The following is a 57,671-nucleotide window of genomic DNA, read 5'->3' on the forward strand; positions in this document are numbered from 1 at the left end:
GGCTGGCTGGTCGCCGGTGTATTTGCTGCCGGTCCATTCTCGAGAAGGTTCAGGACCACTCGGGGATCAACGCCGAAGTACAGTGCGCCAATGACAAGGATGACACCACCAACCCCTCCGATCCTCAAAGGGCCGCGTCCTCCGCCTCCGGAACCGCGTCGATCATCAATGTTGGTGCTTTCCCGTTGGTCGTCGAGACGCATGTGTGTTTTGCCCTGTTGCCGTTTCCCGGATGGGAAGATTGTTAAGTTATCCTTTATCAGATTTCGTGAGCGCAAGGCACCGTTTGGGCACCAGGCTTCGAAGAAGTGTGAAGACATCCTCTACGACCTCGTGTCACAGTCACGACAGTTGCAACAGGAGTTATCATGATGCTGTCGAAATCCGGTTTTCTGTTGGCCTTGTCATGTTTGACAGCCACGCCAGCATTGGCTGGCCCAAGTTTGGATCAAGCTCTCAAACTTTCAGAGCGAACGCCGGCTTTCGTCGCCCGTGACAGTGTTCGACACCCGTTGGAAGAGCTGCAGTTTTTCGGGATATCTCCGACGTCCAATGTCATAGAGATCTGGCCTGCTGGAGGGTACTGGACCCAAATTCTTGCGCCGTATCTTCGTGACGAAGGCACTTATACAGTTGCTCTCGGGCCCGCAGATATCAAAAAGCAGAGTATTGCCAAGCTTCAGGCTACGCATCCGGATATCTACGGAGCCGTCAAAACCACTCGTTTTGATGCAGAGAATTTGAATTTCGCACCGGCAGACAGTGCGGATCTCGTCATGACATTCCGGAATATGCACAACTGGATGGAAGCTGGAAATGCCCCGCAGATGCTGGAGGCAATCCACAAAGTGCTGAAACCTGGCGGTATTCTGGGCATTGAAGACCATCGCGGCAACACCAGCGCTCCGCAGGACCCGCAGGCAAAAGACGGGTATGTGAGACAGGCATACGCCATCCAGATGATTGAGAAAGCGGGTTTCAAGCTTGTTGGGAGCTCCGAAATCAACGCCAATCCCCGGGATACGGCACAGTGGCCCAAAGGGATCTGGACCCTTCCTCCAACATACGCTCTGGGCCAAGTTGATCGCGCCAAATATGCCGCCATCGGGGAAGGGGACAATTTTGTTCTGAAATTCCAGAAGGTTGGAAATTAACTCCTAAATCAATTTTCTTTCTGTGAGGTGTGATTTTTCAGTCATTTAGGTCGTTGATAGCCATTGCAAGAGCCGTGGAGATCGTCTAGACCCACCTCACAGTCTGCGGGCATGGTGGAATTGGTAGACACGCCAGATTTAGGTTCTGGTGGCGCAAGCTGTGGGGGTTCAAGTCCCTCTGCCCGTACCAGTCATTTTCAATATCCTCGTTGTTCCGGCAGACAAGATTGTCTGGCTTTAGGTCTGTGAGGGGCGTTGAAATATCTTCCGCTTGGTTTCGTCGGGTTTCTGGTTATCGCATGTCCCGCACATGCGGCTTCTTGCCCAGCCTTATTTGCCAAAGGCGTTCCCCCCGCACTTCTGTCAGAGACCGCGCGATCAGGCACTGTTCAGCTGTGTAATGACCATTATGCCGCTCTGGTTTCAGAAGCGACAAAAGGCCCGCTCTGGTCTGCTGAAGACCTGACCGAAGAAAATCTTGAAATTGCCGATGACACGAACCGACAAGGAAAATTCTTTCCCGATATGAGGCTACCGGCCTCCATGCGCGCGTCGCTGACGGACTACAGAGCCTCAGGCTACGACCGGGGACATATGACACCAAGCGGCAATGAGCCGGGTCTTGCGTCTCAGCAGCAGTCTTTTCTGCTGTCCAATATTGTTCCCCAAACGGGTGAGTTGAACCGTGGCCCGTGGGAAGGTGTTGAAAGCGCTGTCAGAGGGTGGGCACGTCAGGAAGGCGAAATATTCGTCGTTACTGGCCCCGGATACGATCCCGATCATACCGCAACAATTGGAAGAGGGCGTATTCCGGTTCCCGCTGTGACATGGAAAGCCATATACGATCCGGCTTCCAACGGGACGGGCGCCTATGTGTGCCTGAATACACGCAAGCCAACCTGCAAGATCATAGCCGTTGCGCTTCTGATGCAGCTCGTGAACGTGGATCCGTTTCCCGCGCTTCCGCAGTCCATGAAGGAACAGGTTGTGGGCATGCCACCCATCAGGGAGAGCCCTTATGCACTCTCCAAGCGTCCGCGTAGCAATAGACTGCTAAAGGAGTGGGGCTCAAAGGCCGCACAAAAGGCAATCAAAGCCCTCGTCAAGGCTCTCGTTCAGTAGAGCCTTAACGGACCTTTGCCAGTCTCCCTACTCAGGGGGTGAAGACAATCGTCTTGTTTCCATTCAGGATTGCCCGTCGTTCAATGTGATACCGTACGGCACGGGCAAGTACGCGGCGCTCAATGTCACGCCCCTTGCGGATCAGATCTTCAGGATCATCAGCATGAGAAATGCGTTCTACGTCCTGCTCAATGATCGGCCCTTCATCCAGATCACTGGTGACGTAATGGGCCGTCGCACCAATAAGCTTCACGCCCCGGCTGAACGCCTGATGATAGGGGCGGGCACCTTTGAAGCCTGGCAGAAACGAGTGATGGATATTGATGCAACGCCCGGAAAGGCGAGTAGCCATCTCATTTGACAGGACCTGCATGTAACGGGCGAGAACGGCCAGTTCAGCCCCACTTTCCTGAAAAATGGTCCAGATGCGTGCCTCCTGCTCAACCTTGGTATCTTTGGTGATGGGAAGATGGTGAAACGGCACGCCATGGAAATCCAGATCAGCATAGGTTTCCCTTGCATGATTGGAGATAATCCCGACTGGATCTATCTGCAGTTCACCGATACGCCAGCGATAGAGAAGATCGACAAGACAGTGATCAAAGCGGGAAACAAACAGCAGGACTTTCTGGCGCTTTGACGTGTCGCTGATGTGCCAGTCCATTGCGAAGTTTTCGGCCAGCCGGGAAAATTCGGTTTTCAATTGCGTTTCGGACAAACCCTCTTTTGGGAGCTCAAAGACAATCCGCATGAAAAACTGGGTACTGTCAGTATCGTCGAACTGCTGTGCTTCCGTGATATTCGCACCAAGCTCATAAAGACGCTGACTGATGGCAGCTACAATGCCAGGGCGGTTAGGGCAGCTTAAGGTGACTACGAAAGTTGTAAGCGTAGATGACTGACGAATCATGAAAGGCGGGGTCCAGCGTTGAATTGCCACTTGGCATGGTGACGGATCGGTCCCTACCTATACGCCCAGATGGTAGACAGGCAAAACACCGGGCAGAGGGCTTTATGACGATACGGGATTATCTGTTTGCAGGATCTTGCCTGCTAATCGTTGTTCTGTTCGGGAACGCAGACGCATCAGCACGGCAAGAAAGTATTCCGTCACCGGCAGAGCAAAAACTCATTTCGCGTCAGATCGCGTCTATTCGTGACCCACGGGAGAGGAACGCTGTGGCGACGCAAGGAACAGCCTGGCTTATGACAACCTATCTCTGCCAGCCTGCCGCGCGGCACGAACTCGTTAAGCGAGGAAGTTCAAACAATCGATTTTTTCTTCAGGATGACAGGCCAGAAAGCCAGGTGGTCGTAAACGCGTCTCTGATACGAGGGCGGGGACAGTATCAAAGGAAATCAGCCCCTATTGAGTGGGTCTCATTTACATGGGAGTGTCATCTTGATCCAAGCACAGGAAAAGTACTTGGATTTGACGTGAGGACGAATACGCACGAGAAGTGAACCATGACTTACACGCCAGAAAATCCTCAGAAGGGCTTCTAATGGATTTCACCATTTTCTACGGCTGAACAAAACATCTTCCAGTCTTTATGGGTTTGATCTGCATACGTCTCAGAGAAGTCTGATATGGCTGAGGCGAAAGAAGCGCCTTTACCCAGATAGCCAGAAATCATGCTCACATTGCCAGAACGTGCATGTGCCCGCGCCAAAGTCCGTCCGCACAATTTTGCATAATCAGCCAAACCATCCTGAGCCACATCTGAGCCGACAGCGGCCAATCGGCTATCCTTGACACGCCTCACATAAAACTGTCGCCCGCTTCCCGAGAGATCAGGTGTATCGCTAGATATTGAGGCATTACTGTGCGTCCACCCCAAAAATGTGTCAGACACAGCCTGCATGATCCGCTGCCCCGTTACGACGCGCTCTCCTTGATTGGCGAAGGGTGAAGTCAGCGTATCAGTCTGCAGAACGGACATCTGGGCTTCCTTGATCTGCAGAAGCATGGTCTCTCCATCCGCAGTTGAGAACAGTCCAATTGCACAGAACGTTCCGACACTCCCAATCCCGACAACCTTAAAAATAACGTCTTTCAGAGTGTACCGGCGCAATAGAATCGCCCGCTCTAATGGCTGTGTTTCAACATATCGACTAAAAGCAAGCCGGATGGTCTCTTCCTGTTCGGGTAACCGCATGACCAGCGGAGGCTTTTCCTTGAACGCCGGATTTTTTCCATCACTTGCAATCAGGCCGAAATGCCCTTTTGCTGCTTCCATCCGCTCAGAAAGAAGCTTTTCTGCGCGAGTACGGACTTTTGGGTCCTCAAAACCGGCAATTGCAGCTGTGAGGTCAATGCGCTCTGACCAGATCTGAAGAGGGGTCATCGCGGCCAGCCGCGTTATTTGCTCGCAATAAGAAAGAGACATGCTTGTCGCCAGGTCTTTGGTAGCCTTGCTGGATAGCCCGCCTTCCTGACCGGCAAGCACCAGCGAAGTCCCCAAGCGCTTAACATCCCATTCAAAGGGTGCCTTTAGGGTCTCATCAAAGTCATTGATATCAAAAACCGGAACGCCTTCCGGAGACGAATAGCTTCCGAAATTGGCAAGATGGCAATCTCCACAAGACTGGACATTGATGCCCGATGCCGGGGTGGAAGCAAGATCTTTGGCCATGACAATCGCAGATCCACGAAGGAACGTGAAAGGTGAGACTTTCATTCGCTGATAGCGCACCGGGAGAAGAGACGAAATGCGGCCTTTTCCCTGTTCGATTAAAAGATTTACAGGGTTTTGGCGTGCGTCTGAGGCACTCCATTCAGCATGGGCTCCACGGGGCGTCTGTTTTCTAAGCTTAGCTCCCTGACAATGACTTTCTTTTCTTGTCAAAAGAATAGATTTGTGGGCATTAATTTCTCTGCAATCGTGCTTCATGACCAGTATTCTCCGCTATAAGTTCATCCTTAATGACAAGAATTGGTAATTATATTTTCTATTTTCTATTATTTCGAAGAAATTTTTGAAACCCGCGGTTTCCTAAGAAAGTCAGTAAAGGCATACTGAGGCGCAGGAGAGACGGCATTAGCAAGCATAAACCACCAAAAATTCCGTCGATTTTAGGAAAAAATCTCTCAAGTTTTGGCTTTTGAATAAGCTTCAGGATTTCAGAGGCAATAACTTCTGGTGTTGCGGGGGTGCCAACAAAATTTAGAACCGAACCACCAGTCTCCATCTCCTGACGTAGCATCTCCGTTTCCACAGCTCCCGGAAAAATGGATGAAACCGCAATGCCTTTAGGGCTTATTTCCTGAGCCAACGATAGGGCAAAGTTTCGCAGTCCTGCTTTGGTCGCACCATAAACACTACTCCCAGCTAAAGGAATCGTCGCGGCCATGGAGTTTACTATTATAATACGGCCTCCAGCCGGAATTTTTGGCACTAATAAAGACGTAAGTGCAATCGGTGCTGTCAGATTAATCGAAATTTGCCGTATTACATCTTCCGGTTGAGTATCTTCGACCATGCCCGGGCTTATAATTGCCGCACAATGAATCAAGATATCGACACCAGGAATTTGTTTTAAAAGGACTTCATTTGCTCGGCTGATGTCGTGCAGGTTAGAGGCATCGTAATAGATATGCGTCAGTGCTTCATGGGCAATATCTGGAGCAGTGCGAGACAACGCAACTACTCTATGGCCTTGATCTAAAAGCTTTCGGGTGACAATCGTTCCGATGCCTCCAGAAGCCCCCGTAAGAACGACGGTTTGAAAAGCGGAAACTGGCCTAAGGGGCGACTTAAGAGGCATCTAGAAAACAATCACTGTGAGCATGATGAGAGCGTTATGAAAGAAAAAAATTTGAAGCGACGATGCTCATCTTCCTATTTCCACTGAATTAAATCTAGAGGCTTTAGGCACGCTTTGAAACAAATTATTTTATCCTCCTTGGACTTTCAACACTCGTTAATTGATAAATAATTATTTTGAATTACTTTTAGAGATCTGAATTTGATGATTTGGTTGATAATTTTTTCACGTATAATTGCTTCCGCATCCAATTTCTTACAATTAAAAAAGGATAAATAAGCGCGTCCATCATAAGTTTACCAATATATCCATTGTATATAATGCATCAAGAAAATAGAAATTATGTAAATACATATTTATTGTGTAATATTAAAAAATATCTTCACGAGAATTCAATCCGAAAACCGACTATCTCCTCTACACCCATTAACATGATTTTCTATGACCTAGTTTATGACCTAATTTTGAATTAATAGATTACTCAGGCGGTTCAAACATCCGTCGAGCACCGCCGCCATCTTGTTCTCCCAGAATGTTCCATGGAGTATCCGAGCAAAATTCAGACCAAAAAAAACCAATAATGTTTATATTAAAAGAGCGTATTATTTATCGAATTATCATCGATAAATGAAGAAATTAAACTCCTCGCACTGTTCTACCATTGAACTCAGTTCAATCACACGACAAGCAGAAGACAACGAAGCGATCGGAAATGATATTTTACGATTTTAAAATGGTATATTATTTCAGAGATTATAGACTTTTTGAAACAAATTATTGTATAATATCAAATCCTTTTGTTCCAGCACCCCGCTGGAACCTTTCCGTGTATAGGAAACGTTACTTCATGTCGTCCAGTCAGGCACCTGCGCCTCTCAGCTCTTCCCAACTTCGTATTCTAGCTTTGGCTTCACTGGGAGGAGCGCTGGAGTTCTATGATTTTGTTATTTTTGCATTTCTCGCAAAACTGATTGCCGCTCATTTCTTCCCGGACAGCCAAGCTGAATGGCTGCGACAGGCCGAGGCTTTTGGTCTGTTTGGTGCTGGCTATCTGGCTCGCCCAGTAGGTGGCCTCATCATGGCCCATTTTGGAGATATTGCGGGCAGAAAGAAAGTCTTTACTCTTAGTGTACTGCTTATGGCACTCCCAACGCTGTTAATGGGACTTCTGCCCGGCTATCAGACACTCGGAGTTATCGCCCCACTCATTTTGCTTGTTCTGCGCATCATGCAGGGCGCTGCAATCGGTGGTGAGGCGCCTGGAGGATGGGTTTTCGTCTCTGAACATGCTTCCCGCCACCGTGTTGGCCTTGCAACAGGGCTTCTCACTGGTGGACTTACGGGCGGTATTCTCCTTGGATCCGTTGTTATTCTCTTGCTACACGCCGTATTTCCACCTGATGTGGTGTCCACTTGGGGCTGGCGCATTCCCTTCGTTCTAGGTGGTATTTTCGGTTTTGGGGCCATGTTTCTTCGGCGATGGCTGGAAGAAACCCCGGTATTCCGGGAAATGCATGCTACCGCTAAAACTGCTGAAGCCATGCCGGTAAAACTTCTGCTACGTGACCACCGCCGCGCTATTTTATGTTCAATGATGACAACGTGGACGCTGACAGCAGCCATCGTGGTGCTTGTTCTCATGATGCCGCCTCTGATGCAGACCCTTCATCATGTGTCACCTTCTCAAACCATGCTGGCAAGCCTTGCTGCTACACTCTGCCTGACAATTTCTGTAGTTCTGGTCAGTGCGCTGACAGACATCCTGCCCCTCAAACTACTTAGTCTCATTTGTGGTCTGATGCTGGCTTTGGGAGGCTTCGGGCTCTACGCGCTCTTTCCGCTGTTCTCAGGAGCTCTTGCTCCCTGGGCGGCATTTAGCGGCCTGTGTTGTGGATTTGTAGGCCTCGTTCCTGTCGGAATGCTTCGCGCATTCCCCGCTCAGGTCCGCTTTTCTGGGCTCTCACTGTCCTATAATATTTCATACGCGATCTTTGGGGGCCTTACCCCCGCTATTATTTCTGCCTTGACGCCACATACACCGCTCGCCCCGGCCATCTATGTTGCATTTACTGCGCTGATCGGCGGTATTGGTCTCTGGTATTCACCCCAAAAGGGATAATAAGGAAAACTATCTGTTATCGTTTCAACTCCTGGTATCGGGCCAGTATTGCCCAAACCAGAGCAACGATAACAGATGCCATTGAAAAGGCTGCCACCCAAAGGAAGATAGCGGTGATCGGTTCAAGCCAAAAGGCGATAACAAGGCCCAGAAGCGGAAAAACGACCCGTCCGATCCTTACTGGTCTAGGTAAGATCTCCTCAGGCAAGCGCGCAAATCGTAGCATTTTAGGTTCGCATGCTGCCTGTAAGCCAAGCCCCAGCAGCCAGAACACCATGCAAAGAGCAAGACTCACAAGCGACGCACCATCTCAAGAGTGACCAACCCAAAAAAGAGGGCGCACAGATCCGTAGCCGCAAAAACTGTTGGCGCATGAAAAATGGACGCGCCGGGACGTGTAAAAAAGTCCAACGGTGTCAGGCAAATACTGAGGAAGGCCAGTGCACTTAATTGCATCCTCCACCCTCGTCGTGAGTGATGGAGTAGGGACCAGATCAGACCAGTCACAGTGCATAGGGCCCAAATGGTAAAGAAACAGTGGACCTCTGCCAAATGACGCTCAGGCAAAGATACCGGCAAAAGCCTGTTAGCCCAGAAAAAAGCAAGTGTTGCCAGAAGAAATCCGGGAATAAAGCCAATCGTAAGCCCTTCGGCGACCCGGAAAATGACACGCAGGCCGGACATCTTCCGCCGCTTCATTAGAAAAATGATTGGCCCACTTGCGAACATCACGGCTCCCATGATGCCGGACAGGAAATACAGCCACCGTAAGCCCGGCCCCGTCCAACGGGCATAGTGAATGCCTTCCATGAGTTGCTGCGTTTTGGTGACTGGCGTTGAAAGCAGAACATGACGTAAAAAATGTCCATCAACCGGGCTAAAATCTACATGTTCTCCCTTCAGTCGGGGGACAGACATGTCCAATCGACTGAAGAGAAGGCTTTGGGGCAGGAATAGAATAAAACTCGTTTGATCTTTACCGAGTGTCTTTTCAGCTTCCTGGAGAAGAGGAGGGAGAGAAGGACTGCCCGGAAACTCTCTTTTTTTCTTCGGTGGCACCAACTCGGTTGAATGCGGTGAAACAATATTATGAATAGAACTGATGTACGATACAGGCGGAAAGAGCGTTCGTGCGCGAATGAACGTGCCCGTATAGGCCATCATGATAACGAACGGGATGAAAGGGACGCTAGCGAGGACATGTACGTCCAACCATGCACGCAGTCTTGATGCGAAAGGCCTTACCAGAAGCAGATCCGAAACCAGTCCTCGCAAATGAATGATAATTCCTGACCCAACTGTTACAAGAAGGGCCAGACCCGCCGCAGCAATAAGTGTTGCTCCGTAAATGCCAGTCCTCAGCGTATAATGCAGATCATAGAAAAATTTCCCGCCAGCAGTATCGCGAGCCTGAAGCAACTCTCCAGTCTGCGGATTATAGGGGACCGTTAGGAATTCATGTCCATCATGGTGCTGCACTCGCAGGAAGGGGTCCCGCTGTGACGGGAGCGTGATGAACGGCTTTTCTCCTTGCACAAGCAACTCATGGACAACTGGAAGGGTGTGATCCAGTGATTGAGGGGAAAAAGCTGGTGCTTCTGGAGGTATTTCGGGTTGAAGCCAGCGCGTCAGCTCAGTATCAAAGACTGCAAGACTTCCCGTGACGAATACGCAAAAAAGAAGCAACCCGGCGATGAAGCCAACCCAGGCATGAAGCCAGCCCATGCGCGTACGAAGATTATCCTGCATCAAGAGTAAAACAGCAACGCAAGTGCGGCACAGATGCAGGCCGCGCCTGCGATAATCCCTCCAGACAAGGGTTTCTGTGTGCCAAAAGAGATGAGAAGAAGCACGGGAAACAGAGCGACTGCAATCATCTGGCCAAACACGAGTGAGTCATGTGGGGTACTCAGGCCCCATTGTGGAGATCCGACCGTTACGAGGTGTGCGAAAGTCCATGCCAGAACAAGGGCTAACAGCCCTCTCCACATCCACCATGATACAGGAGAAGGTTTTCGTAAGCGTGAATGAGATTTCTGCACTGTCATCGGGTGTAGTGTGTTCGCGACACTATGAGGTCTCTTGGTCTGTTAGTCGAGCAAATGCACTCGGTATTCGGGAACTCTCTATAGCCGATTATGAGACATTTGTTGACGTAACAAAGTATAAATCTCGTTTCTCCGACCTGAGTGCGAAATTCCTGCCTTTCTGAAGGACGCATTCACGATTAATGAATGAGAGAGGCGTAGGAATCACGTCGACCTAGCAAAATTCCATGGCGGACTTATTCTTCTGTTCTAATGCGTATCAAGCCTATGACAATGAGCTAGAGGAGACTGTCAGCGAATATACCCGGCTGCTTGTAACGAATTTTCCTGTTGATGCAGATGGTGAGCCCAGACCAAGTCAGCTTTAGTAGAAAACATCTGATGCAAGCCAATCATGTGTTTGCTATGAACACGCCATGAAACGGCGCTCTATCCGCAAAAAAACTCCTGCCAGAAAAGCCTCTGCGCCTCCGCGGCAAGATAGAAAAGCGCTCGTCCTGATTGTTAGTATTACATTTGCGCTGCTGGTCGGCGCTGCCGGGTTTCGGACGTTCCTGACGTCACATCATCATGCAGCCATTGGCGGCCCTTATGCATTAACCGACGGGCAGGGGCACCCTGTTAGCCAGTCCGACTTTCAGGGACGCTATACGCTGATTTATTTTGGCTACACTCACTGCGTAGACGTCTGCCCCCTAACCCTTGAAACAGTTTCGTCAGCTCTAGATGAGCTCAAGACCAAAGGTAACTCTGTAACACCTATTTTCATCACCGTTGATCCGACACGCGATACCCCTCAGGTTGTGAAGGAATATGTGGAGAATTTCTCGCCCAAAATCATCGGGCTAACAGGCACGTCTGAGCAGCTTCAGCCCGTTATGGAAGCCTTCCATGTTAAGATGCAGCATCATTCTGGTATGGGGTCCGACGATCTGATTGATCACAGTTCTCTGCTGTACCTGATGGACGGTGAGAACCAATTAGTCGGAATGATACCCGTTGATTCCAGCGCACATCAGATAGCAACCGATTTAAAGCTATTATTACCGACCCATTCTTGATTCACGATAACGCCAGAGTCTCACCGCTACAGCCAGACAGATCATGGACATTCCCAGTTCTGGCAACAGAACGGCAAGAATACAAAGGGCGCCTACCATAGCAAAGCCCATTCGTGAGGATGGAAGGGAGGGCGATGCTCCAAATTCTCCTTCCGGCCTGCGTTTGAGCCAGAGAACTGTTGCTGCACAACTCATCAGCAGAAGCCCGAGGGCAACCAGAAGATTGAGTAGCTGATTTGCCCATCCAAACAGATGTCCCTCATGGGCTGCAACGCCATATCCTATGATCCGGTCAATTGCTGCCTTTTGGGAAAAATGCTCTCTCACGATGATATGCCCATCTCCCGTAACCTTCACACTCTCCCTGAGAGGCCGGTTCTGGGCATCGGATCTGATAGTCCAGACATCATCAGATCCATTTGGGGGCGTGATAAGAACAGGAGCAGCAAGTGATAGCGTTTCTGCTGTTCGGGCCACATTGTTCAGGCCGTTCAAGTTCACCTGCGACGGCATATCCTCGGACATATCCATGCCAGGCATGTCTTCATGGTGTGACACCATCGGGTGGCCAGCTATTGTCTCCTGAACGGGTACCGCACCAATTTCCCAGTCTTTCACTGATGTGATGCGGCCTACAGTCTTCTCGGCAGAAAGAAGGACGTGCCCCCAGACATATGACCAGGGGAGGCCAGACACCAGAAACAGTGTCAGAACGATAGAAACCCAAACACCTGTAACGGCATGGAGATCTCTCCATCGTGCCCGTCCAGTCTGGTTAGGGCGTGGGTACAGCACACCAGCCAGCCCCCGTTGGTTTCGCGGCCACCATAGCCAGAGACCCGAGAGGATAAGGACGATTGTCCATGACGCGACCATCTCCATGATGATCGAGCCCAGATTGCCCAGTAGAAGCTGGCCATGCAGCTTAAAAACCAGTCGTTCAAAGCGATGTTCTTCAAGTGCGGTCTTCAGAACGATATGGCGGTTTCGATCTACATAAACTCGCATGGCCTCACCATCCGCGCGATTAACCAGAATGCGTGCAGCGCTGCGTGGGGAGGTCGGAACTTCGTACGCAAGAAAGCTGCTATTAGGTACTGCTTTCAGAGCAGCATTGACGTCCTTCTGCGGCAACGAGACGATCACCGCGGGAAGGTGATCGTATTTCCAATCGATCCACCCATCGATCTGTGGCTTGAACAGGTAAACGCTGCCCGTGAGAGACAAGAGGGCAACGAAGGGGAGGCAAAAGAGCCCTGCAAAGAAATGCCATCGCCAAACGGTAAGGCGATCGGGGGCCCAGGACGCCAAATCATCTTTCATACTCATGCGCATCACAATTTTATCCGTACGCCGCCGAAATATGCCCGGGGAGAGCCGGCATAAATCGATCCAGTGCTATTCATCAGTGTTGCTGCCGTTGCTTCTTGCCCGTTTTCTTGCAACTGATCGCTGATATTTGTCGCGCCAGAGACATAAGTATGGTTGGTGACGTTTTGCACCTCGAAATACCAGTGCAGACGGTGAGCCCAACCCATCCGAGCCGGGGGATCGTAGTGCATTTCCAGATTCAGGAGGGCATATCCGGGCGCTTTCAGGCGGTTTGCATTGTCTAGCCAATAGGCATCTCGCCAGGTCACTTCTGCATATCCACCGACTCCCTCTAAGAAGCCAGAAGGCTGATCGTAAAGAAAACGGGCATTCAGGAAGTTGGGAATAACGCCAGGGATGTATTTCCCATTCCGACTGAAACGCTTTGATGCGGTACTATTGGAAAGAATTTCCGTGTAGTTTGTGTAGAGTTGATTATCGTAGGTGTAGCTGAGCGAGATGCGTCCACCGGGAAGGGCATGGGCAAGCGGCTTCCAATCAGCTCCCACAACAATGCCACGATGCTGTGAGGCAGGGGCGTTGAATGTACTGGCCCCCACGGCGTTCACACCGGCGGACTGGTTAACGAGTTCATTGCTGTAAAACTCGTAAAATCCTGTGAGCTGAATATGTGTGGTCTCTGTTGGATGCCAGTCTGCTCCGAGGTCAACTCCAAGGCTCGTTTGGCTCTTTAGCTGTGTATTGTTCCCGTATTGCCCTTGGGGCGTGATGAAGAAATTGGAAGACGACGGCGTGCCATAAGCTGTTCCAACCCGTGTGTGGAAAGTCCAGTGTTCGCTCGGATCGTAAATCAGAGCGCCTTCAGGCGCGAGATTGAAGTAGAAGCGGTTTGCCGTGACGTACTGGCTATGCACCCCGGAGGCTGAATATCCATATAGCGTCTCAGTGGCGCCAATATCGGAATACGTACCTCCCAGTCCGACAACAACATGCCAATCGGGTGCAAAGTGCCAGTCTTCCTGAAAGCGCGCGCCAAGGTTCCACTGATGTCCGTAGGAAGCAGAACTCATGGCGCCTCGGGTGGCACCGCCTGCCGGCATGATGTTGTACGTCTGATATCCATAGTCGAGGTAATCAAAACTCAGCCCGCCGAATGTATCGAGAGACGTTGTTCCGATCCGAGCATAGTTTGTTACGTCGCTGCTGACGTTATAGGAGTTGTAGGGGCCTACGAAAGACGTTGGTGAGGTGGGTTGGTCTACGTGGCGTTGATCGTATGTGAGCTGGTTACGCCAGGTCGTCTGCTCGTTAAAATCATGCTCCCACCGTAGTCCTGTAACGGTACGACGATCAAAACGACCCAGACCAGCAGCCTCGGGACTCATGGCGACTTTGGTGCCGTACCGGCCATTAACCAGCAGGTTGACGGAAGCGCACCCAGCACGGGACGTGGACGTGTTGTAACATCCATTCTGATAAGGATTTGCGTGATACTGGTTCAAAGACAGGCGAACAGGTAGGGACGCGTCTGTCACGTTGTTGACGAACTTCAGGATGAGACGGTCTGAAGACGTCAGATTGACGCGAAGCCGGACGTTTTCTGTTGAAGTATTATAACGACTATTGGCGATAAACCCATTTCCACGGACGTCGCTCGCGAACACCATAAGATCGTAACGCTGGTTACCAAGTCCGAGCGTTGCGTAGTTGTTGAACATACCGAAGCTGCCGAAATCCGATCCTAATTCCAGCCCGTGAATATCAGCCCCCTTACGGGTTCGGAAATTGATTGCGCCATTGATCGCATAATTGCCGTAAACGGTAGATGCTGGTCCTTCGAAGACATCCACCCCCTGGTAAGCATGCGGGTCGATCAGATCGGCTCTTGCCGTTCCGTCGGGCTGCGTCATGGGGAAACCGTCTTCCAACACCTGCAAGTTCTTAAGCCCGTAAGACTGCCGATCCCCCGATCCGCGGACAGACACGACGGTATCGCGCGGACCATTGCCCTGGGTGAAACTGACCCCGGGGAGAGTGACAATCATGTCGGCGACGCTTTGGCCAATCTGATTCCCAAAACTACTCCGGTCTGAGCTGTAAGTTGTTTGCCCGGCCGGGCGGATTGGCGCGGGAGCATGCTTGGCGGCCGTGACGGTAATGACTTCCCCTTTAGGCTGCTTGGGAACAGCCGGAGCTTTACGTCGGCTAGTTTTGAGAGGCGTGTTCATCTCTTGGCGAGATGTTGCCAATGAGGCGGAAGAGAAGAAAAGGACGGCACAGGTCGTTACGCCCGCAAGCAGACGGGAAGATCGATACATAGAATGAGGCATTGGTCTGAACCTGGATAGACAGCACGAAAACCCGCGTGCGCTTGCAGGCGGGTGGCTTTTGCAGTTCAGATCAGGCGGGAGGGCCTTGGGGGCACTGAGAGGCGCGTTCGGGAGTGGGTGGCCCGCGGATTGGGGTAAACATCCAGACGCGATGAACAAACGCAATACTCAGCGCTATCAGTGCGCAGAAAGCGATTGTTAGCTGGAAAAGATCCAAAGCATCAGAGAGCAGGAAGGCATCATCTTGCTGATCGTTCTGATGGTGGTGTTTGTCGGGAGCAGAATAAGCCTCCTGTGAATCACAGAAGACGCTTAGTTTCGTCAATTCTTTCAGTGAATCGTCAAACACAGACGAAGTCGTCACGACGCCACCAAAAGTCAGGCGTGCCAGCAGGGCAAGCAGCACTAGGGGCCAAAAGCCCAATAGATATGCTGAGTTCCTGATCCGGCGATCCATACTGGATGTGCTACTCCACCTTTTGGGCTATGACCAGATGGCGTCGTGATATTTGGTGAGCGAGGCAGAGGGCGAGGTGGGCCGAAACTGTAGGCCAGTTTCGGCGACATGGTGACATTGCGTTCAAATGCTGTCTGGAAGCGCAGTAGACTGTCGCGGTGCCTTTGCCAGAGCTTTTCTGGTCGCCAGAACAGAGAGCACAAGCCCCAGAATAGATGACGCCACCATGCCTGAAGCAGCGCCCATAGTGCCAAAGTAGGGCATCAGCACCGCAAGTGTCACAAATAGGACGCTCGTCCTGGCGATGCGAACCTGAAGGGCTCGGCCTACATGACCCGTTGCAATAAGAGCAGGTTCGAAGCTTACTCCAATAAGGTCCAGAGAGGCGGCAATACCGAGGGTCACTAGCAAAGGAAATGCTGTTAAATAAGCATGCCCCGCCACTAACTGAAGGACAGGGCGGCCTCCAGCCACAAGAGCTACAGCAATGACTAGTGTTACGATGATTGCAAGACCCGTCGACCGGCGAAGCAATACCCTGATGTTGCGGGATTCCTGACTGGCATGAGCTCGAGCGAGCTCTGGCAATACAGCTCGAGAAAACATTTCTGATATACGGACGAGCGCCTGACTAAGCTGATAGGCCAAGCGATAATGGCCTGCGTCAGTTGCACCTGTAAAAATACCGACAAGCAGCAATACGATATTATTGCAGCCCGTCCCGATAATTGAATTCAGATTTGTAAGCCATGTGAAACGCCATATTCCCGGGTTCTCGTGCGGAGCCCGCCATCCTTGCCTTAGCTCACTAACCCGAAGAGAGCGAGGCATGGTACGCAGGACGCACACCCAGTAGGCCACGGCCGTAATAATGTCGGCAATGGCCCAGGCGACAAGAAAACCTGTAACTGTTGGGTGCCACAGGGTCGCGGCAATTGCCCCAATAAATCGCACGATTGGCGTTACAGCATCAGCCATTGCGCCTACACCGAAACGATCATGCAGCCGAAGTAACCCCACAGCCGTAGACCGGACAGACAATAGGATTACAAAACAGAAGGCCAACGCAGCGTGGGAAAGAGCGTGCGACCATCCGAGCAATGGGCCAAGAAGAGTGACTCCGCCCCACGAAATCAGACACCCGGCTATGCCTCCAGACACGTCAAGACCGATACAGAACCCCGTAAGACGTGCCAGTGCGGCTTCGTCCCGCGCTGTCACGTGACGTACGCCATACCGAATAATGATTTGCCACGTCTGAAAACTGACGAATGCAGCAATAGCCTGAGCGGTACTGAAAACGAGCGTGAACTGGCCAAACCCTTCGCTTTTCAGCGTGCGAACGGCCAATCCCAGATAAATCAGACTCAGGATAGCACCCACGCCTTTGCCTGCCAGAAGCCATGCAAGATTTGATAACGTACGTTTCAGTAATCCGTTTTCTCGAGACATGGTATTCAATGACGCTTGCTTACCAAATGAGAGAAAACTATATATTCAGCCATGAAGAACGTTGCATTTCTGTACATTGCTGAATCTTATCAGTGTTATCACGCTGCGGCAATTGCGCTGGAATTAGCTCAGTCTGACAAAATCAATATTACAAACTTTTACAACGACCCGGAAACGCCTTACCATCTGGAGAGAGTTCGTTACGCCGCCGGGGCTCCTGAAATGAAATATCAGCCGCTCCGTCGATCGTTCCCTACCGCTGCCATGCAGTCCATCCGTATCCTGGGAATGTTCAAGGATATGGTCCTTCGCGATAATGCTGCAGAACTAGATCGATACGATGCGATTGTAACAGTTGAGGATACGGTTGCGTCCGCAAGGCGTTTTGGCATTTCGTCACCTCGCCTGATTTATATCCCGCATGGATGCGGTGATCGAGCACGAGGCTTCACTAGTGAAGTCAAAGCGTTCGACCATGTTCTACTGTCGGGTCAAAAATCGGCTCAGAGAATGTTGGATAACGCTCTGATCAAGCCTGAAAATCATTCAGTGATTGGGTCAGTCAAGCTGGAAACCTGCAAACTTTTTCCAGACGCAACACTGTTCTTTTCTACTCAACGCCCCACCGTGCTTTACAATGCTCATAAGGCGAGGGGCCTCTCATCCTGGAAGCAGTTTATCGAGCCTATGCTCGAGCAGTTTTCCGCGCAGTCCGATTTTAACTTAATCGTAGCGCCACACACAAAAATGTTTAGACGGCGACGACAATCAATTCGGGACAGTTGGAACGGTAGGAGCAGTTCTCAAATTCTGATCGATACCGGATCTGAGCGCTGTGTTGATATGACTTACACCTCTTCGGCTGATATTTACGTTGGAGATGTCAGTAGTCAGGTTTATGAATTCCTGGAAACGCCTAGGCCCTGCGTCTTTCTGAACGCTCATCAGATTGATTGGCGAAATAACCCTGATTTCGCGCACTGGCACTTCGGAGACGTCGTCGAGAATCCTCGCGATCTATTCGATACTATCCGTAAGGCTTCGGCACGCCACGCGCTATATCGCGACCGGCAGAAAGAAATGGCGGACAGGTCACTGGGTGATCGCTCTCCCGGGGCAGCACGTCGCGGTGCAAACGTTATTCAAAGCCTTTTGAACACTTAATACCGATTTGGGGCTAGGCGGTGTTTAATCCAGCCTCACGGAGGGGCGTACAAAACCTTCCACCCAATCAGAGTAACAAGAGATCAGACCGCGATAGAGGCCAAAGATTTCCATCTGGTGCTTTCTGTAAAGCATCAGATGCCCAAGCCTGGCAGACAAGCCATGCGACAGACCTCCTCCCCAAACGGTGCCGCCCGGAAGGGCTGCCCAGCCATTGTATTTTCCCAACGCGACGATCGCGCCCTTATTATGGAAAATACACGCTGGTACCTTCTGACCTTTTTCGATCCAGGCGGGAAGGTAACGCGCAAGATGCCGAGCCTGCTGCCTGGCGACCTGCGCAGTTGCGGGGAGGGGATCATTCTCAATGAAAGAACAGTCTCCCATGGCGAAGATCCTGTCATCTGCGATCGAAGACAGATTTGGATTGACCAAAATCTGTCCGGTTTTGTTCAAAGCAAGCCCCCCATAGGTTGTTGTAACTTCGGGGGCCTTGACGCCAGCAGCCCAGACCCGAAGCTTTGCCGACACCTGTGTCCCATCCTTCAGAATAAACCCTGTTGAATTTGCTCCCGCAACGCGGGCTGACGTCCGCACCGTTACCCCAATTCGTTCCAACTCCTGCTGGGCCGCCGCGGAGACTGATTCAGGAAAGGCTGGGAGAATACGTGGCCCAGACTGAAGAAGGGTAACCCTGAGCTTCGGTGGGGGCTTACCAAAGGCGTGAAGGTTATATGGCCCGACGATCTCCAATGCCTTGTGTAATTCTGCAGCTAGTTGGGTGCCTGTTGCTCCGCCGCCTACAATTGCAATATCCAGCTCCGAATTATTTGCGAATGATCGTAGAAGCTCCATCCGAAATTTTTCATTGAAAGCGTTTGCTTCGACCAGATTATCAATGGAAAGACAGTGCTCCTTGACGCCTGGCGTCCCGAAATCATTAGCGCAACTGCCAATAGCAATGACTATGGTGTCATATTTAATGGTTCGGCTTTCCAGAACCACCGTACCGTCTGAAGCATGAAGAGGACTGAGGACAACCTCATGTTTCTCTCGATCAAGTGATACAACTTCTCCCGGCCAAAACTCGAAATGATGACCGCTTGCCTGAGTGATGAAATTGATGCGGTCGTTTTCATTTCCCACCGTGCCTGATGCAAAACAGTGGAGCATTGGCTTCCAGACATGTGAGAAGCTTTTGTCAATCAGAGTGATGCGGGCTTTCCCAGGCTTGCCCATCGTTTTTCCAAGTCGCGTCGCGAGTGCGAGACCTGCAACGCCACCACCAACAATAAGAATTTCAGATTTAGACGCCATCGAATTTCTCGCCCCCTTCATTAGGAGTCAGGCACTAGGAAGTGATACAGATCGTTTCCGACGAAGTTGGTAACCGAATGATCTGGTCACGAATGTTGTGGTGGACATTAAGGTTTTTTGAAATGTGAGAAAGTAATATTCTAGTGATTTCATAAGATTTTCACGAATAATATTACACATATGTTATAGTTTATTTGAATATATTAAAAATAAAACTTTATATTAATTGTAAAATGTCCGTTACAATCATGTATATTGTAAAATTATGAGCGAAAATATCTATATTTATTTTAGATATTTTGAGGAAGGGCACTGTAATAACGACAGAAGATGCAAGGTTTGTCGATTTTTGACTGTGTAAACTAGAGCATTTTTAATCTCGGAAGGGAGATATGACACGTGCATGATTTTTCAATTCAAAATCATGCATCTTCGTTTTAGCGCAGACCTGGATCTCCTTAGGATCGCCTCTCGGACAGCCCCCACGCTTTGCAAATGCCAGGTGGGAAGTGACCAGAGACGATCGTGATTCTGCTTCTAGAGCATTCAGTGACGCAAACGGTTTGAGGTGTCTGACAAGAGAGACGACCTTCCGCCATGAAAAGTGGCCGCTTTAGAGCTCCATTTTCCGTGATCAATTAAGTTTTTCAACTAAACAATCCAGCGAGGGTTAATACCGTCTGAAAATCTATTGACAGCAATTTAATTCCCACTCCGTAATAAGAGACCAGAAAGTCCCTTAGGCAGGAGCAAAGAAACATGACGTCAGATGCGTGACTTTGCGCCGGATTAGGATCAAGCGGTCGCGTTCCTAGAGCTATGGGTCGACCGGCCGTGTGAACGCAGTTTCTACCTCTCCTAGCCATCGCGTCGTGGCCTTTCGTCATCAATCGCTTTGCCAATCCACCAAAAATTTTCTCTCCACTTTGCAGGAAGACAGTTTGTGAAAAAAGGCCTTCACCGCGTTTTGGCGCTCTCTGGGATTTTACTCAGTAGTGTCTGTGCCTTCCCCTTTTCTCAAGCGCACGCGCAATCTCAGGACGTATTGTCTTCCGGACCGGTTCTGCTGCCAGCTCCCACTCATATTTCCTTGAGTGGTCAATCTATCCGCCTTGAGGGAATCAAGATCGTTTGGGATGGAAAGGCTACACCTCTCGAGAAAAAAGCGGCGGCACGGTTTCTAGGTCGCATGGAAAAATTGCACGGCGGAGCAACGAATACGGGACCCAAGACGGTTTTGCATATCCGAACAGGGCAAGACCCTTCATATCTGACGGTAAATGAACGAGAGGGATATCGTCTGTCCGTAAAGGGGCAGAATATTCGACTTGAGGCTGATGGGCCGGCAGGCTTGATCCACGGCTTTGCAACCATCCTGCAGCTTGTACATACCGGGCCATCAGGCCGACAGATTATGGAAGCCGACATACAGGACGCCCCAAGGTTCTCGTGGCGTGGTCTCATGATTGATGTGTCGCGACATTTCATGTCGCTTGAAACCATGGAGCGCCAGCTCGATGCGATGGAGCTTACCAAGCTGAATGTCCTGCACTGGCATTTGAGTGATGGAACAGGTTTTCGCATTGAAAGTTTACGCTATCCGAAACTTCAGCAAGCGGGAGCGCATCATCAATATTATACGCAGTCCCAAGTCCGGAGCATTGTTCAATATGCTGCCGATCGCGGGATCCGGGTTGTTCCGGAAATAGACATCCCGGGGCACACACTGTCCCTCCTGCAGGCCTACCCCGAACTGGCAGCACAACAGCCCGTATTGGTGACGGACGCTGCAGGCAGAGCCTGTACGACGAGTTCAGCGGATGGTCAGACAACTACACATTGTAACCGCAGACCTAACCTGAACAACGCCGCGCTGAATCCGGTTAGCCCTCAGGTCATTGATTTTGCGGCAAATCTTTATGCCGAAATCGGAAAGCTTTTTCCGGATCGCTATATTCATTCAGGTGGGGATGAAGTTCAGGATCAGCAGTGGCTGGATAACCCAGCAATCGTCTCTTACATGAAAGCTAACGGATACAAGGACGTCCCGGCACTTCAGGCAGCATTTACAGCCAAAATTGAAAAGGCTCTGGCGGCTCAGGGCAAGATCATGATGGGCTGGGATGAGGTTAGCGAAGCTCCAATTCCTAAAGATGTTGTGGTCGAAGTCTGGCGAAACGCAAAATGGACCGGATCGGCCACAAAGGCTGGTCATCCGGTCGTCGTATCTGCGGGATACTATCTGGATCTATTGTACTCCTCCGCCAACCATTACGCTGTAGATCCTGATGCAACCCGTCCTGCCACTCTAAGCGCCGCAGACACTGATCATTTACGCCATCAAACACTGGGGCGCCTTGAAAGCGCTTTTGCTCCGGACCCGGATATGGCGCCTTTGGATGAGGCCCAACGCAAACTGGTCCTTGGCGGAGAGGCCCCTTTATGGGCAGAAATTGTCTCTGACGAAATGTTGGATGCGAGGCTTTGGCCGCGTTCGGCAGCAATTGCCGAGCGCTTCTGGTCTCCGGCTACGGTTCAGGATGTTGATGATCTGTATCGCAGACTACCTGTCATCATGAATGAACTGGAAAAAACGGGCTTACTTGCCCGGGAGCACACGGATCGCATGATCGCTGAGCTCACGCCCAGCAATATCACACCGTTGACCATACTAACGTCTGTCACGGTCCCGGTGCAGAATTATGCCATGAACCATCTTGCTGCTCCTGCAGGAGACGCGATGCTAAAGAGCCCAGCCGCCATCGCATCTCCCGATAGCTTCAGCGCCATCGAGTTCAATGCACTCGCGAAGCGCTATGCGGCAGGGGATCGCAGCGTCGTTGAACAGCTTCGCAAATCATTGAACATCTGGGCAGCCAATGATGCAGCTTATGTTCAGGTTGCGACGTCGCCTCAACTCCAACTGGCAGAGCCTGTTTCCAAACAGTTATCTCAATTGGCGGTTCTTGGTCTGGAAGCGCTAGAACCCGGCGGTCATGATCGCGCCTGGCACAAGAAGGCACATCAGCTTTTGACTGTACAGGATCTTACCTTGATTGATCCTACCAGTTTCGCCGGTAAGGACCGCGTGATCCCACCGAGTGGGCTGCTGATTGCTATTGTTCCAGGCATTCACACACTGGTTCAAAGCACCCGATAACAGTTCTTCTACCCGGCGCAGCAGGAACATGTCCTGCAAAGCGCCGGGTAGAACCGTATGTATTATGGCTCTTGTCGATTACCCAGAAAACCAGCCGTCTTCATAACTTAGCAGTCTACGACTGGACTGTGCGGGTGCTACAGGCGGGCCCGAAGCTGCGTTGCTCCAAATGGAATGCCCTAAACCTATTTTCTTACCATCTTTCGGCATGACGAGAGACCGGCTTGAAACTTCGAAGGAAGACAACGTGCAAGGATAGGCTCTTAAAAGCCTACCCGGTTCGTCATTATCATCAATCCATCAGAGCAATCAGCTCAGGATCGTGCTTTAACTGCCAATCTATTGCCGTGCGACCCATAAGAGCGGATGCCGCTTCTTCATCCAAAACCACCAGGCAGGACGGATGATACTGCAACGCGGAGCCGGGCACAGCGGCGGTAACAGGCCCTTCAATTGCTTGTGCAGCAATGTGTGCTTTCGCTTGGCCGGTTACCACCAGCAAGGCCATGCTCGATTCAAGGATGGTTGCCGTTCCCATGGTAATGGCGCGGGAAGGGACGTTGTCTGGATTGCCATCGAACATCTCTGCATTCTGCTCAAGAGTGGTTTGAGCAAGGGTGACGGCGCGTGTTCGGCAATTCAACGAAGAAAGAGGCTCATTAAAGCCAATATGTCCATTTTGGCCCAGGCCAAGGAGTTGAAGATCAATGCCTCCAGCCTGAGCGATAGCGGCTTCGTAATTTTTGGATTCTAAATTGACATCGTCGGCTGCACCATTTGGAACGTGAGTACGTTCCGGAGAAATATTAACCTTCGAGAACAAATGTTCCTGCATATAATATCGATAGGATTGCTCGTCAGCGCCATCAAGGCCGATGTATTCATCCAAATTGAACGTTGTTACAGAAGAAAAATCCAAACCATGTTCGCAATGTTCTGCCACAAGAAGTTTATAGATTGCTTCCATCGTCCGGCCGGTTGCGAGCCCAAGGACGGATGACGGTTTCCTAAGTATCTGGCGCTTCAGGATATTGGCAGCAACGGTTCGAGCGGATGCCGCATCTGGGCAGATCAAAATTTTCATGCCTCGGAGGCTCCTGCAGGCGTTTTCGTGAGGTGAAGGTGAGTCGTTTTCATAAAAATAGCAGTCATCCAAAGCCCTATGAAGAGGTAGGACGGGATTGCAAGCCCCATGAAAGCGAATGTCGTGCCAAGCCATGGGGTCAGATGAACAAAAATCTGGGGTAACACCGCGCCGCCAGAAAAAGCCATCACCAGAAAAGCCGTTGCCTTAGCCCCATCAGTCCCGGCCTCCGCCAAGACAATGGGGAAGAGAGCCGGCAGGATCATGGCATTAGTAAACCCAAGCAACGCGACGCAGAGGACTGGGATCACTCCTTGTGTGGTCAATGACAGCAGGCAGACGAAAACACCCAGAATGCAAGACAGGATCATATAGCGTTCCTGGCTGACAAACCGAGGAACCACAACCATTCCGACAAGGTACCCCGCCATCATGGAGGCGAGTGTCATGGCTGTCAGATACTTGGTTACGTCCAGCGACAGACCGTAAGAGCGACCGAAGAGTCCAATAGCGTCGCCCGCCAGAACTTCAATTCCCACGTACAGGAACATTGCCAGCACACCCGAGGCCAATTTTAGAGGACTTCCCTGGCGTACCGGATCTTGCGTCGTCACTCCTTGTTCTATCGTGATTTCCGGGAGAGAAGATCGCGCAACAAGTATGGCCAACAATGCAAGTAAACCGGCCATAACTCGGTATGGGGTATGTACGGCAGTAGTAAATTTTATAAGAATAGCGTCTCGTTCTGGTCCGACAGGTGCATTATGGATGCTCGCTGCCACTTCGCCGACATGTGGCATGACAATAATGGCGAACAAAGAAGGAGCCACAATACCCGCAAACTTGTTCGCAACCCCCATGATGGCAATGCGCTGAGCTGCACGATCATGATCACCAAGGAAGCTCACGTAAGGATTAATTGTGATCTGAAGCAACGAAAGACCTGCCCCAATCACCGTCAGTCCACTAAGCGCGCCCGCATACCATCTTGCGTTGACACACTCCCCGAACAGGCCCGTGCCGACGGCCATAATGGCCAGCGATACAACGAGGCCGTGTCGCAAACCAATCCGCTTGGACAGCAGAGTTGCGGGGAGGGGAAAGATAAAATACGCAAGGTAAAAACACACGGGAACAAGAAAAGACGCTACGTCACTCAGGTTAAATGCAACCTGTACAAAGGTGATTAGGGGACCGTTCAGCCAGGTTACAAACCCTATGCTGAAAAAAAGGGCGGCCATGATAAAAACAGGCCGCCATCCGTAAGCCCCAGCAGGGCTGGATATGGGAAACTTGAACACAAGATCGCCCTCTCAATAGGCTGCTGACCAATATTGATGTGATCAGCAGCCTGTCGTGGGAATTAGAAGCCTGTGGAAAGCGAGACCATCGCCGCGAACACGCCGCCGACATAATAAACTGGTGCGCTGGCATTTGCGGTCGCACCTGTGGATGTCAGATGGGCCTTGGCGTTGGAGGTGTAGCTCGAACCGGATAGATAATGGTTGTCGCCAAGATTGGTGAGGTTTAACTGAATCTGTGGGTGCTTGATACGCCCATAAGAATTCATACGGTAACCAAGTGCGATGTTTGACGTGATGTAAGACGGCATCTTCTGGTCGTTCATGAACGTCGTGTACTGGGAGTCCACATATCGCAGATCAAAATTGCCGAAGAAGTGCCCGTCATCATAGTTCAGGCCGACTGCAGCGGTGAACTTCGGGGCGCCAACGGCAGTCTTTCCGGCCGTCGGCAGAAGACCGCTGCCTGTGTTAAAGTCATTATCAAACGTTGAGTGCAGGAACTGACCAGAAATATAGGGACTGAAATGGTGCCAGCGCGCCAGTCCAAATTCGGCCTGAACACCACGAGACGTCTGGCCACCAATATTGATTGGAGACGCAACCATCATGTTCGTACCCGGGATGTAGCCCGTTGATGTAACCTGATGGTTCGTGATGTTGATGTTAAACAATGACATCGCAAAGTTGTAGAATTTGTCCTGATGACGATAGCCAATTTCTTCGCTGATCGAGTATTCAGGTTTAAGGCTCTGCGGCTGCATCACAGCATGAGCGGAATTCGGATCGAAAATCTGGGAATAGGCTTCAACAGACTCTGGTGCACGGAAAGACGTGGTGCCGTTGATATAGATCTGATCCTGCTTGGTAATCTGATAGCTGGCAGAGAACTGCGGCAGCGGCTCGAAATAATTGCCCTGCATCTTGTAGGGATCAGCACCTGGAATCAGGTTGGTACCCTGACGTGACACCATGGCAACCCGGAATCCTGCGCTAAGCGTGAGCTTATCGTTCAGGAGCTTCTGGGTGTCAGCAATAAACAGCGTGTTGACCTGCTGCATGAAATTCAGGTCGTAACCGGACAAGATCTTGCCGTTCAGTCGGATTACGCCACCTGAGAGTCCCACACCGTTTGCGTTGACAGGCGTGAAATCTGAAAGCTCTTCATGTGTTGTATACGCGTACCACCAGCCAAACGAGAACGTGTTGCTTCTGCTGATGTTCCAGTCTGCAGAAGTATTGAGGCCGCCAGTTTTCTGGTTCCAGGGATCACGGCTGGACGTGAGGATGTTACCATTAACAACCGTTCCACGGTCAAGATTGCCGTATTGTTGTGTTCCGTAATATCCGCCACTCGCAGGAATGTTCTCGCCACCAAGAGAGGGGCCGAACTGGTGCACATAGTATGGTGTTACCTGGAGATGCAGGTGATCTGAGAGTGTGAAGTGCATCGGCACGACGACGAGCTGCTGATTCAGGTTCTGCTGGTTCAGCTTGTAATAAGAGGCATTGCCCGGAGAGAACGTCGGGGAGTAGGCAAAGCCAACGCCGTATTGCTTCCACTGCGCCATCGTTGGCGAGCGCCATGATGTTGCCTGCTGACGGTTATAGGAGAACATTGCAGAGATACTGTTCCCGTCGCCCCATTCTTTTACGAATTTTGAATCGACGTGATAACGGAACAGGCCACCTGGTCCACGAGCACCATTGTTATAGCTGGTGTGAGAGAAAGACACGAACCCACGAATACCTGAGTTGCCAATATTGCCCGTTTCGAGGCGGAGAAATTCTTTGTTAAAGCTGTAAGACCCGCCAGCAACATCGATAAAGCCACCAGCTTTTTTCGATGGATTGAGAGCAGACGCTGTGATCTGCCCACCGACAGCATTGTAGAATGGTGCATTCAGATCAGGCGATCCCTGAGAAACCGTAACAGCCCCAAGGTTCTCTGTATCAACCAGCGTGCTGGTATAAGGCGCATAGTTGATCGGATCGGCGAGGGGAGCGCCTTCGAACAGGTAGCCGATCTGCGTCTGGTTCAGGCCCCGCATCTGAATATGATCGCCAGTAATACCGTAAGGGTCTTGGCTCGAAACGGTAACGCCAGGAAGGTCCGCAACCAGTGACGTAATATTGGAAGAGGGTGACTGCTTGGCGATAAAGTCACGCGTGATTCCACTCTGGGATCGTGGAGCCGTCTGATGCGGCATGAGACCGCCGCCAGGGGTGCGGTTCGTAACGCCCGTTGCTGACAGAGAATGGGTTGTAACCGAAATCTCTTCCACCGACGGGGTAAATTGCCCCAGAACGGAGGGGCCTGGGCTTGAAGAGTTGGAATGTCGCGACGTGGCAGAAGCCTTGGTGGTTGAGGAGCCCTTGGATGAGGCGGGGGCAGCTTTGTTATCCTGTGCATTTGCACTTACGCTCACGAGGCTGGCCATCGTGACACAGGAAACCAAAAGCTGACGGAATGTTATGCGCATTGTGACAACTCCACTCTACGGCCCGTCTCAGCGCCGCTCTTTCGTTTCTTTGTGGCAATCATCATGCAGAGCCGTGTTTTAGTACGCAATAGGTCTCAAAGAAGCGAAACTTAATTCACAATGCGAACAAAACAATTTTCGATCTGAATTCGAAACTGTTGCTAAAAAAGCACGAATTTTGATGGTTTCTTTTGTCCAGGGTCGTTTCAGACATCATCCTGACCAAAAATGAAATATCGCGCGGCAAGACTGGCCGCGCCCCTTGCAAAACTATCCGGCTCAAAATCACGGAAATGAATCATGGTCCGTGCGCCGACGCGATTCAGAATGTGGGATTCGGCTTCGTGAAGAAGTGCATGGCCGTAAACCCCGTTTCTCAGTGCTGCGTCGAGCATGACGACAACGTGGCTTGGATCCAGCATTTGGATGAGTTGCGCCGTTGCGATACCCATAGCCGATCCTGCGCGATGCAGAATTGTCAATGCTTCAGGGTTTCCGCTAGTTGCCAAGGTTGTTAGCTCCTGAGCGCCGGTTGGAAGTCCTAGTCTTCGCGCTGAGTTGGAAATAGCCAGCAGTGAAGCAACGGTCTCCAAGCACCCCTTGTTACCGCAGCGGCAGGGAAGGGCATCGGAATTTTCCAGCGTCACAGGGGCGTGCGAGATTTCTCCGGCCCCTCCAGAGTTCCCCCATAACAGCTTCCCGTTGACGATATGCGCGCATCCGATGCCATGGCTGACAAAAACCATGCTGAAATCGGGGCTGCCTCTGAGCGGACCAAAGAGTTCTTCGCCCAAGATCAGGGCCTTGGCATCATTTTCCACCCAGGTCGGAAGACCCGTCTTCTCTGCCATGGCGGTGCCGATGTTTATATCCCTCCAGCCTAAAGCAGTGCAGGCAACACACGTATGTCTGTCCCTTGAGACAAAGCCAGGGAGCGCAATCCCAATTCCGGAGAGCTTGTCGCCTATTTCTCCCATAGTCTGGCGTAGGTGTTCTGTGGCTTCGGCGAGGGTGCTAATGCACTCTTCTGGGTTTGCAAGGCGAGGCAATTCCACGCGCGCATGAACCGTACCGTGCAGGTCCGTCAAAACGAGAACCATCGGATCGTCCTGCATGGAGATGCCGATAAACCATGCTGCATCAGCTCTAACAGCCAATGAAACCGATGGTCGCCCCACACCAAAAACAAGCTCTCGCTCGGACAGGATGTCCTTGTCGAGAAGGTCACGGACCAGACCCGAAATCGTGGCTTTGCTCAATCCGAGAAACTGAGCCAACTCAGTTCGGCTTTTCGACCCTTCACGACTGAGGGTACTGAGGATCTGGTAGTGGCCAGTTGAGAGCATTGGTTTTCCTGTTCGTCCCATCAGGAACGCGTGGGGTAGGATAGTTTTTTGTCTAAATTATAAACCAAGGAATTACACCAATATATTTACAAAGACCTTTCCAATCTCTAACCCGATAACGGGCGTAGTGAATCTGCGTCATTAAACCGACCTGTCTGTGAGACTTTGGCTGCATGTTTTCAGGTTTGGTCGCCTTAATTTCAAACGGACGCATATATGATTCTCTGTGCAGATATAGGTGGCTCATTCATTGATTTCGCTGTCGTGAAGTCAGGGGGGAAGCTGGAACACCGGGTAGCTGTACCAACCCCCGTTAATGATCTGGAAGCATTTGTCGCGGCTCTTGTCACGCTTTGCCTTCGGTGGCCGGGAATTCCACTCCACATAGCGATTGCAGGGGTCGAAAACCCTGAAACCGGTATTGTGCATGCTGCCAACATTCCGTGCCTTAGACAGGCTCCACTAAGGGAACTCCTAAAGAAAAAAGCCAACCGGCCCGTTCTGATTGCCAATGATGCAGATTGCTTTGCATTAGCTGAAGCCCGATTTGGTGTCGCTCAGGGCCACAACAATGTATTTGGCATCATTCTAGGGACAGGCATTGGCGGTGGCCATGTCCTGAATGGTGAGATCGTGAACGGCCTCGGTGGAATTACAGGGGAATGGGGCCACTCTCCTGTTGTTTTAGCTCCACCCTTCATGAAGTGTGAACCCGATCATTCAGATGTTGTTCCGCTGTTTAAATGCGGTTGCGGCCAGTCAGGCTGTTTGGACACGATAGCGGGTGCAAGAGCACTTGAACGGCTGCATCTTTGGGCTGGGGCAGAATCCACTGATAGCCGCAGCATCCTGGCCGCGTGGGAAAGAGGAGAAAAACAGGCAGAACGGACGCTCTCAGTCTACCTCTCTTACGTTTCTGCTTCTCTGGCACATGTCATCAACATCACGGGCAGCACAATCCTTCCAGTCGGAGGTGGGTTGGGGAATTCCCGTAGTCTCATCATTGCGCTTGATCGTGCCGTGAGGGACAAAATCCTTTACCCCACCACCAAGCCGCTTTTGGTACAGGCCACTCTAGGAACCGAAGCAGGCCTGCTAGGTGCAGCGTGTCTCATTAGCAAGTAGGCAAAATTACCAATCCGAATGAGATCAGCTCTGTCAAGAATGATAGCACTCTGCGAGAGGCCTCCTGACGCTTGATAAAGCGGCGCATAGTCCAAAATGTTACCATTCGTGAAAACTGCCCGACTCAACATGCGAGCCAAGAGTTTCTGACATCTTTATAGGACACAGTAAGCGTCCCTGCCGTGCAGCAGAACGGGTTTGCGCCTCTTTTGGCAAACAATTGCACGCCATCCGTTTCTTCTTCATAATAAAATGAATCTCATGTGCAAATACCTCGCTTCCGGCCGGGAAGAGAGAGATGACAGAAAGAGCCTGCATGGAAACGGGAACTGATCTGATTACGTTCTATAATCCCGAATTCTGGGGAGTATCTTCCGAAGAAAAAATTCAACTTCTTGCAGAGAAAGACCCTCGCTTTTTCTGGACAAAAATTCTGGATACGCTCTCCGGCACTGGCGTCAGCGGAATAGAACTAACATTCCCTCCCTTTAATTGGGAGACTGCACTGCACGCTTTTGGCTCTAGAGAAAATCTGCTCCGCGAACTCAAAACCAGAAATCTGGAGATTTGGTCGAGTTTCTTTGCGGATCTTGACCGCATCCCGTTGTCAGAACACCGTTCAGCAGAACCGAAAGTTTTGAAGGCGGTGGCTGCAGCGGCAGAGTTTCTCGCTTCCGTAGGAGGGAAGATACTGGTCATTGGCCTTCCGTGCCGAACAACGTGGCTTTCGGAGCCAGTCCAATTCGTCGATATGGCACTCGCTCAACCCATGGCGGATTTGTTAAATCAAATGGGTGCAGTAACTGCACGTGCAGGTGTAACTCTGGCTTTGCATACAGAGGCAAACTCCGTCTTCTGCGCCCCTCGGGATGTAGATCTGTTCATGCTCCTGACTGACCCACGCTATGTTTCTCTTTGTCTGGACCCAGCGCATGTCACCATTGAAGGCGGCGATCCGGTCAAATTGCTGGATCGTCATCTTGAGCGCGTCGTGGCGATGCACTGGAAGGACGCTTCGGGTATAATGCCGATTACAGTTACAATCGATGAGACCATTTACGCTCAGCATCGCCCGTATTTCCGCCCTATAGGGCAGGGCAGTGTCAATTTTCCAGAGCTGGCAACTCTCCTAGAAAAGGCGCCTTTGAAATGTGGCCCCATTCTGGAAATGGATTCTTGCGCCCATCCTGCAGAAGTCCTGGAAAGTGGTGCCAGGTTCATTGAGCGCATATATGGCCCAGCAGAGGGCCCCTTTGTATGAAAGAGGCCACATATGATGTGATTGTTGTGGGGTCCGGGGCCGCAGGAAGCTTTGCAGCGAAAGAACTTGCAGAGCAGGGGTTATCAGTGCTGGTCCTTGAGGCGGGACAACGGCTTAAGCAGTCTGATGTCGAGCCGCGTGCCAGTCGAAACTGGGCTCATACAGCCCTTTTCCCTCGCGTGAAGGCAACGCTTTTGGGGCAGCCGATTCAAGCCCGCGTCGCCTTTTTCAAAGAGCAACTCAGGCACCTTTTCGTCAATGATTGGGCACACGGCTATACGACCCCCAAGGGCCGACCATTCCTCTGGATCCGCGGGAAGCAGACAGGTGGCCGACTGCATGTCTTTGGGCGTGTCCTGTTCCGTTGGTCTGACGCAGACTTCAAAGGGCGAAGCTCCGGAACGGGAACCGAGGACTGGCCACTGTCATACGCCGACTTGATCCCTTTCTATGAAAAAGTAGAGCGATTTCTTGGAATTTGCGGGAATAATGACGGGGTAAACACTGCTCCTGACGGCATTATGGCTGAGCCTGCAATCCTGACACCAGAGGAAAGAGGGTTTCGAGCCGCAGTAAAAGCACGCTGGACAGATCGCCATACAGTGGCATGGCGCTTCAACCGTTATAACAGTTCGCCATTGCCAGCCGCTTTGGACGCCGCCCTCGGAACCGGACGAACAACGCTTCAATCTGAAGCGATCGTTGAACGGATTGAAAGCGATCCCGTCAGTGGAAAGGCGACGGGTGTAACCTTTATCCATCGCCGAACACGCAAACGCCGCACCGTTGCTGCGAAAGCTGTTGTAGTTTGTGCATCCCCCATTGAAAGCGTCAGGTTGCTTTTGAACTCGCGTAGTCCACGACATCCTTCAGGACTTGGAAACAGTTCAGATGTGCTCGGCCGATATTTTATGGATCAATGTGCAAATCTGATGTTTGGACGCTGGCCCGCTACAGTGCGTGAAGGCTTACCGGAAACACTGCCCCAGCATCCTCTGTTTGGCCCCACTGGCGGCATGTATGTGCCGCGATATGCGAACATTGGAAATCACCGGGACGCGTCTTTCTCCGGTGGCTACACTTATCAGGGGTCGATCGGCCGTTATGCCGGTCCGGATGCTCAGGGATATCTGCCCGTTACCCTCATGGGTTTCGGCGAGATGCTTCCGTATGAAGACAATCGGATTACGCTGAATGCCTCCCGTAAAGACCGCTGGGGCATTCCTCTCCCACATATCAGTTGCGGTCTTCACACCAATGAGCGCGCGATGCTGGAACGCCAGATTCAGGATAGTGCGGACATGATAGAAAGTGGTGGCGGGCTGGTGGATTTCTGGGCCTCCCCACTGGGCTTGGGGCAGAAAGGCGCGGGCATGTATCCAGACCAGCCCTGGCCGATCCGGTGGTTTATGCGAAAAATGTTTCCAAAAAGTCTGATAATGGGTGCTGCCATTCATGAAAGTGGCGGGGCAAGAATGGGGACTGACCCTGCAACGTCGTACCTGAATTCATACGGACAATGCTGGGAAGTCCCCAATGTATATGTCACGGATGCATCCAGTTTTCCGACAGGTGGGTCGCTCGGAACGACGTTGACAGTCATGGCACTAAGTATTCGTGCCTGTGAGCATCTAGCCAAAGAGTTAAAGGTGGGACGCCTCTAAAGAGTAGCTCGATACGACGTTCAAATTCATTCCGCTATTGGAGAATAGTAATGACAGGCCAGGCAAACGAACTCTCTCGTCGCGAGAAACTGGCCTATGGTTGCGGAGACCTGTCTTCCAATCTGATGTGGGGTCTGACGTCAGCGTACCTGATGTTCTACTACACTGATATCTACGGTATTCCGGCTGCGTCTGTCGCCTGGATTCTGCTTTTTGCGCGCGTGTTCGATGCGTTCTGCGACCCGGCAATTGGCTGGGTTGTGGATCGAAAAGGCGGCCTCTTTATTCGGCCTCTGATCCGCAATCTGGCAATTCCACTTGGTATTGCTGATTTCTTCTGCTTCCTTCCATTTCCGCTTTCCCCCACAGGAAAAATACTGTGGGCCGGGGGAACCTATATTATATTTGGGGCTGTTTATTCCTGCATTAACACCCCGTACGGCGCACTAGCCCCTATGATGACCAAATCTGCAAGAGAGCGAGTGGATCTGAATTCTTTCAGAATGATGGGTTGTCAGGTTGGGCAGTTTTGTATCGCTGCATTGACCATTCCAGCCATCACCTGGCTTGGAGGGGGAAGCAGCATGGCTCACCGGCAACGAGGAATTACAATATTCGTTCTGTTGCTGTCTTTCTTGGGAATTATTCTGTGGCGAGTGGTCGCCAAAAATTGTGTCACACGTTATCCAACCATACCCGCACGACATGACATGCGTAAGACACTGAAATTATTATTCAAAAACAAACTTTGGCTGATTTGCAACGCAATCGTCTTCCAGCAATTCATCGTCATTGCTGCCCTGTATGGATTTGCCATTTACTATGTGAAATGCGTTCTCGGCGGAACAGATGGCTTCGGCGGAGCGGTTCTGACGCTTGCAAGTGTCTGCAGTTTTATAGGGGCATCATGCTGCCCGATTAGCGCGCGTCGCTTCGGGATTATGAAGACAGCCACTATGGCGACTGCGCTCCAAGGCGTCGCTTACGCAACCATGTTTCTTTGCGGAGCATGGTTGCCAGGATTTTTCATTGCTTTCGTCGCGCTGGCCTTAGGGCAGGGGCTGATGTCTCCTATCTCATACGTTTTTCTTGCCACAGCCATTGATAATGGCCGTGCTGTTGATGGTACAGGAGCCGCTGGTCTGGCTTATTCTATCAACACACTGATTTCAAAAGTCTCCATGGGCGTCACGGGGTTTGTTCTGGCGTTCTGTTTGTCCTACGGACGGTATGATGCATCTGCCCTTGTGATAAACCACACTACAGCGATATGGGTCACCACAGGTTTTGTTGTTCTGCCACTGGTATCAGTCATAATACAGTACGGTCTTTTAATGCTCTGGAGATCGGTCCAAGGGTCTGGGAAAGATTTTCTAGTCTCTTCCCCATAACATTACTGAGCCAGATTCAATTGCAGAGAGCAAAGAAAGCCTTTTAATCTTGGACACCTCAGGAAGTAGACAGACGTTTTCTTGACCCTGAATGCCGACTGAAAAAGAAGGCGTAAAGAGAGGGGAGAACCAAGAGCGTGAGCAAAGTTGAAGAGATCAACCCTCCAATAACCACAGTCGCAAGCGGCCGTTCCACTTCAGCCCCAGCGCTTCCGGAGAAGGCCATCGGAAAAAATCCAAGGCTCGCTACAGACGCTGTCGCAATAACAGGACGGAGCCGGACCCGTGCTGCTTCGAACGCCGCTTGAGCGGCTTCCATGCCTTCTTCACGATAGGCCCGGATCTGCGAGACCAGAACCACTCCATTGAGAATGGCGACACCAAACAAAGCGATGAAACCAATGCCCGCTGCTATACTGAAAGGCATTCCCCGCATGGCAAGCGCCAAAATTCCCCCTGTAGCGGCCATAGGCAAGTTCGCAAACACCAGAGCTGCGGTACCAAGGGAGGAAAGAGCGGCCACAAGTAATATGAAAATGAGCGCTAGAGCGATGGGCACGACAATACTCAACCGTCGGCTTGCCGATTGCAGATTGCGAAACTGACCTGACCAAGCCATCCGATATCCTGGCGGCAAAACGACCTGTTTTTTAACAGCAGTCTGTGCCTCCTTCACAAAACTTGCGACGTCGCGACCGCGAACATTGGCCTGAACGATGATGCGCCTGCGCAGACTGTCCCGATCAATACGGGAGGTGCCATTAATCAGCGAGATATGAGCAACTTCGTTGAGTAGAACCCAGCCTCTGCCATCCGCGCGCCGTATCTGAAGGCGGCCAATCCGATCCATGGATTTGACAGCATCACCTGCAAACTGGACCTGAGCAGGAATGATGGCATTTTCCAGCGTAATGAACGTCCCGGTATGGCCACCAATCGCCTCTACAGTCTGAAGAATATCTGATACATTCACCCCCAGGCGAGCGGCTGAATCCCGATCTACATCAACATGCATGTAGGATATTGTGCCTTCACTAGCGGAGTTCACATCTGCCGCACCCGGAATACTGTTGATTGCCCTGATTGTCGTATTGGCGAGCCGTGATAGCGTCTCCAGATTATCTCCATAAATTGAAATTGCGAGCTGTGTCCTTACGCCAGACAAGAGATCGTCCATTCGCATCTGGATAGGCTGTGTCCACGAGTACTCTGCGTCCGGCAGGTGTTCAGCAAGGGCAGCACTCATCTCTTTGACCAGCCCTGCTTCCGTCTTTGCTGTCGTCCACTCAGATCGAGGCTTCAGAAACACGAACGTATCTGTTTCAGCTGTTCCCATGGGGTCAGTCGGGATCGCTGACGTGCCGGTATTGCTGACGACAGTAGCAACATCGGGGAAATTTTTGAGGATCCGTTCCTCCTCTGTCACGCTTCGAAGAACGGTATCCAGAGAGGCGCTCGGAAGCCTCAGAGAATTGACAAGGAGCGCTCCCTCATCAAGTTGAGGAACAAATTCCCCCCCCATCCTGGAGGCCAGTAGCAATGCCACGGCAAACGTCGTGAGTGTAATACCGATCAGCAGTTTTGCATGACGCTCGCTCCAGGTAAGAACTGGCTCGTAATAACGACGTACAAATCGCACAAACCGCGTTTCCCGATCAACGAGACCAAACCGCATGACTAGAGCGGCGAGGGTAGGGATGCAGACAATGCAATAAAGCAGGGAGGCAATCAGCGCCATGATGACTGTCTGCGCCATGGGCCGGAACATTTTCCCTTCAATCCCCTGCAGGGTCAGGATCGGGAGATAGACGATAATAATGATGAAAATCGCGAAACTGACAGGACGGATAACGCTCAGCAGGGCTTTGTAGGCAAGGGCTCTGAAGTCGTTTTTGGTGTTGGCTTGATTCCGCGTTGCCAGAAGATGCTCCACGACAACAAGTGAACTGTCCACGATCATGCCAAAGTCTATGGCTCCGAGGCTCAACAGATTGGCAGACACGCCAAACCACCGCATACCCGCCATGGCAAAGATCAGAGCCGCCGGAATGACGGACGCGATAACGAATGCGGCCCTCCAGTCTCCCAAAACGACAATCAGAACACCAATGACGAGAATGGCGCCTATCAGAAGGTTTTCCTTGACGGTCCCGATTGTTTCAGACGTCAGGGTCGCACGCGTATAAAATGGATCGAGTTTAACACCGGATGGAAGAGACTGCCGGATCGCGGGAAGAGCTGCATTGATCGCGGCCAGAGTTGCATTCGAACTGGCACCATTCTGCATCAGAATGACACCATTGACGATCTCACCCTGACCATCACGCGTTACAGCGCCTAATCGGGTGCGAGAACCAATCTCGACTTTACCCATGTCGCGGATCCGAATGACGTGCCCACGGGGGCCCATCTTGACGGGGATCAGACCAAACGCCTCAAGACCTGTCACACGCGCACGAGCGACAATGACCTGTTGTTCATCATGATGCGCAATCCATCCTCCGCCGGAGGACGCGTTGTTGGTCTCAATGGCCTGATCAATGTCACTGATGGAAACGCCATACGCCACCATTCTGGACGGATCGAGCGTGAGTTCAAAAGTCTCTTCCGCGCCACCATTAACATTGACGTCAACCACACCCGGCACGAGTTTCAGCTGAGGCACGACGGTCCAGGTCATGATCCGATTGAGATCCGTTAGGGAATAACCAGCCCCAAGGATCTGAATCTGCATGATTTCGCCCATACCGGTAGCGAGTGGCCCCATCGTGATGGATGTTCCGGGAACCGAAATCGTATCCCGTGCCTGTTGCAGGCGCTGGCTGACCCGCGTTCGGTCCAGATCAATATCTGTCGCATCCGAGAATTGCAGGTAAACAGCAGATACACCCGTACGGGAGACAGACCGAAGGTCCGTCACGCCTGGTATCCCTGTCAGGCTGGTTTCAAGTGGGAAGGTAATAAGTTTTTCGACTTCTTCCGTCGCGAGCCCCGGGGCTGTGACAGAGACCATGACCTGCTTGGGGGAGATGTCTGGTACCGGCTCAACGGGAAGGCCGGGGATGGTCAGAAGGCCGCCGGCCAAAAGAGCACCAACAAGACAGAATAAAAGAAAGGTATTTTTCTGGATAAACGCCAGCATGTCTCAGTCGCCGCTCGAATCTGAAAAGACTGATGCACTTTTGAGTGCAAAGCTGCCGCTGCTAACGACCTTACTGTCAGGAGACAGGTCACTCAGAACAACGGCCTCATCATCCGTTGACAGGACTATGCGCACTTCATGAGGCTGGAATACCGTGCCCGCTGACAATGTGTAGACGAGATCGTGTCCGTCGAGCTGCTGTATGGCGGCAGTGGGAACAATAAGCCCTTTGGCACCGTGCATTGTTTCAAGTGTGGCGTCGAGCATTGTCCCTGGCCTGAGATTGGCAGCCGGTTTGTCAAATGTACCGATAACCCGAAGAAGGCCTGTATCAGCGTCGGCAGCATCATTGATTGTGCTGATGCGTGCGGAAAGCGGAGGCTGGTTCGCATGACCTGAAGGACGTACGGAAAACTGTCCACCAATAACAAGATCCTGCGCATCTTCCGGCCGGATACTTGCAAAAATCCAGACAGAGGAAAGATCTGTTACGGTCGCCAAGACGTCACCGCTCGTAATATCATCAGCCACGCCAATACTGACGTTCTGAACAACACCATCAATGGGAGAAATCAGCCGGGAATCTTCACCGTGCCCAATATTCTCAGTCGCTGACGTGAATTCTTCTTCCAAACGGTGCTTTATGGTTTCACTGTCGGTTCGCTTCGCTGCCAGAGTGGCCTGTGCCTGCTGAAGCATCGCAAGACGGCGTTGGACTTCTCCGGAGGAGACGGTTGTCCCGCTCAGGGAGCGACCGCGCTGATAGGCCTTCTCGGCTTCCGAAACAGCAGCCAGCGCGGAACTGAGCGCCGCATTTGTCTGGCCTTGCTCAAGATAGAGTTCATGCAAGGAGTGATCGGTATATGTGAGCAGAACCTGTCCTTTGTGGACGCGCTCCCCCGGCGTGATCAACACCTCTGTCACCTTGCCACTTCCCGCTGGCCTGATCATGACCGAATGGGTCGAATTGGCCATGACACTGGCCATTGCAGGAAGACGCTCGTGCAATTCTCCGTACCTGACCGGGACTACTGACACATTCTCGCTTTGCTGCGCTGCCGCGCTCATAGTGACGGGCTTGAGCCAGGAAGGAACTGCCGCATGGCACGTTGCTGACACCATGCCGAACAGACAGACCGTCAAAAACCATTTAGTGTTCAAGGGAGTTTCCCTGTGGAAATACAGATGCGCACAATGGCACTGTGCCAGGCGACTTCAGCCTGATTGAGGGTAAGAAGGGCACGCCAGGCGTCCGTTCTGGCACGAAGTGCTTCAATCAACGAAGTTTCGCCGAGACGCCAGGATCGCTCCATTGCGTCTGCGCGCTTCATGGTCTGAGAGGCACTCGTCTGGGATTGTGTCAGCATTTCTCGGGCGGCCGTCACACGTGCCATGACCTGAACCAATTCGGTGTGGACCGCGCGTCGTGCTTCTATCTCAGCGCGGGTAGCAGCAGCCAGGCGGTTTTGAGCCGCAGAAAGAAGAGGCGTATGCGTCACGTCACTCGGAAGCGGGACACGAACATTCATCCCCACCTGCGTGGCCCAAGGGCTGCCATACTGCCCCTGATCAATCGCATCTATGCCAACTTCGGGATTAGGCATGAAGCTGGAACGGGCCAGATGCATGTCTGCTTCCGCAGCCATTACAGCACGGTGGGCAGACTGTATGCGAGGATCAAGATTTTCCAGCGCCTGAAGGTTACCGACGGGAATTCGAGCAAGCCATGGAGCCTGTGCGGAAAGAACGTCAGGAAGGCCAGGAATCCCCAAGAGAGACAGAAGTTCTGCACGGGTTCGTGTCTGATTTTCTTCGGCCTGTGCCAATTCTGATCGGGTATCTGCAAGTTGTGCGTTGACCGCTTGCATTTCAACGCCCGTTGTCTCGCCCTGAGCTTTCGACTGGAACGTTAGAGACGCAATATGCTCCATGGATCGCACAAGCATATGCGCGGCAATGACGCGCCGATCGGCCAGAATAGCTGCCCCACTTTGTTCCAGAACCCGCACCGCAATCGCCATGCGTTCCACTTCAACCTTGGCCAAGGCAGCTTTGGCATCCGCCTGCGCCAGATGCTCAGTTGCACTCCCCTGGCCGGGCAACCAAAGAGGAACAGACACACCGCCTTGCCATGTGATGTACCCCAGATTGGTCCCCGAGGCCCGATCGTCACTATAACTTGCCGTCAGGATTGGACCTCCCGCAAACCAGGACTTGGCTGCGGCTGCCCTTGCATCGGCAGACTGAGCGTTGGTTGCCAGTTCGCGTCGGACCGGGTCGTTGTCCCAAGCTGCACCTAACGCAGTGTGAAGCGGGATAATAACATCATCTGCCGCCGATACATGTGAAGCCCAGCTGACAGACAACAGACAGGCCAAAGCAATTTCCCGAGGTTTCAGGAAACGCAGCTGTGCTGAGACGCGCACTCGTCCTGTTCCTCAAAAATATTTCACAAGGAAGGAAAATTCCTGAATAGCGTCCTCACGGCTCATCTTGCCCTCGGCCACGGCATCAACAATGCAATGTTCAAGATGGTCCTGCACAAGCAGGCGCTTCGCGCCGCGAATGGTACTCTCAATGGCTGCAAGTTGCTGAGCAAGGTCGGAACAGGATCTTCCTGCCTCCATCATCTCGATAACTTTGACGATATGCCCATGTGCCTGCTTCAGACGGGGCTTAAGGAGAGGGTGCGTTTCGTGTGGCATGCCCATTCCCTACCCTGAGGGGGAGGGGGTCGTAAAGACACACTTTGAACAATTAGAGTAAAATTTCCCGGAGCATGTGGGATGATTCCCGACCTCAAGGAAACCAGGCTGTTTCATTTCATTATTTTCTAGCCGAATAGGGAAGAAATAGAGTCATCCTTGGAAAGGCTTATGACCGGACGTTTAACACCCAATAAAGGTCGTGAATGGTTTGAGAAAAAAGAGTTATGAAGGAGCGACAACGGCCAACACATACATGAATGACATCCGCGCCCTAATCGACGTGAATGAAGGATCATCTGGCCGCGTGCAAGCATCGTCATTTCACTTTTGTCTCAGCCACTTTTGGTAAGGCAGGCTACCTGAAATAGCTAACCGATATAAAATCTCCAATTCGAAAACCGATATACGATTATTCCAAAATAATGAAATAAATATGGAAATTTTTCTTTCTTCAACGATGTTCATGCTACGCGTTGAACGTCAGCACTCGACAGGATGGGAACCCGAATGATGGCTCAACTCGACTACAGATCGCCCGATCATGACTTTTCCACTTTCATGTAGAAACTTCAAAACCGTTATTTTAGACCGACACGGAATGTATTCCGATACCGATATGAGAATCGGTTTACAATCGAAATTAATAGGTATTACAAAGGTATTACTGATGGTTTGATCATCTCAACCAGAAATGAGCAGGGGAGCGGTGATGCGGTATCGTAGGGTTCTTATGCTAGGGGTGGGGTGCGCTGTTTGGGCTACAGCTTCTGTAGAGGCAAAATCTACATCACCAACGGCACCAGAAAACAAAAAAGAAAAATCAATTTCAGCTTCAGGTGAAGCTGAAGAAGTGAAGGTTACAGCCAATAATGCTCCTGATGGAGCAAGCGGGCATTCTGCGGGAGCGGGCATGATGCCCCCGCAGGCTGTACCCAAGGCTCGGAGTGCTTTTACTCGAGACTTCATTGCGCATCAGCCGCCTACGCAGAATACGGCCTCCATGATTGCTAGCATGCCGGGCGTGGCCGTAGGGCGGAATGATCCGTTGGGGTTGGATGATCAACGCATCAACCTGACGGTCCGAGGGATGGCACAGACTGAAATTGGCTATCTGATGGATGGTATTCCCGCAGCAGATCCTTCGAATTATAAGCTTTACACAACACAGAACGTAGATAACGAAAACCTGGCTCGCGTAGACCTGACGCAAGGTTCAGCTTCACCTACATCTCCGCTTTATAACGCTGTAGGAGGCGAATTAACTCAGACTTTACGAACACCTTCAGACCATGCGGGCGGGTATGCGGACTTCAGCGGCGGGTCCTACAGCTTGGACCGCGAATTTCTTCGGATAGATACCGGAGAAATCGGGCGCACCGGCATCCGGTCTTATGCGTCTTTTTCCCATACGCATGCAGAAGACTGGCGTGGTCCAGGCTACACGACCCGCTATCATATGGACAACAAGACCGTAAAAGAGTGGGGACATAGCGGAGCGGAGCTATTGGTCTCATACAACACCACAACCAGTTTCTACCCGCGCTTCCCGACACTGACCCAGTGGAAGCAGTATGGTACCAATTTCAACTGGGAAAAGGACTATATCCCAGGCAGCGCCAATTATTATCGCTTTCAGCAGAATGTCCGGAATGCCATTACAATCGGCGCTCCGATGCATTTCGACCTAGGGCATCAGCTTACTGCGCACCTTACCCCTTATTACATGCATTCCGATGGGTATGGAGATGTCGGTAGTAGTCTGAGCAATACCGGCAGCTATTACGGAAACATTCCAGCCGGAAACCTGAACGTATCGCCATCTTACAACGGCTCTTTCCCTGTTTCGATTACGGACACGTTCAAAGAAAATAATGCAGGGCTCAATGCTTCGTTGTCATGGAAACATGGTCACAATACCCTAACGGTAGGATACTGGTACGCATATTTTGCGCAGCCCGAAGCCGCAACATATGCCGCTGCAGATGCGAATGGCAGTATCGCCAGCATGTCTGGAAAATACCCGGTTGTTTCTGCATCGGGCGATGTCCTGCACAGTTACAATATTAACTTCATGCAGCAGACCAATACGGCCTATATTGTCGATGAATATAGTGCACTGAATGACCGCCTAAAACTCTCTGCCGCATTCAAAGAGAGTATGATTACGAGACAACTCACTCAAATCATGCCCGGACTACCATCATACAGAAATGGCAATAGCGACGCAGTCCCGCTTCCTCAAGTGATGGCAAGTTATCAGATCACACCCAATGACCAGATTTTCGTTAACGGAACAACCGGCTTTGCTGAACCCGCAGGATGGCCAAGTTACGCTGATTTTATCAGCGTCTCCACTGGCAAACAAACGCGTGGTCACGCTCAGAATCTAAAGCCAGAGTACGCAATTTCTGAAGAGCTTGGATATCGCCATCATGGCTTTGTAAACGTCAATGTGGCTTTATTTAATTACAACTTTACGAACCGTCAGGTCTCCACCACGGAAATGGTCGGTGGAACGCGCGTCAGTTCCTCCATCAATGGGGGCGGGCAAACTTCTCGTGGCGCCACGATTGAATTGGGCCTCAAACCTTGGCATCACTTCAGTCCCTACATCTCAGGGCAGTATATTCACGCGACGATCGATAACAACCTGAGAGCATCTAGCGGTGATTATCTGAGAACAAAAGGAAAGATGGCTGTCAATACGCCAGAATTTACAGCCTCAGTGGGTATCCTGTACGATAATGGCAATGCATTTGGCGGCCTTCTGTTCAACTATGTTGGAAGTCAATATTCAACCTTCATGAACGATGAGAAGATGCCAGCATACGAAACCCTGAATATGAATTTCGGCTACAGATTTAATTCTGTTGGTTTCCTTCATCGCCCACAAATTCAGCTGAATTTGGTCAATCTTGGGCTTGGCAACAAGGGCTACCTCTCTTCGACGTATTCTGTTGCAACAAACGCTCATGCCACAACAGGCGTGTATGGCACGGCAATTGCCGCCAGCGCACCAACCTACAACGTGGCAGGCGGATTTGCAGGAATAGTTTCAGTCTCCTCAGGATTTTAAAAGACATATATAGAATGAACGCTTGGGGGCCCCAAACTATTCTGAGCGTTCACTCATCATACTTCCATTTTCAGTTCTAATTCCTGAAGCACAGCTTAGATGTGTTTTCCTCACCTGTGGAAAATACGACAAGCGAATTATCAGGTATCTTTTTGGTATTATTAAGGTTCGATGGCGGTTGAGGCCTATGAGGGAACATTCATGCAGTTTGCCGATATTGCTGTAATCTGTGCTTATTTCATTGCGCTGCCTGTTCTGGCTATCACGCTTTCACGTCGAAAGAAGTCTCCCGGAGATTTCCTCTCAGCCGCTCATGATCTTCCATGGTGGGCGATCTGCCTGTCCTTGGTCGCCACCGAGACCTCAACCCTGACATTCATCAGTATTCCGGGAGTAAGTTATGGAAGCGGTATGGTGTTCCTAGGGCTCGCGGCAGGATATTTTATTGGCCGCTTGATTGTCACCATATGGTTTTTGCCACTGTATACTCAGGGCCGCATGACAAGTGCCTACCAGTATCTAGGGCATCGCTTTGGCTCTGGACTGCAGCGGGCAGCCTCAGCGGCCTTTTTGATAACACGGTTGCTTGCAGAAGGTGTACGTTTATCAGCAGGCCTCATTCCCATCATGTGGATGCTTGATCACGACGGGATTACCATGAACCGCATCTGGGTCCTGGGCCTCATCATGGTATTTACGATGACCTATACGATGCTGGGTGGCCTCCGAGCGGTCGTATGGTCGGATACTATTCAGCTCTGCATTTATCTTTTTGGCGCAGTCATTTGTGTCTTACTGCTGAATAATGAGATCTCTCCTGAAGGTTGGTCGACAGCTTGGCGGTCAGGTCACCTGGCACCTTTTCATCATATGACTATGGACAACATATTGTCTGATCCCTTTACGCTATTAGCTGATTTAGTAGGAGGGGCTATTCTCTCCGTTGCTTCTCACGGAACTGACCAACTCATGGTTCAGCGCCTTCTTGCCGCACGAAGCTTGAGAGATGCGCGCTTTGCATTGATGGGAAGTGCCTTTGTTATCGCGTTCCTGTTCGGAGCCTTGTCACTGATCGGAGTGCAGCTATGGATACGCAACGGGGGCACTTCGCTAATGTCTCTGGGGCTACACTCTCCAGACGACCTCTTTCCGACTTTTATTGTCTCGGGATTGCCGGCCGGGTTGGGAGGCTTGCTTCTTGCAGGCGTACTCAGTGCGACGATGGGATCACTATCTTCAACCCTAAACGCAATGGCGAGCGCTATTTTAACGGATTTCGGCCCCTTACCGGGACAGGTGCTTCAGCGGTGTCAAACACGCTTGAAGCTAGGGCAGGGGCCGCTATTTGCACCAAGATTACTAACACTGCTTTGCAGTAGTGCTCTTGTATTAGCGGCCCTGTGGTTCACAGGGAGTCAACAATCGGCAGTAATTTTGGGCTTAACAATCGCAGGGTGGTCTTATGGACCGACGCTAGGCGCTTTTCTGTTTGGGATGTTATATCCATCAGCACGCTTGAAGAATGCTTTAACGGGATTTTACATTTCCTTGATAGGCATGGCAGTCATGATGGGTGCGCTACAGTATTATAACTGGCACGTGGCTTTCCCTTGGTTAGTTCCGTTAGGCATTATCCTGATGTTTATTCCTGGATCTATTTCAGTGGTGCTTACAGAGGGAATATTTCGACCCTTATCGTCTGCTCCCGACGCTTCAAAGGACTGAAAATTATGGCCCTTAAGGACCAAAATGCTTTTGTGTCACAGGCTTCTTCGGGCACAGAATCTCAGGATCCCCGTTATGTGGACGTTGACCTTTGGCCAGCCAGTTCCATTCTGGATGCGCTTGCTGAAGCTCAGATGTCTGCAACAGCAGTTGTTAAAACGTCCGTCCCGCACATTGCGAAGATTGTAGCTGCGGCGCTTCCTCGGCTACAGGCCGGGGGGCGTCTTTTTTATGTGGGCGCCGGTACGTCTGGGCGTGTCGGCCTTCAAGACGGTGTAGAACTCACACCCACGTTTGGGTGGGATCCTAAGCGTCTGGTTCTGATGATGGCCGGAGGCACCAAAGCGCTTTTCGAAGCTGTCGAAGGAGCGGAAGACCGCGAAGATATGGCTCGTGCCGAAATATTGTCTCATACCCCCGAGACCAACGATGTTGTTCTAGGGATCGCGGCCAGCGGCATGACACCGTATACCTGTGCTGCTATTGCCGCAGCGCGAGAAGCAGGTTCACTGACTGTCGGAATAAGTTCTAATCCGGAAGGCCGGCTTCTCAGGGAGGCAGAGATGGGTCTCAGTATCGTCACCGGCCCCGAAGTTATTGCCGGATCAACGCGCCTAAAGGCTGGGACGGCACAAAAAGCAGCTTTAAACCTTCTGTCCACCACACTCATGATTCAGATGGGTCATTGCTACAGGGGACAGATGGTAGACATGCGGGTCGTCAATGCAAAACTGGAAAGACGAGCAGCACAGATGGTGCAATTGTTAGCCGGTGGAACTTCAGCAGAAATTGCTGAAGCACTTGCAATGAGTGGTCAAAACGTCAAGCGAGCAGTGCTTGTTCGGTCCGGCATGACAATTGACGAAGCCGAAAGTGCTCTTGCTGCCCATGAGGGCAATTTGCGCGCTGCTCTTACGTCTCGCCAGGAACACGAGTAAATTTTATGCATGTGATGAGTTCGCAAAAGCTGTTCGCTGCACTGACGCCTAATCCCGCAGACCGCAAACCCCTCTACCTGCAACTGGCAGAACAATTACGAAAATTGATTGATAGCGGAGCCCTGAGGGGAGGAGATGCCGTTCCGCCGGAGCGGGAAATTGCAGAGTTCACCGGCGTTTCACGAGTGACTGTCCGCAAATCATTGGCGCAACTGGTGAATGCGGGACTTCTAACCCAACGTCCCGGCGCCGGAACCTTTGTCACCCGCCGCATCCAGCAACCCCTGTCTGCCTTGATGGGCTTTTCCGAAGATATGCGGGCAAGGGGCTATGAACCCGGTTCAATCTGGCTAGGTAAGCGTATGGCTGGGGCCAGCCCCGACGAAGCAATGGCAATGGGTATGGCCCCAGGCACACCCGTGCTTCGCCTCAAGCGGATCAGAACCGCAGATGGGGAACCACTAGCCATCGAGACTGCCGTTATTTCTCGAAGGGATCTGGCATCTCCCGAATTGGTCAAAGATTCATTTTATGCGGCTTTGAAAGAGCAAGGCCTGTTACCAGTCCGCGCGCTTCAGCGCATTCGTGCCAGAATGGCCACGGTGCAGGAGGCAGACCTGCTACATCTTGCGCAACCGAGCGCCATACTCGAAATCGAACGACGGTCCTTTCTCGCTGATGGGCGCATACTCGAGGTAACATTTTCATGCTATCGCGCAGATCTTTACGACTTTGTAGTCGAACTCCGAACATCTGGAGAACGTGATTAATGAAAAAGATCATGCTGGCTTTTGCAAACGAGCATGCTTTCTAGTGGAGAGCATTATCCTAGCTATTTAGACCCGGGGTTTATGGGTTGGATTGATGATGATTTTTTCTGATTTTGAAGTCCAGACTTTGCAGAGATATTCGTAAGGCGTGAGACCACTCAGCGTCCTGAGCCTACAAGCCACCATGAAGTCGTTGAGATGAATCTTCAACTGCTCCTGGCTGTCGTAATGGAAGCGCTTGACGGTTGCCTCTTTGAGAGTCCGATTCAACCGTTCAACCTGACCATTGATCCATGGACGATTGGGTTTTGTCGAACGATGTTCGAGGAATTCCCGAGCCGTCTTCCGATCAGCTTTCTCGATCAGTTGTGTGACGGCAAACTTGCTCGTCCGATCATGACCCCAAGGGATAAGCTTGCCTTTGGCGGTCTGGACTTCTGATGTGGAAAAAGCCGATGGGAGTGCGTTTGAAACGCTGTCGTTTGGGCTTGTCTCATTACATGTTCGGCAGGCGTGACCGTGGCGCTGCTATGACACATCTGTCCCCTAAGGCTTCATTTCACTCACGTGAAGATACCACACCATCAAACTCCAAGACTAAATACTTAGGCCTTGGTGACAAAAGTTTATAGGATCAGCGTGAGATCTGATTCATTTTGTGTATGTGGGATATAGGGACAGAAAGAACAGGCATGGCATGAGGCGGTCTGACGGATCAGGAATGGGCGGTTATTGGTCCGCTCCTGCCTCCTGAACGCGAACGTTGAGCCCGTCTAGGGGGGAGATAACCGCCGGTTTTGCAATGGTATGCTGCAGGTTCTACGCGTCGGTTGTCCGTGGTGGGACATGTATGAGCGCTATGGCAAATGGAACTCGCTTTATGTCCTGTTTCGCCGTTGGGCTGAACAGGGCGTGTGGAATGCTCTGCTGCAAACCCTGGTAGAGCTTGGGCTGACCGATGCTGGCAGCATATGGTCGATGGTACCGTGGTTCATGCCTATTCACAGGCTACGGGCGCAAAAAGGGGGTCATGCGGAGATTATGGCGGGTCACCGGCGGCTTTACGAGCAAAATTCACACCCGATGCGACAATCAGGGACACCTTCTTGGCTTATCCTTACCGAAGGCCAGATCTCGGGCCATACAGCCACAGATGCCCTAATAGTCCTTCCGGCTCCAAACCCCCGGGCCATGCTGATCGGTCGAGGTTATGACAGCGACAGTTTCCGCCAGGAGACCTGCTGATCCATAGGATACTGCCGGTCATCCCTTCATGAAAAGGCCGCGGCGTTCCACGGACAACAGACTGGCGGTGTTACAGGGGCCGCAACCGCCTCGAGGAGATGTTCAACATGCTCAAGCAAATACGCCGCATCGCAACCCGCTACGACAAAACCACCCTGTCTTTCATAAGTTTCCTAAACATCGCCACTAAAAGGCTAGGGTCAGAGCATTTTGTCAACACGACCCGGTGTCTGAAAATCAGGGAAAACTTGCTCTATTTAGCTTGGCTTCGAATTACGATAATATATTTTTTATTTAATTATATCATTGTAGTTCTGATTTGAGGACTCTCGGCCATCTTTGGCGACCTGTAATCCCAAAAAATGTTAATCGGCAAAAGCCTCGCGACGGACTTTTCTCAACCAAACCTTAAGCAACTAGATTATTCGTACTGTATGTCGTTCCTGCCCAACCAGCCTCGGCTTCACAAGCCATAAAAAGATTACCGAGTACGAACAGTTCATCATTAGTTAAATCATGCATCAAACGACTCTTTTTTTATCCTTACGCCTATCCGCTCCTGTTCTCAGAGAAAAATTCTACGCCATAATTAACGCAGAAAGAATTGACACACGGCCAACAGCGCAAAGCTAGATTGTTTTTCGAAGCCTTCAACGGATCTGAAGTGGGTGTCACATTGCCCGTGTGTCAGACAATTCGCTTGCCATGACGGCCATTACCTGGGTCTGTGACGACACAAAGCTGTTCGGGATCACAATCATATGAGTCTGTCGAATGCTGCCAGAATAGCTCTGGCGCTGTCTGTCCAGGGAACGGGTGTGAAGTGGGAGCGGACCTGTTCGGTCCACTCGCCGAGGGCGGTCTGGTTTGTGATGGTGTCGTAGATGAGACGGTAGGCGTCGTTGGTGTCTCGGGGATTGAAATAGCGGGCAAGGCTGCCGCCGGCCTCGGGGATGGACGTCGTGCCGGATGCCACGCAGGGTCGCCCCATGCTCAGACTTTCTGTCACGGGCAGGCCCCAGCCTTCGAAGAAGGAGGGAAAGACGGTAAAGCTGCAGTCGGCGTAGAGGCGGCGGAGTTCGGCGTCGGTAGGGTTCTGGATGAAGCGGATCTTGCCGTTGAGCCAGCGGGCGTTTTCAAGCTGTTGCATGAGATCGGAGACAAGCCATCCCTCCCGCCCGGCAAAGACGAGGGTAGGAACCTGGTCTTCGGGCAGGTCTTCGAGGAGTCTGCGCCAGACGCGGAAGAGCAAGGCATGGTTCTTGCGGGCCTCGAGGGTGGAGACGAACAGGACGTAGGACCCATTCACGAGGGGCTCGGTGGCGACGGGTATGTCGGTGAGGCCGAAGCCAGTGCCAAGCGGAATGGGCTGGACGGTGATGGATGTGCCGATGTCCTGTTCCGTCAAATAGGACTGCACGTCCGCAGCCGTGGCCTTGCTGATGACGAAAATGACATCGGCCAGGGGCAGGATGTTTTCATGCCATTCCGTGTAGGCAAGGATCATGTCCCGGTTACACCATTCGGGGCAACGGACTGGCACGAGGTCATACATCAGGAGGCCATAAGACATGCGCAGGTCATCGCGCAGCCAGCGGACGAGCCTGTCGTAGTCCCTCCGGTGCCATGGCGCGCCAAGGGTCAGGAATATATCTCCGGGTTGTGCAACGTCTTCAAACCTCCGACCAGTCGGGAGAATAACCGTGGGCATAACCGGGTCGGACTGGTTCAGATGCCGCCACCGACTTGCCCATGCGGCCCGTTTCCTCTGCCAGGAATCCTGCTGCTGGTGGATATGACGTTCGGTAGCGCGTGCACTGATACGCAGGACCGAAGCCGGTAGCCGCAGTACTTGGCCGAGGATGGTTTTTTGAAGCCGGAGAGCCTGTTGCAGCCCCGCAGCCTCGGGAATGTCGTCAATGGCTGCGAAGGACAAGGGTGGTGGTGCGGGGCGGGCATTCAGCTTCGTCGAAGTTCGGCGTGAGGGTCTGTCCTGTCCCGTATTCTTTTGCGCTGTTTGTGAGGGGCGCGGTTGGGCCTGGGTGGTGATATTCCGGAACAGGTTCTGAACGAAAGACCATTCAATGATTTGCAGATCACGGTCGTTTTCCCCCCTGCGAACAAACTGGATTCCATCGCCGCCCAGTTCATCGAGCGCGTTCGAAAGTTCATAAACGACGCGCTGGATACCGCTGGGCCGGTTATGGTGGGTCAGGTAGGTGAGCAGATCGTCGATATCGAGCCAGATCGTCATGGGTCTTTACTGTTGTCGCACATCGAGAAAGGGAAGCCGCGCAGCTACCGGCACGCACGGAAGGGTGGGAAAAGGCCTTGGGTTAGGTCATGTCGAATGCTGCCAGAATAGCTCTGGCGCTGTCTGTCCAGGGAACGGGTGTGAAGTGGGAGCGGACCTGTTCGGTCCATTCGCCGAGGGCGGTCTGGTTTGTGATGGTGTCATAGATGAGACGGTAGGCGTCGTTGGTGTCTCGGGGATTGAAATAGCGGGCGAGGCTGCCGCCGGCCTCGGGGATGGACGTCGTGCCGGATGCCACGCAGGGTCGCCCCATGCTCAGACTTTCTGTCACGGGCAGGCCCCAGCCTTCGAAGAAGGAGGGAAAGACGGTAAAGCTGCAGTCGGCGTAGAGGCGGCGGAGTTCGGCGTCGGTAGGGTTCTGGATGAAGCGGATCTTGCCGTTGAGCCAGCGGGCGTTTTCAAGCTGTTGCATGAGATCGGAGACGAGCCATCCCTCCCGCCCGGCAAAGACGAGGGTAGGAACCTGGTCTTCGGGCAGGTCTTCGAGGAGTCTGCGCCAGACGCGGAAGAGCAGGGCATGGTTCTTGCGGGCCTCGAGGGTGGAGACGAACAGGACGTAGGACCCATTCACGAGAGGCTCGGTGGCGACGGGTATGTCGGTGAGGCCGAAGCCAGTGCCAAGCGGAATGGGCTGGACGGTGATGGATGTGCCGATGTCCTGTTCCGTCAAATAGGACTGCACGTCCGCAGCCGTGGCCTTGCTATTGGCGAAAATGACATCGGCCAGGGGCAGGATGGCGCGGTGCCAAGCGCGGAATGTCGTAATGATTCCACGGTCGCACCATTCGGGGCAACGGACTGGCACGAGATCATGCATCAGCAGGCCATAGGACATGCGCAGGTTATCGCGCATCCAGCGGATGGTGTGGATATAGTTCTGGTGGTGCCATGGTGCGCCAAGGGTCAGGAACACGTCACCGGGGCGAGCAGCGTCCGCCAGTTTCGTGCCCTCCAAATACTGTTCGGACCGTCCGACGTTACGACGCGGGCTCAGCTTCCGCTGTCCGGCGCGCAGGGCCAGTCGTACCATCGTGGCGGGGAGGGTGCACAGGCCGGTGAACGCGAGGCCTTCCGCCTGAAAGAAGGTGGACAGGACCTTTTCGGATGGCACCTTGTCGATGGATGGCGTTACGGAGGGAAGGACCGTGGCCTCAGCGTTTGTTCCCTTTCTGTCGCCGCCTGCCATGATCTGGCGGAACAGGCTTTCCACAACTGTCCAGTTCACAGTCTGGAAGTCGTGGGGGTGGGTGGCGTCCGGACCGCGCCGGACGAATTGGACATCTTCACTGCGAAGGGTGCGAAGGGCTGCGCTAATCTCGAACACAACGCGCTGGATGCCGCTCGGCCTCCCGTGGTGCGTGAGATGGAACAGTAGATCGTCAATGTCGATCCATAGGATCATGATCGTTTTTCGCTCAGGTAAGCCGTATGGCAGGCGTCCAGAACGGCGTCGGCCGTACGTTCCCACGGGACGGGCTGGAACTGGGTGCGGACCTCTTCCTGCCAGCGGGCCAGTCCTTCGCGATCCGTGATGGTGTCGTGAACCACACGATAGGCGTCGTCGATGTCTTCCGGGTCGAAGTAGCGTGTCAGCGGGCCGCCGGCTTCGGGGATGGAGGTGGAGTTCGAGGCAATGCAGGGTTTGCCGTTAACGAGGCTTTCCGTCACGGGCAGGCCCCAGCCTTCATACAGCGAGGGAAACAGCGTAAAGAGGCAGCCTTCGTAGAGGTGGGACAGCTCCTCATCGGTCGGATCGTTCAGGAGACGGATCTTGCCGCGCAGCCACTCGGTGTTCTCAAGCTGCTGCATGAGGTCAGAGACCAGCCAGCCGACACGGCCGGCAAAAACCAGTGTCGGGACCTCCTCGCGTGGCAGGTCCGTCACCAGACGGCGCCAGATGCGGAAAGCCAGCAGGTGGTTTTTCCGCGCCTCGATGGTGGAGACGAACAGGACATAGCTTCCCGGAGCAGGCAGCCCCCTGGGACGTTCACCCTGAGCGCGGTGAGGTGGGCCGAAGCCGCTGCCGATGGGAATGGTCTGGACTGGAGCGAGCAGCTTCAGGTGATGCTGGCGGGCATAGTCTTCCACGCTTCGGGCGGTTGCGTTGCTGATGGCCAACAGTCGGCCACACTGGGGCAGCGTGGTATCGAGCCAGTGACGGAAATCCTGGATCAGGGACAGGGCGCACCATTCGGGACGCACTGCTGGAATGAGATCGTAAAGTAGCAGTACGGGCTGAATGCCATAGACCTGCCGCATCCGGGCCAGACGTTCTCCGAAATCCGGTTCGGACCAGGCGGCCCCCAGAATCAGGAAAATGTCCCCGGACTGCGGTGCGCTGGCGACGGGTGGAGCCGGAGCGGGGGGAGAGGACGCGGATTGTGACGTCGATGTGGGAGAGGCGACGATCGGACGTGGGCGCAGGCGCGAGCGAGCATAGCGGCGCAGGAGCTGAAACGCCCGAAGCTGGTTGACGACAATGTTCAGCAGGGGACGGGCAAGCTCGGGGGGGAGGCTCTCCAGCCGTCGGATTACCGCATGACGCAGGCGTCTGATCAGGGCGCGAGGCGACCGTGCGACAGAACGCGTGGATGCAGCGTCGGGAATGATTTTTTCATTAGTCCGGACCGCGAACAAGGCCTCCAGATCCGCAAAGGAGACGGGTATGAGAAGGTCGCCGTCCACTTGTCCGCGGCGGCCCAAGACGATGCGGCCGATCCCTGGCACAAAGGCGGCCTGCTGACGGATGACACGAAGGATTTCAAAAACGAGACGCTGGATTCCGCTGGGGCGGGCGTTTTTTTCGAAATACTGGAAGATGTCTTCGACGTCGATCCAGATTGTATAATCTTCGCTCATGCGTCCGGAGTAGCCTCGGGCTGGCCGGCGAGAGCGCCGGTCTGTCAAACGGTGATAGGGCGTTCTGTAGAATAAAGCCTGCGTCAGGAGCAAGCAGTCTCGGGCGTTGATTGGAGCAAAGGTGCTGATCGATCGGAAAAATGTTATATTTGTTGCTGAAAATCCCCGGCTCCTGAACCTGAAGTTATAACGATTATTTGCTATTTCCGGCAGATTGTCCCTGGTTAAAAGCTCGAAAGACAAAAAATCTCTAAACGAGACTGCACGTGACGGCAGGAAAGTGTTAGTCCCGCATAAAGTGTGCTGATTTATCTCCGTTCCTGATCCAATTTCTGAGAAACCGTTTTGCCATGCCGATTTCGACCGAGAGTGCTGCTGACATCGTCCGGCTGTTTCGTACAGGTCTTGGAAGAAGACCAGAGCCCGCGGCTCTCGCTCACTTTGCAGCGCTACTGGAAGATGGGGCGACATTCCATGACATCGCTCATATCATCGCGGGATCACCGGAGTTCCGTCAGCTTCATGGTGACGAAGACGTCTGTGATGCGCGATACGTGTCTTTCCTGTATCGTAACGGGTTGGATCGGACGCCTGATCCGCAGGGAGAAGCTGGCCTTCTAGCGGCTCCGAACCGGGGCGATGGGCTGGTGATCGTTGCTGGATCGGAAGAGGCCCGCTCGCGGACCGATCTTTATGCGTTGCTTTATCCAGAAGGTGCACCGCCGCAGGACGACATGGCCTACAAAGCGTGGCTTCTGCGTTATGACCGGCTGTCTCCGACAGAGCAACTGGCCATCGGACGCCATATCGACCGAGGAATGGTATCGCGTCCAACATTTTCCTTGATGCTGCAGGTCAGCAATCACCGACTGGACCTTCTGGAGGAGACAGTCGCTTCCCTGGAAGCGCAAATCTATACCGACTGGACGCTGATCGTGGTTTATCCCGATAACCTGCGGCCAGGTATTCGTACGCACCTTAAAGAGATTATACGACGCGTGCCCGGCTTGGTCGACGTGGAAGTTTCGTCCCATCAAGGCGTTGAAGGACGCTGGCGGAGCGCACTGGCGGCAGCGGCGGGTAGTTTTTGTGCCTTTCTGGAGCCCGGGGATCAACTTTCCCGAACGGCGCTTTACGAATTTGCAGTCGCTATCGTCAGCCGGCCTGACCTGGTGCTTCTGTATTGTGACGAGGATCGTCTGGGCAGTGACGGGCAGCGCTGTCACCCTTCTTTCAAGACGGGGTGGAGCCGGGATCTCGCTTATGCGGGAGATGTGATCGGGCAGCTTGCGGTGTTTAGCCGGGCGCGAATCATGGCGGTCGGGGGAATCCGTGACGAAGGGGGCAGCTTTACACGGTATGACTTGCTGCTGCGCGTGACAGAAGATGTGCCGGCGGCCTGTATCCATCATCTGCCCCGACTTCTGTTCCATCGTGGGCGGGCGCCGGGTCTGCCGCTGATGTTCCCGCTGGTGCGGGCTACGCAGCAGCATCCTGAAATGCGAGACGTGGTCCTCCGGCATTTTCGGGAACGCCATCCGGATCTTGACCTTGAGGACGTCTATATCGGCGGGAATGTCTGGCCAAGAATCGTCTATCCGAAAAACGGTACGCCATTGGTTTCGATCATTATCCCGACCCGGGACAAATTCCGGCTGCTTGAGCGTTGCGTTTCCAGTCTTCTGACTCTGACCAACTATCCGAATTTCGAAATTCTGATCGCCGATAATGGCAGCACGACCCCGGAGATGCTTGATCTTCTGCGGCGTCTGGGACGTGATCCGCGTCTGACGGTGCAGCGTCTTGCCGCGCCCTTCAACTGGTCTGCCCTCAACAACAGGATGGCCCGTCAGGCGAAGGGAGACATGCTGCTCTTCCTCAATGACGATACGGAAATTCTTGAGGAAGGATGGCTGACGGAAATAGTGTCACTGGCGCAGCAGCCTGGTGTCGGCGTGGTAGGAGCGCGGCTGTCCTATCCGGACGGGACGTTGCAGCACGGCGGCATGGTCATGACTGAGCACGGACCGAAACATATCCTGCGCAGCGCGACGGAGGATGATCCAGGTTATCTGGGTCAACTTGTCCTGACGCGGGATCTGATGGCCGTAACGGGGGCCTGCATGCTTGTGCCTCGTCCGGTTTTCGAGCGAATGGGCGGCTTTGACGAGACCTTCCCCCTGACCTGCAATGATGTGGATTTCTGTCTGCGGGTGAGGAAAGAGGAGTTACGGGTTGTCTGGACGCCCCATGCCACACTGATGCATGAAGATGGTGGAACGCGCGGGCGGGACGGGACGGCGCGGAACCTGTTCAACGCCTGTGTGGACGTCGGGCGTCTGCTGGAGCGGTGGGAGAAGGTCATGCTCAACGATCCTTTTCTCAATGCCAATCTTGAGGCCACGGATTACGCGTTGCGACTGGCGACGCCTCCCCGTGCGCCTAAGCCATGGCGTCGGCGAAAAGGCCACTACCGCGAAGCCGCCCGTGTTGCGCTGTCCTGACGGGCTGTTCCGTTTTTCCTTCCGGCCTTCCGTTCTGATCTGAAGAGACAAAGATGTTCTGTTCTGCTCCACTTTTTCGTTCTGTCGCGACGTATTCTGTCTCGTGAGTGAGGTGACTGTGCGTCAGTGCGCCATTTTGGTGGGGGGGCTGGGAACACGTCTGGGCGCGCTTACCCGGACGTTGCCCAAGCCCCTCATGCCCTGTGGCGACCGGCCTTTCCTCGCGTGGCTGATGCGGGAGATGCAGCGTTTTGGCGTTGAGGACTTCGTTCTGTTGGCAGGACATCTCTCGACGGAGATCGAGCGGGCCGTAGACCAGATCCGGGCTTTCCTGCCGAAGCCAGCGAAGATCACAATCAGCGTGGAGCCGTTCCGGGCCGGTACGGGAGGGGCGCTGTATCATGCCCGCGCGCATCTTCAGGATCGTTTTCTGCTCTGCAACGGGGATTCCTTGTTTTCCTGCAACCTGTCACGGTTTCTGTCGCGTGAGCTTCAAGGAAACTGGATGCTGCTGCGCGCGGTTGAGGATCTGGACCGGTACGGGGAGGTTCGTCTGGCGCAGGACGGCGAACATGTGGCGTCTTTTCATCCCAAGGCCGAGCAGCCGGGGCGGGCGGGCCTGATCAACAGCGGGATTTATCTGTTCGATCACACTGTCTTCGGTCATTTGACGCCGAACTGTTCGCTGGAGCAGGACGTGTTGCCGGCACTGGCGGCGCAGGGGGCTCTGCGTGGCATAGAACTGACCGGATATTTCCGGGATATCGGCCTGCCAGGCGATCTTGAGGCGGCAGGACGGGAGTTGCCTGAGGTCCTGCGGCGTCCGGCCGTGTTTCTGGACCGGGATGGTGTCATCAACAAGGATCATGGCTGGGTCGGCACGCGGGAGCGTTTCGAGTGGGAGCCGGGTGCTCTGGACACCATCGCGCGGATGACGGAGAGCGGACATCATGTCTTCATCGTCACCAACCAGTCAGGTGTGGCTCGCGGACTATATTCCGAAGAGGATCTTCACGTCCTGATGAACTGGGTGATCGGGGTGGTGCGTGCGCATGGCGGCACAATCGACGACTGGCGGTACTGCCCGATCCATCCCGAGGCCGTGGTGGAGCGGTACCGGGGGAATAGTCCTGACCGCAAGCCTGAACCGGGCATGATCCTTGACCTGCTGCGGCGATGGGAGCTGGACCCGGAATGCTGCGTAATATTCGGAGATCAGCTCTCCGACATGCAGGCCGCCAGCGCTGCTGGTATCGAAGGCGTCCGCGTTGGTCCGTCCAGTCTGGCTGATCTGATTTCCGAAAGAGAGGGGTTCCTGTGAACAGCGATCCTTATACACGCTCGTCCCATACTCGTTCGATTGCCGGGACGCAGAACGCTGTTCGCGCACGCGTGCCACTCCGTCTGGGGCTGGCGGGTGGCGGGACGGATCTCAGTCCGTATTGCGACGATTTCGGAGGGGCGGTCCTGAACACGACCATCGACCGCTATGCCTATGCCTTCATCGAGCGGTCAACGGATGGAAACGTTCATTTCGTGGCTCCGGATGTGGGTATGGATGAAGCGTTTGACCCGCAGGATATTAATGAAACTGTTCGGGACCAGGCAAAGCTCAGACTTCATGCTGGGGTTTTGGTCGCAATCAGTCGTCGTTTTTCGATTCCGGTGGAGCCGTGGCGCATCACGTCTTTCGTGGATGCGCCGCCGGGATCCGGGCTTGGTTCGTCCTCAGCGCTGGTTGTGGCGCTGGTAGAAGCGTTTGTCAGTCTGCTCCAGCTCCCGCTTGGGCCGTATGACGTGGCACATCTGGCCTATGAGATCGAACGAATTGATCTGGGGCTTCAGGGCGGCAAGCAGGACCAGTATGCCGGGACGTTCGGCGGGACAAACTTCATCGAGTTCTTGGCCCAGGACCGGGTGGTGGTCAATCCGTTGCGGCTGTCCAGCCGGATCCGCAATGAAATCGAGACGTCCCTGGTCATCGCCTTTACGGGCGTATCGCGGGCGTCGGCGGACATCATTGCCGAGCAGCGCAGTGGCCTGCTGAAGGTGACGGAAGAAACCATGCGCAACATGCACCGCCTCAAACAGGATGCGCATGACATGAAAAATGCCCTCCTTCGCGGAGAAGTGCCCCATATGGCCGAGATCCTGAACCGGTCTTGGGAAGCGAAGAAGAACACGGCGCGCGGCATTTCCAATCCGTTGATCGAGATGCTCTATGGGCAGGCGATGGCGGACGGTGCGATCG

The 57,671-nt window shown here is 52.7% G+C and carries 39 protein-coding genes, 1 tRNA gene and 2 pseudogenes (2 of these 42 only partly in view); 19 read left to right on the plus strand and 23 right to left on the minus strand.

Going from position 1 to position 57,671, the window contains the following annotated elements:
* Positions 1–203, minus strand: the 5' end (the start) of a protein-coding gene (locus tag KP708_RS03010; RefSeq protein WP_215750337.1) for a neutral zinc metallopeptidase. Its footprint begins 655 nt before the window's first position; 203 of the gene's 858 nt are visible here — the first part of the coding sequence; it begins with the start codon at positions 201–203; its stop codon lies off the left edge, out of view.
* 165 nt (positions 204–368) lie between these two features.
* Here KP708_RS03010 and KP708_RS03015 point away from each other — a divergent pair, with 165 nt between their 5' ends.
* The 3 genes from KP708_RS03015 to KP708_RS03025 all read left to right on the plus strand — a co-directional run bounded on the left by KP708_RS03015 (position 369) and on the right by KP708_RS03025 (position 2,276).
* The gene (locus KP708_RS03015; protein ID WP_252347394.1) at positions 369–1,154 is read left to right on the plus strand and encodes a class I SAM-dependent methyltransferase; all 786 of its coding nucleotides are present in this window, start codon (positions 369–371) and stop codon (positions 1,152–1,154) included.
* A gap of 105 nt (positions 1,155–1,259) precedes the next feature.
* A tRNA-Leu gene (locus KP708_RS03020) sits at positions 1,260–1,344 on the plus strand.
* 65 nt (positions 1,345–1,409) lie between these two features.
* Positions 1,410–2,276 carry a DNA/RNA non-specific endonuclease gene (locus KP708_RS03025; RefSeq protein ID WP_215750338.1) on the plus strand — a complete coding sequence of 289 codons (867 nt, stop codon included), beginning with the start codon at positions 1,410–1,412 and terminating at the stop codon, positions 2,274–2,276.
* Between the two features lie 31 nt (positions 2,277–2,307).
* Here the strand turns inward: KP708_RS03025 and purU are convergent, their stop codons facing one another.
* The 3 genes from purU to KP708_RS03040 form a co-directional block, all read right to left on the minus strand.
* Positions 2,308–3,186, minus strand: coding sequence for a formyltetrahydrofolate deformylase (gene purU, locus KP708_RS03030; RefSeq protein WP_215750339.1), 879 nt, complete (start codon positions 3,184–3,186; stop codon positions 2,308–2,310).
* A gap of 592 nt (positions 3,187–3,778) precedes the next feature.
* Positions 3,779–5,170, minus strand: coding sequence for a DUF2252 domain-containing protein (locus tag KP708_RS03035; protein ID WP_215750340.1), 1,392 nt, complete (start codon positions 5,168–5,170; stop codon positions 3,779–3,781).
* 58 nt (positions 5,171–5,228) lie between these two features.
* Positions 5,229–6,044: an SDR family oxidoreductase gene (locus KP708_RS03040; RefSeq protein ID WP_215750341.1), complete on the minus strand. Its 816-nt coding sequence runs from the start codon at positions 6,042–6,044 to the stop codon at positions 5,229–5,231.
* Positions 6,045–6,891: 847 nt separating this feature from the next.
* Between KP708_RS03040 and KP708_RS03045 the strand changes: the two genes are divergently transcribed.
* Positions 6,892–8,163: an MFS transporter gene (locus KP708_RS03045; protein ID WP_215750342.1), complete on the plus strand. Its 1,272-nt coding sequence runs from the start codon at positions 6,892–6,894 to the stop codon at positions 8,161–8,163.
* A gap of 291 nt (positions 8,164–8,454) precedes the next feature.
* On the opposite strand, the gene KP708_RS03050 is transcribed toward KP708_RS03045, so the two are convergent.
* Positions 8,455–9,912 carry a PepSY domain-containing protein gene (locus KP708_RS03050; RefSeq protein WP_215750343.1) on the minus strand — a complete coding sequence of 486 codons (1,458 nt, stop codon included), beginning with the start codon at positions 9,910–9,912 and terminating at the stop codon, positions 8,455–8,457.
* Between the two features lie 715 nt (positions 9,913–10,627).
* Here KP708_RS03050 and KP708_RS03055 point away from each other — a divergent pair.
* Positions 10,628–11,272 carry an SCO family protein gene (locus KP708_RS03055; RefSeq protein WP_215750344.1) on the plus strand — a complete coding sequence of 215 codons (645 nt, stop codon included), beginning with the start codon at positions 10,628–10,630 and terminating at the stop codon, positions 11,270–11,272.
* On the opposite strand, the gene KP708_RS03060 is transcribed toward KP708_RS03055, so the two are convergent.
* The 4 genes from KP708_RS03060 to KP708_RS03075 all read right to left on the minus strand — a co-directional run bounded on the left by KP708_RS03060 (position 11,255) and on the right by KP708_RS03075 (position 16,843).
* Positions 11,255–12,607: a PepSY domain-containing protein gene (locus tag KP708_RS03060; RefSeq protein ID WP_252348078.1), complete on the minus strand. Its 1,353-nt coding sequence runs from the start codon at positions 12,605–12,607 to the stop codon at positions 11,255–11,257. The genes KP708_RS03055 and KP708_RS03060 overlap by 18 nt on opposite strands.
* On the minus strand, positions 12,607–14,832 hold the full coding sequence (locus KP708_RS03065) for a TonB-dependent receptor family protein (protein ID WP_371822747.1): 2,226 nt from the start codon (positions 14,830–14,832) through the stop codon (positions 12,607–12,609). Before KP708_RS03065 ends, KP708_RS03060 begins: the two co-directional genes overlap by 1 nt.
* 172 nt (positions 14,833–15,004) lie before the next feature.
* Complete coding sequence (locus KP708_RS03070) at positions 15,005–15,391, minus strand: hypothetical protein (RefSeq protein WP_215750347.1); 387 nt, start codon at positions 15,389–15,391, stop codon at positions 15,005–15,007.
* A gap of 123 nt (positions 15,392–15,514) precedes the next feature.
* Positions 15,515–16,843, minus strand: coding sequence for a lipopolysaccharide biosynthesis protein (locus KP708_RS03075; RefSeq protein ID WP_215750348.1), 1,329 nt, complete (start codon positions 16,841–16,843; stop codon positions 15,515–15,517).
* Positions 16,844–16,894: 51 nt separating this feature from the next.
* Between KP708_RS03075 and KP708_RS03080 the strand changes: the two genes are divergently transcribed.
* Positions 16,895–18,007 carry a CDP-glycerol glycerophosphotransferase family protein gene (locus KP708_RS03080; RefSeq protein ID WP_215750349.1) on the plus strand — a complete coding sequence of 371 codons (1,113 nt, stop codon included), beginning with the start codon at positions 16,895–16,897 and terminating at the stop codon, positions 18,005–18,007.
* 24 nt (positions 18,008–18,031) lie between these two features.
* On the opposite strand, the gene KP708_RS03085 is transcribed toward KP708_RS03080, so the two are convergent.
* A complete protein-coding gene (locus tag KP708_RS03085; protein WP_202207834.1) occupies positions 18,032–19,324 on the minus strand; it encodes an NAD(P)/FAD-dependent oxidoreductase in 1,293 nt (430 codons plus the stop codon).
* A 1,045-nt stretch (positions 19,325–20,369) separates the two neighbouring features.
* Here KP708_RS03085 and KP708_RS03090 point away from each other — a divergent pair.
* Positions 20,370–22,484, plus strand: coding sequence for a beta-N-acetylhexosaminidase (locus tag KP708_RS03090; RefSeq protein ID WP_252347397.1), 2,115 nt, complete (start codon positions 20,370–20,372; stop codon positions 22,482–22,484).
* A gap of 292 nt (positions 22,485–22,776) precedes the next feature.
* Here KP708_RS03090 and nagB read toward each other — a convergent pair whose 3' ends face one another.
* The 4 genes from nagB to KP708_RS03110 form a co-directional block, all read right to left on the minus strand.
* Positions 22,777–23,568 carry a glucosamine-6-phosphate deaminase gene (gene nagB, locus KP708_RS03095; protein WP_215750351.1) on the minus strand — a complete coding sequence of 264 codons (792 nt, stop codon included), beginning with the start codon at positions 23,566–23,568 and terminating at the stop codon, positions 22,777–22,779.
* Positions 23,565–24,809, minus strand: a complete 1,245-nt coding sequence (gluP, locus tag KP708_RS03100; protein ID WP_215750352.1) for a glucose/galactose MFS transporter — start codon at positions 24,807–24,809, stop codon at positions 23,565–23,567. The genes nagB and gluP overlap by 4 nt, the downstream gene beginning before the upstream one ends.
* Positions 24,810–24,931: 122 nt before the next feature.
* Positions 24,932–27,352: a TonB-dependent receptor gene (locus tag KP708_RS03105; protein WP_215750353.1), complete on the minus strand. Its 2,421-nt coding sequence runs from the start codon at positions 27,350–27,352 to the stop codon at positions 24,932–24,934.
* 206 nt (positions 27,353–27,558) lie between these two features.
* Positions 27,559–28,698, minus strand: coding sequence for an ROK family transcriptional regulator (locus KP708_RS03110; RefSeq protein WP_202207829.1), 1,140 nt, complete (start codon positions 28,696–28,698; stop codon positions 27,559–27,561).
* A 216-nt stretch (positions 28,699–28,914) separates the two neighbouring features.
* Here KP708_RS03110 and KP708_RS03115 point away from each other — a divergent pair, with 216 nt between their 5' ends.
* From KP708_RS03115 to KP708_RS03130, 4 genes are all read left to right on the plus strand, one after another.
* On the plus strand, positions 28,915–29,823 hold the full coding sequence (locus KP708_RS03115; protein ID WP_215750354.1) for an ROK family protein: 909 nt from the start codon (positions 28,915–28,917) through the stop codon (positions 29,821–29,823).
* A 316-nt stretch (positions 29,824–30,139) separates the two neighbouring features.
* The gene (locus KP708_RS03120; RefSeq protein ID WP_215750355.1) at positions 30,140–31,084 is read left to right on the plus strand and encodes a sugar phosphate isomerase/epimerase; all 945 of its coding nucleotides are present in this window, start codon (positions 30,140–30,142) and stop codon (positions 31,082–31,084) included.
* Positions 31,081–32,748 (plus strand): FAD-dependent oxidoreductase, encoded by a 1,668-nt coding sequence (locus KP708_RS15985; protein WP_215750356.1) that lies wholly within the window; start codon positions 31,081–31,083, stop codon positions 32,746–32,748. Before KP708_RS03120 ends, KP708_RS15985 begins: the two co-directional genes overlap by 4 nt.
* Positions 32,749–32,798: 50 nt before the next feature.
* A complete protein-coding gene (locus tag KP708_RS03130) occupies positions 32,799–34,139 on the plus strand; it encodes an MFS transporter (protein ID WP_215750357.1) in 1,341 nt (446 codons plus the stop codon).
* Between the two features lie 58 nt (positions 34,140–34,197).
* Here KP708_RS03130 and KP708_RS03135 read toward each other — a convergent pair whose 3' ends face one another.
* The 5 genes from KP708_RS03135 to KP708_RS03155 all read right to left on the minus strand — a co-directional run bounded on the left by KP708_RS03135 (position 34,198) and on the right by KP708_RS03155 (position 40,856).
* A complete protein-coding gene (locus KP708_RS03135) occupies positions 34,198–37,281 on the minus strand; it encodes an efflux RND transporter permease subunit (protein WP_215750358.1) in 3,084 nt (1,027 codons plus the stop codon).
* 3 nt (positions 37,282–37,284) lie between these two features.
* Positions 37,285–38,442, minus strand: a complete 1,158-nt coding sequence (locus KP708_RS03140; RefSeq protein WP_252347398.1) for an efflux RND transporter periplasmic adaptor subunit — start codon at positions 38,440–38,442, stop codon at positions 37,285–37,287.
* Complete coding sequence (locus KP708_RS03145; protein WP_371822729.1) at positions 38,439–39,707, minus strand: TolC family protein; 1,269 nt, start codon at positions 39,705–39,707, stop codon at positions 38,439–38,441. Before KP708_RS03145 ends, KP708_RS03140 begins: the two co-directional genes overlap by 4 nt.
* A 12-nt stretch (positions 39,708–39,719) precedes the next feature.
* Positions 39,720–39,986, minus strand: coding sequence for a metal-sensing transcriptional repressor (locus KP708_RS03150; protein WP_215750359.1), 267 nt, complete (start codon positions 39,984–39,986; stop codon positions 39,720–39,722).
* A gap of 684 nt (positions 39,987–40,670) precedes the next feature.
* Positions 40,671–40,856: a hypothetical protein gene (locus tag KP708_RS03155; RefSeq protein ID WP_215757142.1), complete on the minus strand. Its 186-nt coding sequence runs from the start codon at positions 40,854–40,856 to the stop codon at positions 40,671–40,673.
* Positions 40,857–40,899: 43 nt separating this feature from the next.
* On the opposite strand from KP708_RS03155, the gene KP708_RS03160 reads away from it, so the two are divergent.
* From KP708_RS03160 to KP708_RS03175, 4 genes are all read left to right on the plus strand, one after another.
* The gene (locus tag KP708_RS03160; RefSeq protein ID WP_215750361.1) at positions 40,900–43,065 is read left to right on the plus strand and encodes a TonB-dependent receptor; all 2,166 of its coding nucleotides are present in this window, start codon (positions 40,900–40,902) and stop codon (positions 43,063–43,065) included.
* A gap of 201 nt (positions 43,066–43,266) precedes the next feature.
* On the plus strand, positions 43,267–44,790 hold the full coding sequence (locus KP708_RS03165; RefSeq protein ID WP_215750362.1) for a sodium:solute symporter: 1,524 nt from the start codon (positions 43,267–43,269) through the stop codon (positions 44,788–44,790).
* Between the two features lie 5 nt (positions 44,791–44,795).
* Positions 44,796–45,728: an N-acetylmuramic acid 6-phosphate etherase gene (locus tag KP708_RS03170; protein WP_215750363.1), complete on the plus strand. Its 933-nt coding sequence runs from the start codon at positions 44,796–44,798 to the stop codon at positions 45,726–45,728.
* A 5-nt stretch (positions 45,729–45,733) separates the two neighbouring features.
* Entirely contained in the window at positions 45,734–46,498 is a 765-nt protein-coding gene (locus tag KP708_RS03175; protein WP_252347399.1) for a GntR family transcriptional regulator, read from the plus strand.
* 58 nt (positions 46,499–46,556) lie between these two features.
* Here KP708_RS03175 and KP708_RS15680 read toward each other — a convergent pair.
* Positions 46,557–46,991, minus strand: a pseudogene (locus KP708_RS15680) (IS481 family transposase); the annotation flags it as partial.
* Positions 46,992–47,293: 302 nt separating this feature from the next.
* On the opposite strand from KP708_RS15680, the pseudogene KP708_RS03185 reads away from it, so the two are divergent.
* Positions 47,294–47,743 (plus strand): annotated as a pseudogene (locus tag KP708_RS03185) (transposase); the annotation flags it as partial.
* Between the two features lie 757 nt (positions 47,744–48,500).
* Here KP708_RS03185 and KP708_RS03195 read toward each other — a convergent pair.
* The 3 genes from KP708_RS03195 to KP708_RS03205 form a co-directional block, all read right to left on the minus strand.
* Positions 48,501–49,997, minus strand: a complete 1,497-nt coding sequence (locus KP708_RS03195) for a glycosyltransferase family 1 protein (protein WP_215750365.1) — start codon at positions 49,995–49,997, stop codon at positions 48,501–48,503.
* Between the two features lie 82 nt (positions 49,998–50,079).
* Positions 50,080–51,459: a glycosyltransferase family 1 protein gene (locus tag KP708_RS03200; protein WP_252347400.1), complete on the minus strand. Its 1,380-nt coding sequence runs from the start codon at positions 51,457–51,459 to the stop codon at positions 50,080–50,082.
* Positions 51,456–52,916, minus strand: a complete 1,461-nt coding sequence (locus KP708_RS03205; protein ID WP_215750366.1) for a glycosyltransferase family 1 protein — start codon at positions 52,914–52,916, stop codon at positions 51,456–51,458. Before KP708_RS03205 ends, KP708_RS03200 begins: the two co-directional genes overlap by 4 nt.
* 350 nt (positions 52,917–53,266) lie before the next feature.
* Between KP708_RS03205 and KP708_RS03210 the strand changes: the two genes are divergently transcribed.
* From KP708_RS03210 to KP708_RS03220, 3 genes are all read left to right on the plus strand, one after another.
* Positions 53,267–55,420 (plus strand): glycosyltransferase, encoded by a 2,154-nt coding sequence (locus tag KP708_RS03210; protein ID WP_215750367.1) that lies wholly within the window; start codon positions 53,267–53,269, stop codon positions 55,418–55,420.
* Positions 55,421–55,523: 103 nt separating this feature from the next.
* The gene (locus tag KP708_RS15685; protein ID WP_371822732.1) at positions 55,524–56,741 is read left to right on the plus strand and encodes an HAD-IIIA family hydrolase; all 1,218 of its coding nucleotides are present in this window, start codon (positions 55,524–55,526) and stop codon (positions 56,739–56,741) included.
* Positions 56,738–57,671, plus strand: the 5' portion of a protein-coding gene (locus KP708_RS03220) for a hypothetical protein (protein ID WP_215750368.1). It continues 155 nt past the right edge of the window; only the first 934 of its 1,089 coding nucleotides appear in the window; the start codon lies at positions 56,738–56,740; its stop codon lies off the right edge, out of view. The genes KP708_RS15685 and KP708_RS03220 overlap by 4 nt, the downstream gene beginning before the upstream one ends.

The organism is Gluconobacter sp. P5H9_a, from assembly GCF_018812085.1.
Taxonomy (GTDB): domain Bacteria; phylum Pseudomonadota; class Alphaproteobacteria; order Acetobacterales; family Acetobacteraceae; genus Gluconobacter.

Bases quoted from the DNA above. Each gene is read 5' to 3' on its own strand.
- KP708_RS03135 (WP_215750358.1), bottom strand. From the start codon at position 37,281: ATGCTGGCGTTTATCCAGAAAAATACCTTTCTTTTATTCTGTCTTGTT.
- KP708_RS03075 (WP_215750348.1), bottom strand. From the start codon at position 16,843: ATGTCTCGAGAAAACGGATTACTGAAACGTACGTTATCAAATCTTGCA.
- KP708_RS03200 (WP_252347400.1), bottom strand. From the start codon at position 51,459: ATGATCCTATGGATCGACATTGACGATCTACTGTTCCATCTCACGCAC.
- KP708_RS03055 (WP_215750344.1), top strand. From the start codon at position 10,628: ATGAAACGGCGCTCTATCCGCAAAAAAACTCCTGCCAGAAAAGCCTCT.
- KP708_RS03210 (WP_215750367.1), top strand. From the start codon at position 53,267: ATGCCGATTTCGACCGAGAGTGCTGCTGACATCGTCCGGCTGTTTCGT.
- KP708_RS03015 (WP_252347394.1), top strand. From the start codon at position 369: ATGATGCTGTCGAAATCCGGTTTTCTGTTGGCCTTGTCATGTTTGACA.
- KP708_RS03165 (WP_215750362.1), top strand. From the start codon at position 43,267: ATGCAGTTTGCCGATATTGCTGTAATCTGTGCTTATTTCATTGCGCTG.
- KP708_RS03035 (WP_215750340.1), bottom strand. From the start codon at position 5,170: ATGAAGCACGATTGCAGAGAAATTAATGCCCACAAATCTATTCTTTTG.
- KP708_RS03120 (WP_215750355.1), top strand. From the start codon at position 30,140: ATGGAAACGGGAACTGATCTGATTACGTTCTATAATCCCGAATTCTGG.
- KP708_RS03130 (WP_215750357.1), top strand. From the start codon at position 32,799: ATGACAGGCCAGGCAAACGAACTCTCTCGTCGCGAGAAACTGGCCTAT.
- KP708_RS03080 (WP_215750349.1), top strand. From the start codon at position 16,895: ATGAAGAACGTTGCATTTCTGTACATTGCTGAATCTTATCAGTGTTAT.
- KP708_RS03040 (WP_215750341.1), bottom strand. From the start codon at position 6,044: ATGCCTCTTAAGTCGCCCCTTAGGCCAGTTTCCGCTTTTCAAACCGTC.
- KP708_RS03070 (WP_215750347.1), bottom strand. From the start codon at position 15,391: ATGGATCGCCGGATCAGGAACTCAGCATATCTATTGGGCTTTTGGCCC.
- gluP (WP_215750352.1), bottom strand. From the start codon at position 24,809: ATGGCCGCCCTTTTTTTCAGCATAGGGTTTGTAACCTGGCTGAACGGT.
- KP708_RS03115 (WP_215750354.1), top strand. From the start codon at position 28,915: ATGATTCTCTGTGCAGATATAGGTGGCTCATTCATTGATTTCGCTGTC.
- KP708_RS03205 (WP_215750366.1), bottom strand. From the start codon at position 52,916: ATGAGCGAAGATTATACAATCTGGATCGACGTCGAAGACATCTTCCAG.
- KP708_RS03175 (WP_252347399.1), top strand. From the start codon at position 45,734: ATGCATGTGATGAGTTCGCAAAAGCTGTTCGCTGCACTGACGCCTAAT.
- KP708_RS03150 (WP_215750359.1), bottom strand. From the start codon at position 39,986: ATGCCACACGAAACGCACCCTCTCCTTAAGCCCCGTCTGAAGCAGGCA.
- nagB (WP_215750351.1), bottom strand. From the start codon at position 23,568: ATGAAAATTTTGATCTGCCCAGATGCGGCATCCGCTCGAACCGTTGCT.
- KP708_RS03110 (WP_202207829.1), bottom strand. From the start codon at position 28,698: ATGCTCTCAACTGGCCACTACCAGATCCTCAGTACCCTCAGTCGTGAA.
- KP708_RS03045 (WP_215750342.1), top strand. From the start codon at position 6,892: ATGTCGTCCAGTCAGGCACCTGCGCCTCTCAGCTCTTCCCAACTTCGT.
- KP708_RS03085 (WP_202207834.1), bottom strand. From the start codon at position 19,324: ATGGCGTCTAAATCTGAAATTCTTATTGTTGGTGGTGGCGTTGCAGGT.
- KP708_RS03050 (WP_215750343.1), bottom strand. From the start codon at position 9,912: ATGCAGGATAATCTTCGTACGCGCATGGGCTGGCTTCATGCCTGGGTT.
- KP708_RS03195 (WP_215750365.1), bottom strand. From the start codon at position 49,997: ATGACGATCTGGCTCGATATCGACGATCTGCTCACCTACCTGACCCAC.
- KP708_RS15985 (WP_215750356.1), top strand. From the start codon at position 31,081: ATGAAAGAGGCCACATATGATGTGATTGTTGTGGGGTCCGGGGCCGCA.
- KP708_RS03065 (WP_371822747.1), bottom strand. From the start codon at position 14,832: ATGAACACGCCTCTCAAAACTAGCCGACGTAAAGCTCCGGCTGTTCCC.
- KP708_RS03170 (WP_215750363.1), top strand. From the start codon at position 44,796: ATGGCCCTTAAGGACCAAAATGCTTTTGTGTCACAGGCTTCTTCGGGC.
- purU (WP_215750339.1), bottom strand. From the start codon at position 3,186: ATGATTCGTCAGTCATCTACGCTTACAACTTTCGTAGTCACCTTAAGC.
- KP708_RS03105 (WP_215750353.1), bottom strand. From the start codon at position 27,352: ATGCGCATAACATTCCGTCAGCTTTTGGTTTCCTGTGTCACGATGGCC.
- KP708_RS03060 (WP_252348078.1), bottom strand. From the start codon at position 12,607: ATGCGCATGAGTATGAAAGATGATTTGGCGTCCTGGGCCCCCGATCGC.
- KP708_RS03160 (WP_215750361.1), top strand. From the start codon at position 40,900: ATGATGCCCCCGCAGGCTGTACCCAAGGCTCGGAGTGCTTTTACTCGA.